The organism is Asticcacaulis sp. AC402, from assembly GCF_000495835.1.
Taxonomy (GTDB): domain Bacteria; phylum Pseudomonadota; class Alphaproteobacteria; order Caulobacterales; family Caulobacteraceae; genus Asticcacaulis.
In genome coordinates, this window is the sequence record NZ_AWGC01000037.1 from 1 (window position 1) to 57,671 (window position 57,671).

The 57,671-nt window shown below is 60.3% G+C and carries 47 protein-coding genes (1 of these 47 running past the window's edge); 19 read left to right on the forward strand and 28 right to left on the reverse strand.

The features are described from left to right. From ABAC402_RS0120840 to ABAC402_RS36795, 9 genes are all read left to right on the forward strand, one after another. A partial coding sequence (locus ABAC402_RS0120840; protein WP_023450912.1) for a cadherin-like domain-containing protein occupies window positions 1–2,431 on the forward strand: 2,431 nt, incomplete at its 5' end. A gap of 606 nt (window positions 2,432–3,037) precedes the next feature. Continuing rightward, window positions 3,038–4,228 carry an elongation factor Tu gene (tuf, locus tag ABAC402_RS36760; protein WP_023450913.1) on the forward strand — a complete coding sequence of 397 codons (1,191 nt, stop codon included), beginning with the start codon at window positions 3,038–3,040 and terminating at the stop codon, window positions 4,226–4,228. A 361-nt stretch (window positions 4,229–4,589) separates the two neighbouring features. Continuing rightward, on the forward strand, window positions 4,590–5,018 hold the full coding sequence (locus tag ABAC402_RS36765) for a hypothetical protein (RefSeq protein WP_023450914.1): 429 nt from the start codon (window positions 4,590–4,592) through the stop codon (window positions 5,016–5,018). 175 nt (window positions 5,019–5,193) lie between these two features. Beyond that, on the forward strand, window positions 5,194–5,547 hold the full coding sequence (locus tag ABAC402_RS36770) for a YbaN family protein (protein ID WP_023450915.1): 354 nt from the start codon (window positions 5,194–5,196) through the stop codon (window positions 5,545–5,547). A 132-nt stretch (window positions 5,548–5,679) separates the two neighbouring features. Beyond that, window positions 5,680–7,893 (forward strand): DPP IV N-terminal domain-containing protein, encoded by a 2,214-nt coding sequence (locus ABAC402_RS36775; protein ID WP_369751411.1) that lies wholly within the window; start codon window positions 5,680–5,682, stop codon window positions 7,891–7,893. A gap of 200 nt (window positions 7,894–8,093) precedes the next feature. Then, the gene (locus ABAC402_RS36780) at window positions 8,094–8,930 is read left to right on the forward strand and encodes a GIN domain-containing protein (protein ID WP_023450917.1); all 837 of its coding nucleotides are present in this window, start codon (window positions 8,094–8,096) and stop codon (window positions 8,928–8,930) included. Between the two features lie 469 nt (window positions 8,931–9,399). Next, window positions 9,400–11,391, forward strand: a complete 1,992-nt coding sequence (locus tag ABAC402_RS36785; RefSeq protein ID WP_023450918.1) for a DUF3857 domain-containing protein — start codon at window positions 9,400–9,402, stop codon at window positions 11,389–11,391. Between the two features lie 45 nt (window positions 11,392–11,436). Beyond that, window positions 11,437–13,104: a ribosome biogenesis GTPase Der gene (gene der, locus ABAC402_RS36790; RefSeq protein ID WP_023450919.1), complete on the forward strand. Its 1,668-nt coding sequence runs from the start codon at window positions 11,437–11,439 to the stop codon at window positions 13,102–13,104. A 221-nt stretch (window positions 13,105–13,325) separates the two neighbouring features. Beyond that, window positions 13,326–13,805: a GNAT family N-acetyltransferase gene (locus ABAC402_RS36795; RefSeq protein ID WP_023450920.1), complete on the forward strand. Its 480-nt coding sequence runs from the start codon at window positions 13,326–13,328 to the stop codon at window positions 13,803–13,805. Here the strand turns inward: ABAC402_RS36795 and ABAC402_RS36800 are convergent. The 9 genes from ABAC402_RS36800 to ABAC402_RS36840 all read right to left on the reverse strand — a co-directional run bounded on the left by ABAC402_RS36800 (window position 13,781) and on the right by ABAC402_RS36840 (window position 26,200). Beyond that, on the reverse strand, window positions 13,781–14,710 hold the full coding sequence (locus ABAC402_RS36800; RefSeq protein ID WP_023450921.1) for a substrate-binding domain-containing protein: 930 nt from the start codon (window positions 14,708–14,710) through the stop codon (window positions 13,781–13,783). The two genes, ABAC402_RS36795 and ABAC402_RS36800, sit on opposite strands and share 25 nt — an antisense overlap. A gap of 84 nt (window positions 14,711–14,794) precedes the next feature. Further along, a complete protein-coding gene (locus tag ABAC402_RS36805; RefSeq protein WP_031235981.1) occupies window positions 14,795–16,111 on the reverse strand; it encodes an aminotransferase class III-fold pyridoxal phosphate-dependent enzyme in 1,317 nt (438 codons plus the stop codon). A 52-nt stretch (window positions 16,112–16,163) separates the two neighbouring features. Next, window positions 16,164–16,901, reverse strand: a complete 738-nt coding sequence (locus ABAC402_RS36810; protein WP_023450923.1) for an SDR family NAD(P)-dependent oxidoreductase — start codon at window positions 16,899–16,901, stop codon at window positions 16,164–16,166. 111 nt (window positions 16,902–17,012) lie between these two features. Next, window positions 17,013–18,521 (reverse strand): amidophosphoribosyltransferase, encoded by a 1,509-nt coding sequence (gene purF / locus ABAC402_RS36815; RefSeq protein WP_023450924.1) that lies wholly within the window; start codon window positions 18,519–18,521, stop codon window positions 17,013–17,015. 50 nt (window positions 18,522–18,571) lie between these two features. Further along, the gene (locus ABAC402_RS36820) at window positions 18,572–19,075 is read right to left on the reverse strand and encodes a CvpA family protein (RefSeq protein ID WP_023450925.1); all 504 of its coding nucleotides are present in this window, start codon (window positions 19,073–19,075) and stop codon (window positions 18,572–18,574) included. Between the two features lie 64 nt (window positions 19,076–19,139). Further along, window positions 19,140–20,510: a DNA repair protein RadA gene (radA, locus tag ABAC402_RS36825; RefSeq protein WP_023450926.1), complete on the reverse strand. Its 1,371-nt coding sequence runs from the start codon at window positions 20,508–20,510 to the stop codon at window positions 19,140–19,142. A 52-nt stretch (window positions 20,511–20,562) separates the two neighbouring features. Continuing rightward, window positions 20,563–21,615 (reverse strand): alanine racemase, encoded by a 1,053-nt coding sequence (gene alr, locus ABAC402_RS36830; protein WP_031235984.1) that lies wholly within the window; start codon window positions 21,613–21,615, stop codon window positions 20,563–20,565. A gap of 81 nt (window positions 21,616–21,696) precedes the next feature. Continuing rightward, window positions 21,697–23,178, reverse strand: a complete 1,482-nt coding sequence (locus tag ABAC402_RS36835; RefSeq protein WP_023450928.1) for a replicative DNA helicase — start codon at window positions 23,176–23,178, stop codon at window positions 21,697–21,699. 580 nt (window positions 23,179–23,758) lie between these two features. Then, complete coding sequence (locus ABAC402_RS36840) at window positions 23,759–26,200, reverse strand: TonB-dependent siderophore receptor (RefSeq protein WP_023450929.1); 2,442 nt, start codon at window positions 26,198–26,200, stop codon at window positions 23,759–23,761. Window positions 26,201–26,627: 427 nt separating this feature from the next. On the opposite strand from ABAC402_RS36840, the gene ABAC402_RS36845 reads away from it, so the two are divergent. Further along, entirely contained in the window at window positions 26,628–27,062 is a 435-nt protein-coding gene (locus ABAC402_RS36845) for a hypothetical protein (RefSeq protein ID WP_023450930.1), read from the forward strand. Window positions 27,063–27,257: 195 nt separating this feature from the next. Here ABAC402_RS36845 and ABAC402_RS36850 read toward each other — a convergent pair whose 3' ends face one another. The 9 genes from ABAC402_RS36850 to ABAC402_RS0120850 form a co-directional block, all read right to left on the reverse strand. Further along, window positions 27,258–27,458, reverse strand: a complete 201-nt coding sequence (locus ABAC402_RS36850; protein ID WP_023450931.1) for a cold-shock protein — start codon at window positions 27,456–27,458, stop codon at window positions 27,258–27,260. 254 nt (window positions 27,459–27,712) lie between these two features. Further along, window positions 27,713–28,300, reverse strand: coding sequence for a 50S ribosomal protein L9 (rplI, locus tag ABAC402_RS36855; protein ID WP_023450932.1), 588 nt, complete (start codon window positions 28,298–28,300; stop codon window positions 27,713–27,715). A gap of 12 nt (window positions 28,301–28,312) precedes the next feature. Next, window positions 28,313–28,591, reverse strand: a complete 279-nt coding sequence (gene rpsR / locus ABAC402_RS36860) for a 30S ribosomal protein S18 (RefSeq protein WP_023450933.1) — start codon at window positions 28,589–28,591, stop codon at window positions 28,313–28,315. A 2-nt stretch (window positions 28,592–28,593) separates the two neighbouring features. After that, window positions 28,594–28,971 carry a 30S ribosomal protein S6 gene (gene rpsF, locus ABAC402_RS36865; protein ID WP_023450934.1) on the reverse strand — a complete coding sequence of 126 codons (378 nt, stop codon included), beginning with the start codon at window positions 28,969–28,971 and terminating at the stop codon, window positions 28,594–28,596. A 194-nt stretch (window positions 28,972–29,165) separates the two neighbouring features. Continuing rightward, window positions 29,166–29,702, reverse strand: a complete 537-nt coding sequence (locus ABAC402_RS36870; protein ID WP_023450935.1) for a peroxiredoxin — start codon at window positions 29,700–29,702, stop codon at window positions 29,166–29,168. 63 nt (window positions 29,703–29,765) lie between these two features. After that, complete coding sequence (locus ABAC402_RS36875) at window positions 29,766–31,724, reverse strand: S9 family peptidase (RefSeq protein ID WP_023450936.1); 1,959 nt, start codon at window positions 31,722–31,724, stop codon at window positions 29,766–29,768. Between the two features lie 79 nt (window positions 31,725–31,803). Next, window positions 31,804–33,015: an alpha/beta hydrolase family protein gene (locus ABAC402_RS41270; protein WP_369751412.1), complete on the reverse strand. Its 1,212-nt coding sequence runs from the start codon at window positions 33,013–33,015 to the stop codon at window positions 31,804–31,806. A 5-nt stretch (window positions 33,016–33,020) separates the two neighbouring features. Next, window positions 33,021–33,689 (reverse strand): hypothetical protein, encoded by a 669-nt coding sequence (locus tag ABAC402_RS41010; RefSeq protein ID WP_235080002.1) that lies wholly within the window; start codon window positions 33,687–33,689, stop codon window positions 33,021–33,023. A gap of 4 nt (window positions 33,690–33,693) precedes the next feature. Beyond that, entirely contained in the window at window positions 33,694–35,670 is a 1,977-nt protein-coding gene (locus ABAC402_RS0120850) for a S9 family peptidase (protein ID WP_023450939.1), read from the reverse strand. A gap of 162 nt (window positions 35,671–35,832) precedes the next feature. Here ABAC402_RS0120850 and fabD point away from each other — a divergent pair, with 162 nt between their 5' ends. The 7 genes from fabD to gmk all read left to right on the forward strand — a co-directional run bounded on the left by fabD (window position 35,833) and on the right by gmk (window position 42,499). Beyond that, window positions 35,833–36,777, forward strand: coding sequence for an ACP S-malonyltransferase (gene fabD, locus ABAC402_RS36885; protein ID WP_023450940.1), 945 nt, complete (start codon window positions 35,833–35,835; stop codon window positions 36,775–36,777). Between the two features lie 364 nt (window positions 36,778–37,141). Continuing rightward, complete coding sequence (fabG, locus tag ABAC402_RS36890) at window positions 37,142–37,882, forward strand: 3-oxoacyl-[acyl-carrier-protein] reductase (protein ID WP_023450941.1); 741 nt, start codon at window positions 37,142–37,144, stop codon at window positions 37,880–37,882. A 189-nt stretch (window positions 37,883–38,071) separates the two neighbouring features. Next, the gene (locus ABAC402_RS36895; protein WP_006274591.1) at window positions 38,072–38,311 is read left to right on the forward strand and encodes an acyl carrier protein; all 240 of its coding nucleotides are present in this window, start codon (window positions 38,072–38,074) and stop codon (window positions 38,309–38,311) included. A 197-nt stretch (window positions 38,312–38,508) separates the two neighbouring features. After that, window positions 38,509–39,789, forward strand: a complete 1,281-nt coding sequence (fabF, locus tag ABAC402_RS36900; protein ID WP_023450942.1) for a beta-ketoacyl-ACP synthase II — start codon at window positions 38,509–38,511, stop codon at window positions 39,787–39,789. A gap of 2 nt (window positions 39,790–39,791) precedes the next feature. Beyond that, window positions 39,792–40,979: an endolytic transglycosylase MltG gene (mltG, locus tag ABAC402_RS36905; RefSeq protein ID WP_023450943.1), complete on the forward strand. Its 1,188-nt coding sequence runs from the start codon at window positions 39,792–39,794 to the stop codon at window positions 40,977–40,979. Between the two features lie 2 nt (window positions 40,980–40,981). Further along, complete coding sequence (locus ABAC402_RS36910; RefSeq protein WP_023450944.1) at window positions 40,982–41,863, forward strand: YicC/YloC family endoribonuclease; 882 nt, start codon at window positions 40,982–40,984, stop codon at window positions 41,861–41,863. A gap of 3 nt (window positions 41,864–41,866) precedes the next feature. Continuing rightward, entirely contained in the window at window positions 41,867–42,499 is a 633-nt protein-coding gene (gmk, locus tag ABAC402_RS36915) for a guanylate kinase (protein ID WP_023450945.1), read from the forward strand. Window positions 42,500–42,589: 90 nt separating this feature from the next. Here the strand turns inward: gmk and ABAC402_RS36920 are convergent, their stop codons facing one another. The 5 genes from ABAC402_RS36920 to ABAC402_RS36940 form a co-directional block, all read right to left on the reverse strand. After that, complete coding sequence (locus ABAC402_RS36920; protein ID WP_162148541.1) at window positions 42,590–45,979, reverse strand: S8 family serine peptidase; 3,390 nt, start codon at window positions 45,977–45,979, stop codon at window positions 42,590–42,592. Window positions 45,980–46,246: 267 nt separating this feature from the next. Beyond that, window positions 46,247–47,074 (reverse strand): 16S rRNA (adenine(1518)-N(6)/adenine(1519)-N(6))-dimethyltransferase RsmA, encoded by an 828-nt coding sequence (rsmA, locus tag ABAC402_RS36925; protein WP_023450947.1) that lies wholly within the window; start codon window positions 47,072–47,074, stop codon window positions 46,247–46,249. Then, window positions 47,071–48,072, reverse strand: coding sequence for a 4-hydroxythreonine-4-phosphate dehydrogenase PdxA (pdxA, locus tag ABAC402_RS36930; protein ID WP_023450948.1), 1,002 nt, complete (start codon window positions 48,070–48,072; stop codon window positions 47,071–47,073). The genes rsmA and pdxA overlap by 4 nt, the downstream gene beginning before the upstream one ends. A gap of 182 nt (window positions 48,073–48,254) precedes the next feature. Beyond that, window positions 48,255–48,695: a hypothetical protein gene (locus ABAC402_RS36935; RefSeq protein WP_023450949.1), complete on the reverse strand. Its 441-nt coding sequence runs from the start codon at window positions 48,693–48,695 to the stop codon at window positions 48,255–48,257. 89 nt (window positions 48,696–48,784) lie between these two features. Next, window positions 48,785–49,594: a hypothetical protein gene (locus ABAC402_RS36940; RefSeq protein ID WP_155847469.1), complete on the reverse strand. Its 810-nt coding sequence runs from the start codon at window positions 49,592–49,594 to the stop codon at window positions 48,785–48,787. A gap of 298 nt (window positions 49,595–49,892) precedes the next feature. On the opposite strand from ABAC402_RS36940, the gene ABAC402_RS41160 reads away from it, so the two are divergent. Then, window positions 49,893–50,015 carry a hypothetical protein gene (locus ABAC402_RS41160; RefSeq protein ID WP_255346317.1) on the forward strand — a complete coding sequence of 41 codons (123 nt, stop codon included), beginning with the start codon at window positions 49,893–49,895 and terminating at the stop codon, window positions 50,013–50,015. Between the two features lie 417 nt (window positions 50,016–50,432). Here ABAC402_RS41160 and ABAC402_RS36945 read toward each other — a convergent pair whose 3' ends face one another. The 5 genes from ABAC402_RS36945 to ABAC402_RS36965 all read right to left on the reverse strand — a co-directional run bounded on the left by ABAC402_RS36945 (window position 50,433) and on the right by ABAC402_RS36965 (window position 57,365). Continuing rightward, on the reverse strand, window positions 50,433–50,837 hold the full coding sequence (locus ABAC402_RS36945; RefSeq protein ID WP_023450952.1) for a cupin domain-containing protein: 405 nt from the start codon (window positions 50,835–50,837) through the stop codon (window positions 50,433–50,435). 118 nt (window positions 50,838–50,955) lie between these two features. Then, the gene (locus ABAC402_RS36950) at window positions 50,956–52,296 is read right to left on the reverse strand and encodes a peptidylprolyl isomerase (RefSeq protein ID WP_023450953.1); all 1,341 of its coding nucleotides are present in this window, start codon (window positions 52,294–52,296) and stop codon (window positions 50,956–50,958) included. 31 nt (window positions 52,297–52,327) lie between these two features. Continuing rightward, entirely contained in the window at window positions 52,328–54,907 is a 2,580-nt protein-coding gene (locus ABAC402_RS36955; RefSeq protein WP_235080009.1) for an LPS-assembly protein LptD, read from the reverse strand. A gap of 116 nt (window positions 54,908–55,023) precedes the next feature. Then, entirely contained in the window at window positions 55,024–56,178 is a 1,155-nt protein-coding gene (locus tag ABAC402_RS36960; protein ID WP_023450955.1) for an LptF/LptG family permease, read from the reverse strand. Then, entirely contained in the window at window positions 56,175–57,365 is a 1,191-nt protein-coding gene (locus tag ABAC402_RS36965; RefSeq protein WP_023450956.1) for an LptF/LptG family permease, read from the reverse strand. Before ABAC402_RS36965 ends, ABAC402_RS36960 begins: the two co-directional genes overlap by 4 nt. A gap of 177 nt (window positions 57,366–57,542) precedes the next feature. Between ABAC402_RS36965 and ABAC402_RS36970 the strand changes: the two genes are divergently transcribed. Then, a protein-coding gene (locus tag ABAC402_RS36970; protein ID WP_023450957.1) for a leucyl aminopeptidase crosses the window boundary here: on the forward strand, window positions 57,543–57,671 show its 5' end (the start). 1,329 nt of this gene lie beyond the right edge of the window; the window shows 129 of its 1,458 coding nt (coding positions 1–129); the start codon lies at window positions 57,543–57,545; its stop codon lies off the right edge, out of view.

The following is a 57,671-nucleotide window of genomic DNA, read 5'->3' on the forward strand; positions in this document are numbered from 1 at the left end:
CGATGTCACCATCACCTACACCGTGAGCGACGGTACCGCCGAACTGAGCGGTCTAACCCGCACCTTTACCCTGACGGCCGTCAACGATTTGCCCGTACTGGTAACGACTCCGGCGACTCTTATCGACGGAATGGAGGACACGGCCTTCACGCTGTCAAAAGGCGTGCTGTCCTATGGCTACGCTGATCCCGAGGGTGAAACCCTGACGGTCACCGCGCTTTCGGCCGATCACGCAACGGTCACTGGAGAGGATGAATCATCCTTCACGCTCACGCTGGAGCCTGACTTCCATGGGACACTGACGATCAGCTACACCCTCAGTGATGGCCAGGGCGGTACGCTCAATGTGACGCGCACGGTGCAAATCCTGTCGGTCCACGACATCATTATGGGCACGCCCGACTCCGAAACCGTGACCGGCACAGCCGACGCTGACGAAATTCACGCACTTGCGGGCAATGACGTCGTGGACGGCCAGGGGGGCGGCGATCTGATGTTCGGCGGCGCCGGCAACGACACCTATATTGTTCGAGACGGCGATGTTGTCTCCGAGGACCTGAACGGCGATGGCGACGATGGCGGCGTTGATCTCGTTCGTTCGGACGTCACCCATGCGCTGGGCGACTATGTTGAAAACCTCGAACTTCTCGGCGCCGACGCTGAGTGGGGCATCGGCAACAGCCTGAATAACCGGATCACGGGCTCGATAGCGGCTAACCTGATCGATGGTCGGGCCGGGGCCGATACCCTTGCCGGTGCTCTGGGTAATGACACCTACGTCGTCGATAACAGCAGTGACGTTGTCATCGAAGCCGATGGCGAAGGCGACGACCTGATCCAGTCGTCGGTCAGCTACGACCTGACCGGGCGTTACATCGAAACCCTGACCCTGACCGGCACGGACAACATCAACGCCGCAGGCAATACCCGCGCCAACGCGCTTAACGGCAATAGCGGCAACAACCGTCTGGATGGCGGCCTGGGCTTCGACACCCTGACCGGTGGGTTGGGCGACGACAGCTATGTGGTCAATGTGGCCGGGGACATCGTCATCGAACAGTCGGCAGAAGGCACCGATACGGTCGAGTCCGCCGTCAACTGGATCCTGGCCGACCATTTCGAGAACCTGGTCCTGACCGGCTCGGCCAACCTGCGTGGCGCTGGCAACGCCCTAAACAACGTCCTGACCGGCAACAGCGGCAACAACCTGCTGGCGGGCGGCCTGGGGAACGACACCTACTATGTTCAGAATACCGGCGACAATGTCATCGAAGCCGACGGCGAAGGTACTGACCTCATCTACAGCGCGGTCAGCTACAACCTGACGGGTCGCTTTGCCGAAACCTTGGCCCTTACCGGCGCCGCCAATATCGACGCGCTTGGCAATGGCCTGGCCAACACCCTGATTGGCAATGATGGCGTCAACCTGCTCACGGGCCTGGCTGGACACGATCGCCTCGACGGCGGCCGTGGTGCCGACACCTTGATCGGCGGCAGTGGGAACGACACCTATGTCGTGGACGCCGCCGGCGATGTGACGACGGAAAGCGCCAACGAAGGCACTGACCTTGTCGAAGCGCGCATAAGCTGGACCTTGGCGAACAGCATTGAGAACCTGACCCTCATCGGTTCGGACGATATCAACGCCACGGGTAATGTGCTTAACAATGTCCTGACCGGCAATAACGGGCGCAACCGCCTCGATGGCGGTCCGGGTATCGATACCCTCGCCGGTGGTGGCGGCAACGACACCTATGTCGTCGACTCTGTTTCGGATGTCGTTATGGAGAATGCCGACGAAGGCACCGATACATTGGAAAGCGCCATTACCCTGACCCTGGGCGCCAACCTCGAAAACCTTACCCTGGTAGGTTCTGCAGCGATCAACGGCACCGGCAATGCGCTCAACAACGTCATCACCGGCAACAGTGGCGCCAACATCCTGGCCGGCGGAGCGGGCGATGACACCTATTACATCCAAAACACCGGCGACATCGTCGTCGAACTGGGCGGTGGGGGCAGGGACGTCATCTATTCGACCGTCACCTACAATCTGAACCAGCGCTTTGCCGAAACGCTGATCCTTACCGGTACTGCGAATGTTAACGCGACCGGCAACACCAACGCCAACACCCTGGTCGGCAATGACGGCAACAATGTTCTGAACGGCAAGGCCGGACCCGACCGGCTGACCGGCGGTCTGGGGGCGGACGTGTTCTTCTTCGAGATTGACGCGGCCAAGGACACGATCACCGACTTCTCGGCGGCCCAGAACGACAGCATCAACATTCGCGCCTTTACCAACGGCGTAGTCAGCGTTGGTATGGTTAGCCAGGTCGGCGGCGACACGGTGATCAATCTCGGCAATGGCAACATCATTACTGTCCTGAATACCCTTCAGGTGGACGTGCTGAGCCACATCGTCTGGTAGTCGGGGCGCCGGCGGCCCGGATAAACAAGGGGCCTGGTCACGCTTAGGAACTGGCGGGCGAATACTAACCGTCATAAAAAATGTCGTTTGGTATTCGCATTTTTTCAGCTCAAGCGCCGGACCAGGCGTCCCCGGAGGCTCCTCGCATAAGCTCGGGCGCCCTGGAACGTTCTTTGGCGTGCTTGCGAACCCGCGATGAGTCAATGTCATCGAGGATTGGTATCACTATGGCCTTGACGACTAGCTCAGTCTGAAAATGACATGCCTGCATGTGCAGCCCTGATCACGGACTCAACGGCGTCTGACGCGAGGCCGGCGATTTATGGCGTAAAACAAATCACGTAGTCTTGAATGCCTATGCGTCCTCTGGCATAAGCCGCGCTCTGAAAGTTTCAGCCTGAAGCTATGTTGGCAGCGGGCGCCGAATCTTTTCAAACTAACTTGCTGGTAGACAAGAGAAAATTGACATTCGGACAGCAGCCTTCAGGCTGAGGATGTGGGTTGGATCCTATCTATCCGCTGCAAACTTTCATCAGCACGTCTTCATTTCTGCATAATTGGAAATGACGTCACCTTAGCCCGCGTGGGCAAATTGGAGCCTGGACTATGGCCAAGGAAAAATTCAACCGTAACAAGCCGCACTGCAACATCGGCACCATTGGTCACGTTGACCACGGCAAGACGACGCTGACGGCTGCGATCACGATGATCCTGGCAAAGTCGGGCGGCGCGGTCGCCAAGAACTATGCCGACATCGACGCCGCGCCCGAAGAAAAGGCGCGCGGCATCACGATCAACACGGCGCACGTCGAATATGAGACGGTCAACCGTCACTATGCGCACGTCGACTGCCCGGGCCACGCCGACTATGTGAAGAACATGATCACCGGCGCTGCCCAGATGGACGGCGCGATCCTGGTGGTTTCGGCTGCCGACGGCCCGATGCCGCAAACCCGCGAACACATCCTGCTGGCCCGCCAGGTCGGCGTTCCGGCCCTCGTCGTGTTTATGAACAAGGTCGACCTGGTCGACGACGCCGAACTGCTGGAACTGGTCGAAATGGAAGTGCGCGAACTTCTGTCGTCGTATCAATTCCCGGGCGACGATATCCCCATCACCATGGGTTCGGCCAAGGCCGCGACCGATGGCGTCAACCCGGAGATCGGTGAGAATCAGATCCTGGCCCTGATGGCGACCGTCGACGCCTATATTCCGCAGCCGGAGCGTCCGATCGACCTGCCGTTCCTGATGCCGGTCGAAGACGTGTTCTCGATCTCGGGCCGTGGCACGGTCGTGACCGGTCGCGTCGAACGCGGCATCGTCAAGGTTGGCGAAGAAGTCGAAATCGTCGGCATCCGTCCGGTGCAAAAGACGATCTGTACGGGCGTCGAAATGTTCCGCAAGCTGCTGGACCAGGGCCAGGCCGGCGACAACGTCGGTCTGCTGCTGCGCGGCACCAAGCGTGAAGACGTTGAACGCGGTCAGGTTCTCTGCAAGCCCGGCTCGATCAAGCCGCACAGCAAGTTCGTGGCCGAAGCCTACATCCTGACCAAGGAAGAAGGCGGCCGTCACACGCCGTTCTTCACCAACTACCGTCCGCAATTCTACTTCCGCACCACCGACGTGACCGGTATCGTCCGTCTGAAGGAAGGCGTGGAAATGATCATGCCGGGCGATAACGCCGAACTGGACGTCGAACTGATCACCCCGATCGCCATGGAAGAGAAGCTGCGCTTCGCTATCCGTGAAGGTGGCCGCACCGTCGGCGCCGGCGTCGTGTCGAAGATCGTCGAGTAGTGAGGAGCGCCGGTTTGCTCATTAGAGCAAACCGGATGGAATCGCCACGGTGTGGCGATTCCCGCGACGAACGCCCGTAGCCATGCGAAGGGCAAGGCGAGGGGGCCTCAGGCCCCCTTGGCCCCCGTTACTCGGCAGTGCCGGTCAGAGATTGAACGGCAAACAGAGATACAAATTGAAAACCCCTTGGGCTGAAGAAGCCCAAAGGGTTTTCAATTTGTATTTTTGCTTCTCGTTGAACCCCGATCAGCGCTATCGAGATTCGGGGCCCAAGGCCCCAAGGCCCCTGGCCTTTCCCTTTCAGCGTCCTTTTTTACCAGCCTTTAATTTGCCACGGTTCTGACATGTGCTATGCTTTATTATGGGCCGTTCACATCACCTGACTTCGAAGAGCATTTTCCTGGCGCTGGCTGTATGCGGCCTGGGCTTGTCGGGCTGCGAACATATGTATGGCGGGGTCGATGCGGGCGTCGCCAATGTTGGCGCCGTCAAACGGGCAGATAACCTGTACGACGTTGTTTATCTTGGTAATGACAAGACAACGCCGGAGTATCGCCGCGCCATGGCCCTGAAACAGTCGGCCGAATTGTGCAAGGCTCAGGGCTTCCAATACGTCAAGGCCAGCGACACCCAGGTGTTTTCAACGTTTGAAACGCCGGATAAGTTGCCGTCGAACGAAGCGCCCCAGATGACGCTTCAGGTGTCCTGTCACACGGTCGACGATGCCGGCACCGCGGTCACGGTTGATTCGGTCATTGCCGAGATCACCTCTCAGTACACGACCAACTAGAGCGCAATCCGATAAAGTGGACTCCACCGCACGGGCGTCCCCGTTTTCGGAAAAATTGCGCGACAAAACAAAAACGTAGAGCAGGGTTTTGATTCCATCAAAACTCATCCCGCTCTGGACATCCCCCGCAACTTAGCAGGTGCAGGTCAGGGCGATTACCGCTAAGGTTCGCCCTATGCGGTGGATCTATCTGTTGGCGGGATTGATTTGTGTCGGGGTGGGCATCGTTGGTACCATTCTGCCTGGCATACCGGGTGTTCTTTTTTTCATCATCGCCGCCATCTGTTTTGCCCGCTCCAACCCGGTGTGGGAAGCCAGGATCATGAATCATCCGAAAATCGGCCCGCCGGTCCGCGCCTTCCGCGAACGCGGCGTCATCGCCCCGGCCGGCAAGTTTGCCGCTGTCACCGGCATGATCGTGGGTTCAATCGCCAGTTGGTTTCTGATACACCACAACACTTGGCGTTACGCGCCCGCAGTGATCTGCGTTGTCTGTGCCACCTACGTCCTGAGCCGGCCGTCGCGGTAAGTTTCGGCTGCAACCGCTTGACGGCGGCAGCGGGCAGGGGCTAGCGTCCGCCATCAATATTTTGGAATTGCGCCCGTGAAAACTCGCCAGAAACATAAAATCCTATCCGTGCTCCTGTTTGGGTCGTTTTTGATGTCCACCACCATGATGACCCCGCCGGCCCTGGCGCAAAACTCTGCCGTCGCCCAGGCGCCGGCGTCGGTCCTGACGCCGGAACGTGTTTTCGCCGATCCCGACATCAGCGGCCCCAAGGCGGTTGGCGCCAAGTTGTCGCCCGACGGCACGCTGCTGACCTTCCTGAAGCCCAAGGCTAAGGACGCCCGCATCCAGGACCTGTGGGCCGTCGACACCCAGGGCGGCGAACCCTTTTTGTTGATCGACGCCGACAGCCTGTCCTCGGTCGACAAGGAACTGTCCGAAGCCGAAAAGGCGCGGCGAGAGCGCATGCGCGTCTCGGCCCGCGGCGTCGTCGACTACAACTGGTCGGGCGACAGCAAGTCGATCCTGGTGCCGCTCGATGGCGACATCTACATGGTTGACCGCGCCACCAAGGCCGTCAAGCGCATCACCGCAACCGAAGGCGACGAGGTCGATGCCAAGCTATCGCCGGCAGGTGACGCCGTTGCCTATGTCCGCGACCAGACTCTCTATGTCCGCGACCTGAAGACCGGCCAGGAAACGGCCGTGTCACCGCAAGGCGGCGACCTGATCACCTACGGCGCCGCCGAATTCATCGCCCAGGAAGAACTGGACCGCCATTCCGGCTTCTGGTGGAACCCCAAGGGTGGTCAGATCGCCTACCAGAAGACGGATGAGACCGGCGTCAAGATCGCCGAACGCATCGAAATCGGCGGGGAAGAGGTCAAGGTTATCCACCAGCGCTATCCCTTTGCCGGCACGCCCAATGCCGTGGTGGAACTGTACGTGAAGAGCCTGGGTGGAGAACCCGTGACAGTTGAACTGGGGGGAGGCGACTTCTATTTGGCGCGGGTCAACTGGGCGGCAGATGGCAAGGCGCTCTATGTCCAGAAGCTGAGCCGCGACCAGAAACGCCTCGACCTGATGAAGGTCGACCCGGCCACGGGCGCTGCGACCATCGTGCTGACCGACACTTCGGACACCTGGGTTGAACTGCATAACGACTTCAAGCTGCTGGCCGACGGCAGCTTCATCTGGTCGTCTGAACGCGACGGCAATAAACATTTCTATTTTTATGGAAGCGACGGAAAGCTGATCCGGCAGGTCACCAAGGGCGATTGGGCGGCCGACAAGCTGTCCGACCTCAACGAAAAGACGGGTGAACTGTTCTTCGAAGCCGCGATCGCCACGCCGATTGAACACCACCTGTACAAGGTCAGCTACAAAAGTCCCGGTGAACCGGTCGCCCTGACCAGGGCCGGTGGCTGGTGGTCGACGACAGTGTCAGGGGGCGGCAAGGCTTTCATCGGCGGCTACTCCAATCCGTTGACGCCGCCGCAAACGGCGCTCTACGATGGTACGGGCAAGCGCCTGCGCTGGATCGAGGAAAACGCCCTGGACGCCAAGCACCCCTATTTCCCGTTCAAGGACCAGTATTCGGCGCCGGAGTTCGGGACAATCCAATCCGCCGACAACCAGACCCTGCACTGGTCAATGCTAAAGCCAGTCGGCTTTGATCCGGCGAAAAAGTATCCGGTCATCGTCTCCATCTATGGCGGTCCGGCCTCGGCCACGGTCAAGAAGACCTGGGTGGCGCCGTCCAACCGATTATTCCAGGAAGCTGGATATATCGTCTTTTCGCTCGATAACCGCGGTACGCCTGGCCGGTCGGTCAAGTTCGGCCGCGCCATCTACAAGCAGTTTGGCGGTCCGGACATCGACGATCAGGTCGCCGGGGCCAATTGGCTGAAGACCTTGCCCTATGTCGACGGCGACAAGATCGGCATGATGGGCTGGTCCCAGGGCGGTTTCGTCACCCTGATGGCGCTGACAGTAAAGGATACCCCTTTCATTGCGGGTGCTGCCGGCGCTCCGCCGACTCAATGGGCTTTGTATGACACGGCCTATACTGAACGTTACATGTCGACGCCGCAGGACAATCCGGCGGGTTATGCGGCCTCGGATGCGCTGAACCGACTGGACAACCTGCAGCCGGGGGCTCTGCTGTTGATGCACGGCATGGCCGACGACAATGTGCAACTGTCGAATACTACGCGGGTGATGCTGGAACTGCAGAAGCGGTCGGTACCGTTCGAACTCATGCTGTATCCCGGTGAACGTCATGGTGTCCGCGGCAACGACAAGAACCTGCAGCGCTTCCGCCTGTATCTCGACTTCTTCGGCCGAAAGCTGAAAGGCGAGGGCTGATTCGCGGTCAGTCCGGGCGTTCCGCACTGGCCAGAGCTGTCGCGATTCCTGGGCAAGGGGGCCAGCCCCCTTGTTACAAATGAGTCATGACAGCGTATTAAGTTGCCGCAATTCTGCCGTGAAGTGCATATGGACAGCTGAAACAAGTTTGTGGCTCCCCGGAGACGTTAAAACGGGAGCGCCGAAGAAGGAAACCGATCATGAAAACCTTTGCCCTGATTTCCGCTGCTTCGCTGTTGGCCTTGACCAATATGGCCTTTGTCAGCACGGCCCATGCCGCCACCCAGGTAGAACTTAAGAACATGGCCGCCAAGGTGGTGGTCAAGCCCGAAAATCGCACCGACGTTGAGTTGAAGGTCGTCTATGGCAAGGTGAAGGTGCCGACCATCATGGTGCACACCAAGGGCAACAGCTTTATCGCCGACGGCAAGCTCAAGATGCGCGGGCTGGATTGCCGTGACGGCCAGGCTGTTCAGGCCGACGGGTTAGGGCAGATTGCCAATGCCGACCTGCCGACGGTCTATATCAAGGTGCCGATGAACGCCAAGGTGTCGGCTGGCGGTGCGACCTATGGCACGATCGGCGCATCTACCCGACTTGAGTTCAACCACGGCGGCTGCGGTGTTTGGACCGTCGCCAATACCGGTGATGCCGAGGTGAATATCGGCGGTGCGGGCGATGTCACCATGGGCAATGCCGGCAATGCGCAGGTTAACATCGGCGGTTCGGGGAACTTCAAGGCGGCTTCGATCAAGGCGCTGGAGGCCAATATCGGTGGTAACGGTGACATCGTGATTGACCGGGTAGACGGCAATTCCGACATTAACATCGGCGGGTCGGGCAATGTAGCGATTACCGACGGCGTGTCGCCACGACTGGAAGTCAATATCGCAGGTTCAGGTGATGTTCGCTTTGGCGGGACGGCGGGTGATGTCGATATCAACATCGTCGGTTCGGGCGATGTTCGCATCAAGAAGGCAACCGGCAAGGTCAGCCGTTCGGTCATGGGCTCGGGCAATATCGAAATCGGCCAGTAGGTTTTAGTTCCGATAGCTTTTTGGGCGCGCTTGTGTGCTGGCCCCCTTATCCGGCAGCACAATGTGGCAGGGGCCGTTAACAGATTAGAACAGATGCAGGCAGTGAATACGGGCCTTATACCAAGCCTCATAGAGAATGACGCTTGGTATTCGCTTTTTTTCCAGCTCAAGCGCAGCATGGCTCCTCGCGTAAGCTCGGGCGGGCAGTCGCCCTTGCCAATCCACGATGAGTCAAGGTCATCGTGGATTGGTGTTACCAAACAGGGACCCTACAAAGCGAAGTCGCTTTCCGCGGAAGATTTAACCCCTTGATACCGTGTGTTACGTGTTCGCCTCCCGGGCGGCGTATCCGCGTCCTGGCGTGGTAAAATCTTTCTTCCTGTCGCCTGTTGCGCGCTAGTCACTTCCCGGCCTGGAAACCTTGTGTTAACGGTTACAGATTGGCGTAGAAGCGCAGGGGTGGGAACGCGTGTTCGAAGAAGAAGTCAGACGGCATATTCATTTCGCACCCGCGCCGGCGTGGGTGCAGGAACAGCCGTTTGCGCGGCCGGACCTGCTGGATCAGTCGCGGGCGCCTTGGGGGCTCTATACATGGCTGGTCGATGACCAGGCCAAGCTGGATACGCGGCCGCACCGATACAACCGCACCATAGAAGAAGTGGTCAACCTTTCGGCGCTGGACTACCTGGCCAACGTCACCCTGCCATTCAATCCCTACTATGACGACCTGACCATCCACTATATCCGCATTCTGCGCGGCAACGAGGTTATCGAGGTCGATGTCGAGCGCCGCTATTTCGTCATGCGTCGCGAACGCAGCTTCGAGCGCCTGGTGCTGGATGGCCGCTGGACCTTCGCCATCACACTGCCGGATGTGCGGGTGGGCGATATCATCGACACGGCCCTGACCCTGACCGGCGATCCGGCCTGTTTCCAGGGCGAAATCACCATGCCGATGCCGCTGCAAAGCGCCATCTTTTGGGACAGGCGCCATGTCCGGCTGCTGGTACCGCCTGAGCGCAAGTTGAACATGAAGCCCTTCCCGCTCGGCTGGATCCCGCCTAAGGTCAACAAGCTCGACACCGGCTACACTGAGATCACCTTCGAAGACAACCAGGTCTACGAATGCGACTACGAATACGACATGCCGGGCTGGGTCATTCCGGCGCGCGGATTCTATGCCTCCAGCATCGACAACTGGGAGCGCGTCGGTGATCTGATGCGCGCCGGTTTCGAAGGCGACCACGACTATCCGCAAGGGCTGCTGGACGAGATCGCCAAGATCGAGGTCGAGCACACCGACATCCGCGACCGGATTGTCGCCGCCGTGCGCTGGGTGCAGGAGAATATCCGTTACTTCGCTTTTTCGTTCGGCGAAGGCGGCTTTGTGCCGCGCAGTCTGAAAGACATTTATGGCGACCGCATCGGCGACTGCAAGGATGTGTCGAAGATGATCGCGGCCATGCTCAACAAGATGGGCGTGGACTCCTATCCGGCCCTGGTCGATACCCGGCGCGGCCACGATCTGGTCAACCAGCCGCCGCGGCTGGGCGCCTTCAACCACTGCATTTCGATGTGCTACCACGATGGCCGGATCTTCTGGTTTGAAGGCACATCGTCTGTAGCCCAGGGTGGCGACCTCGACCACCTGGCGCAATATGACCTTGGCTATGCCCTGATCCTGAAGCCCGGCACCGATCTTATCCGCATGATGGACCGGCCCGCCAAGCTGGAATACGAGGTCCGCGAGGTCATCAACCTGCCGGCCAAAAAGGGCGAGCAGACGGTCATTGAGATCGACTACATTTATCGGGGCGCCCGCGCCGACGCCGTCCGTCGCGACCTGCGCTATCAGAGCCTGAGTTCCTATGTCGAGGATCGCTGCGCCCTGTTCAGCTACATCTACGGCATGAACATGTGCGCCATCCCACAGATGACCGACGATCGTCGGCTGAACGAGATCACCATCAACACACATGTCACGACTGATAACCCGTGGCAGGGGACCGGCGGCCACAAAATATTCTTCAGTCCGGAATCGGGTTTCGACTACGTGCTGGAAGATCCGGAAGGCCGTCGCCGCTTCCCGTTCGATATGGGCGATGTGCGTGAAGGCCGCATCACCACGGTGATCAAGTCCGAGTATCACCTGGACTGGCCGTTAAAGTCCAAAACCTGGGACTTCGGCGGACTGGTGCTGGGTTACACCGGCCGCCAGACCAGTCAAGGCTTCGAGGCCGTGCGCGACTACAGCGTCCGTCGCACCTGGTTGTCGGCCGATGAGAAGGTAGCGCTCGACAACGCTTATGATGAGGTCCAGGACTATGACCGCCTGACGGTGGCGGTATCGGGCCGCAAGGTCGCGACCTGGCTGCCCAGCTTTATTGCCCGGTCGGCCGTCTGGGCCGGCGTGCCGTTGGCGGCTGCGGCGGCGTGGGCTGTTGTGACCTACCTGCTCTGACGGCAAAACGCTGGCCAATCCGCCACTTTTCGGTATAAGGCGCGGATGCCCTTAAAAATTGCCATAGTCGGCCGGCCCAATGTCGGCAAATCGACCCTGTTCAACCGCCTGGCCGGCAAGAAACTCGCCATTGTCGACGACCAGCCCGGCGTGACGCGCGACCGCCGCTACGCCACCGGCAACCTGGGCGACATTCCGCTGCTGCTGATCGACACCGCCGGCTTCGAAGACCTGACCGACGACTCGCTGGAATCGCGCATGCGCGTCCAGACCGAGCTGGCGCTTGATGAGTGCGATGTCGCCTTCTTCGTCGTCGACGCCCGCGAAGGCGTGACGCCGCTGGATCGTATTTTTGCCGCCACCCTGCGCCGGCGTGACAAGCCGGTGATCATGATCGCCAACAAGGCCGAGGGTCATCAGGCCGCCGCCACCGCCGAAGAAGCCCGCGTCCTGGGCTTCGGTGAGCCTCTGCACCTGTCGGCCGAACACGGCGAGGGCATTTCGGAGCTTTATGAAGCTACCGAAAAATACCGTCAGTTGATCGAGGGCGACTTCGTCGAGGCAGACGATAGCGACGAGGATGATGACACCAAGCCTATCCGCATTGCCATCATTGGCCGCCCCAATGCCGGTAAGTCGACATTGATAAACAAGTTGCTGGGCGAGGAACGTCTGCTGACCGGCCCTGAAGCCGGTATCACACGCGACTCGATCTCGGTCGACTGGCTGTACGAAGGCCGGACCATCCGTCTCGTCGACACCGCCGGGCTGCGCCGCAAGGCGCGGGTGCAGGAAAAACTCGAAAAGCTGTCGACGGCCGATACCATCCGCGCCATTACCTTCGCCGAAATCGTCGTGCTGTGTATGGACGAAGCCAACGCCTTCGAGGTCCAGGACCTGCAGATCGCCGACCTGGTCGAACGCGAGGGCCGTGGCCTTATCTATGCCATCTCCAAATGGGACCTGGTTGCAGAACCCCAGGCGCGCCTGGCCGAAATTGCCGAAACCGCCGAGCGTCAACTCCCCCAACTGCGCGGCACGCCTTTGGTGACGCTTTCGGGCGTGACCGGCCGTGGCGTCGAAAGGTTGATGCCGGCGGTGCTGAAATGCTACCGCAACTGGTCGGCCAAGGTGAAGACGCGCGACCTCAATGACTGGCTGGCCCTGGCCGTGCAGAGGCATCCGCCCCCTGCCGTCGAGGGCAAGCGCATCAAACCGAAATACATGGCCCAGACCAAGGGTCGGCCGCCGACCTTTGTGCTGTTCGCGGCGCGGTCCTATGCCATGCCTGAGCAGTATCGGCGTTATCTGATTAACAGCTTGCGCGAATCGTTCGACCTGCCGGGCGTGCCCATCCGTCTCATGGTCAAGGCCAACTCGACGGTCAATCCGTTCGATGAGGGCGGCGGCGCCAGCCAGACCTCTGGCCCGCCTCGGGTTCGGGCCAAGGCCAAGGTCAAGCCGGGCGAAAAGCCAGCCCACCCCAACCGGGTGCGGCAAAAGCCGAAGGGCACGACTGTCGCGCCGAAGGTGGTTGCCAAGTCGCGCGCCGATGCTGCCAAGGCCAGGTCGTTCAAGTCGAGTGGCGGCAAGCTGGCAGCGACAAGACCGACGGGCAGCAAATCGGGTGGCGGCCGCAGAGCCGCCGGTCCGTCGACCAAACCGGGCGCTGCCGGACCTGGCGGCCGTTCGAGCCCTGGGAAGCGTAAGTAAGGTTTTGAACCAGGGATAAACACGGATAGTCACGGGTTGCCGTTCCATCCTGAAGCCGCCGCCCAGCGGCAGTTTCCTAAAGGGAATCCACAGATTACACAGGTTACACAGATTATAGGGGATTAAGATCCGCGCAAAACGCGCCTAATCCTTCTAATCTGTGTAATCTGTGTAATCTGTGGACCCACTTTTCAACGGGTGCCGCTGCGCGGCAGGTTCAAATGCACCATCTCGAAAGTCTCACCCGAGCCTCACCGAACGAGGCGCTGCTTGCCCTCAACAACGCCTTCGCCAAGGAAACATCATTCCTGACCGAAGCCGACTGGCAGCAGATGATCGCCGAAGCGCGATTTGCTTTTCATGTTGGCACGAACGGATTCATCCTGACGTTTGACCAGACCGCCGTTTACGACAGCCCCAATTTCCTGTGGTTAAAGGCGCGTTACGACCGCTTCTGCTATATCGACCGGGTGGTGATTGCCGCGTCTGCCCAGGGCAGTGGGCTGGGCAAGGCGTTGTACCAGCATCTGTTCCAGGCCGCGCGCCGGGCCGGGTTCGAATTCGTCGTCTGCGAAGTCAATCTCGATCCGCCCAATCCGGGGTCGATCGCCTTTCACGAACGCCTGGGCTTCGACGCCGTCGGAGAACAGACCCTGCCCAACGGCAAGACCGTGCGCTACTTCGCTTCCAAATTGGTATAGCGGTCCACCGTTGTCGGCAGCACGATCTCATACGGCACCCACTCGTACTGCTGGGCGTAGCCGCCGGTGGCCATGGTCTTGGCGCTGTTGAGTGCCGCCTTCGCCATCGATGCTGTGTTCTGCAACAGAGTCACCGACAGGTCACCGGATTTCACGCCATTCAGCCCGTTTGCCGTGCCGTCGGTGCCGCCGACAAACACCTTGCCTGCCGGAATGCCGCGTTTGCGTAAGGCGCTGACGGCACCCAGGGCCATTTCGTCGCTGTTGGCAGCAATGGCGTCGATCCGGATGCCCTGGTCCAGCCAACCCAGGACCAACTGCTCGGCCTCGTCGCGGCTCCAGTGAGCGCTGGCTTCTGCCGCCAGCTTGACATTCGGCCGGGTCGCGAGGATTTCCTTGATGCCGCTGCTGCGGTCGTCGCTCGCGGCATGCCCATCGGTACCGCGGATCACCACGACATTGCCGGCATTGTTCATTTCGGCTGAGAGCAGCCGCATTTGAAGCCGACCGGCGACTATATCGTTGCACGCAACGATCGAAACCTTGCCACGGACATCTGCGATCGGTGGCGGTGTGTTGACAAAGACCAGCGGCACACCGGCCTTCTTGGCGGCGTCGAAGGCATGCTGGCCCGACTCGTTGTCGACCGAAAGGATGACAATGGCGTCGTATTTGGCCTTGATAGCTTCGTCGACCTGGCGTTGTTGTGTGGCGCGGTCATTATTGGCCAGATCGATGGTCAACTCGACTTCGCTGTCCTTCGCGTCCTCCGCTGTCATCGAAGTGCGGATGCCGTCGATAAAGGTCTCCGACCGCGACAGGGTCACATAGACCCGGGTCGCGGCTTGTGCGCTGGTTGCGATCATGCCCAGAGCCAGGACGACAGAGATCACTGCCTTTTTCATCGCTCAACACTCCCTGCGTTATTAGTTTTCCGGCAGGATGGCTGAAATCGGTTGCGAAATGGTCAATGACGTTTTGGGCCTCGATTACAGTTTCGCGAGAACCCTGGAAAGGGTCCCGATAAGGCTGTCAATGTCGTCGTGGGTTACATCGATCGGCGGGCGGAACCGGATCGAATCCGGGCCGGCGCCCAACAGCAGCAGATTTTCGCCGTCCAGCGCCAGGTCGACCAGCCGGCCCTTGTTGCCGGCACCCAGAACAGTGAAGCCCTGATACAGGCCCCAACCGCGGACATTAGCGATCTTGTCGGGATACTGCGCTGCCAGGGCTTCCAGGCCGGCGACGAGGCGCCTGGCCTTGGCGGGAACGGCGCCCAGCAAGCCTTCGTCCTCGACGATCTTCCATTCCTGAACAAAGCGAACCATGTCGGCCAGCGAGCCGCCCCAGGTCGAGTCGAGCACGCCAACATCGTCCATGGAGTTCAGCATGTAAACGGCGCCATTGCCGAATTTCTTGGCGACGGCGATGGCGTGGGGCGGATAGGGGACGTCAAACAGGTCGATGGAGAAGATGGCGCCGCACGGCCCGCCGCTGGTCTGGACCTCGTCCAACCCCCAGGCGACGTCGTAGCGGTGGCACAGTTCCGACAGGCCGCGGTAGAACTCGGGCATGGCCACGCGATTGCCGCCGGCGCCCTGCAAGGGTTCGAGGATGACGCCGGCAATGTCACCGTCATGGACCTGCATCAGCCGCTCCAACTCAGCCAGGCAGGCGTCCGAGACGGCGCGGTTCTCGGCCTCGCTGCGACGGGTATCGTAGTCGGGGAAGGCGACCGTCAGGTTGTCCTTGATGATGCCATGGAAGTCCTTGGTCGCAACAGGATCATTGGTCAACCGGGTGATATTCAGCGCGAACACCGTGCGGCCGTGGAAGGCCTGGTCGAAGGAGATGAAGCGGTGGGTAAATTCGGCCCGGCCCTTGGCCTGCTGCCGGGCATGGTGGAGATTGATGAGATATTTCATCATGTTCTCGACCGCCTCGGCGCCGGAATTGACGGCATAGACCTCGACCTTGCCGTCTCGCATGCACAAGGGACGCAGACGATGCAACAGGCGGTAATAGTCCAGGCACTGGGGCGTCAGGAAGTCGGGATTGGCCATCTTGGTGTTGGCCGCCAGGACCAGTTCGCGGACATAGTCCGGCTCGCTCATGCGCGGATGATTGTACCCAAGCAGCTTTGAGCCGTAGAGCCCGCACCAGTCGGTGAGACGGTCACCGTCGACGGTCGCCAGGATCATGCCCTGAGAGTGCGCCAGATCGACAGCAAAAGGGTAAGGTTCGGCAATGACGTAGCGGCCCAGCTCTTCGAGCATGGCGGCGCTTCGTGCCTTGGGGTAAGACATCGTAATCCTCGCAAAGGGTCGTTCGGCGCCGTTTTCCGGTGCGCTCGTGATACTAAACCGTCTGCGCCGTTTGTTGACGAAAATCAACCGTTTCTGCCGGTGGTTCGCGCGTTGGATCCAGCAATTCCAGCAGCAGCGGCACGATCTCGCTGGGGTGCGGCAGCGACATTGGATCCTCGCCTGGATAGGCGACGGCGCGCATACGGGTGCGCATGGCCCCCGGCGATAGCAGGGCGGCCCGGATCGGCGTGATGTCCAGCTCATCGGCCCAGGCGCGGACCAGGGTTTCGACGGCTGCCTTGGTAGCGCCATACAGGCCCCAGAAGGCGCGGCCTTTCGTCACGGACGAGCCGGTGGTAAAGACGACCAGGCGCCCGGCCTGGGACAGACGCATCAGCGGTTCGACCGCGCGCAGCAGCCGCCAGGTGGCGGTCAGGTTGGTCGCGACGACCTTGTCGAAATCCTTGGGCTCATGGTGCGTCACCGGCGTCAGGGTGCCTGACACGGCCGCCGCGTGAACGACACTGTCCAGTCGGCCGAAACGTTCCAGCAGCACGGCTGTGAGACGGTCGATGGCCTCACCGTCGGTGAGATCGAACGGCACCAGGCTGGCATGGCGGCCGGTGGCGGCGAAGATTTCATCGTCCAGGTCTTCCAGAGCGGCTTTGGAACGGGCGCAGGCGACAACCTGGGCGCCGGCCTTGGCCAAACCTAAGGCACAGGCGCGGCCGATGCCACGCGATGCTCCGGTGACGAGGGCAATCCTGCCCTGTTGCGACAGTTCGGTCATTGAAAGACTCTTTGGCTTTGTTGACAATCAACCGATCCACATCGAGGGTTGAAATGAAGAAATGTTTGGGAATGATGTCACGCGCGGATTCACTCGTCTCTTAACGGGAGCCTAATTCGAAGACGCCAGCAGAGACAGGTGCTGACCAGCATTCGAGTGTTCGTCCAGAGCCTGTTCGCGATCGGTCAGGGGCGTGGGATAGTCGCCGGTGAAGTAGTGGTCGGTAAACTGCGGCGTTTCCGGATCGCGGCGGTTGTGGCCCATGGCCTTGTAAAGGCCTTCAACCGAAAGGAAGCCCAGGCTGTCGCATTCCAGCATCTGGCGCATTTCTTCCAGAGTATGGTTGGCGGCCAGCAGTTTCTCACGATCGGGCATGTCGATGCCATAGAAGTCAGGCCACATGATCGGTGGGCTGGCTGAACGCAGGTGGACCTCCTTGGCGCCGGCTTCGCGGACCATGCGCACAATCTTCACCGAGGTCGTGCCACGCACGATCGAGTCGTCGATCAGGATGACGCGCTTGCCTTCCAGGACGACACGGTTTGGGGCATGTTTCTTGCGGACACCCAGATCGCGGATGTTCTGGGTTGGCTGGATGAAGGTGCGGCCGACATAGTGGTTGCGGATAATGCCCAGCTCAAACGGCAGGCCCGACTGCTGGGCGAAGCCGATTGAGGCCGGAACGCCGGAATCGGGCACAGGCACGACGACATCGGCGTCAGCAGCGTGTTCGATGGCCAACTGGCGGCCCATGGCCTTGCGGACTTCATAGATCGACTTGCCGTTCACCACCGAATCGGGACGGGCAAAGTAGACATATTCGAACAGGCAAGGCCGCGCGGCACGGGCATCGAACGGCTTGTAGGACTTCATGCCATACTCGTCGATCTGGACGACTTCGCCGTGTTCGACGTCGCGAACGAAGGTGGCGCCGATCATGTCGAGGGCACAGGTTTCTGACGCCAGGACATAGGAGTTGTTCAGCTTTCCGATGACCAGAGGGCGAATGCCCAGCGGGTCGCGCGCGCCGATCAGCATCTTGCGCGTCAGGGCGACCAGGGCGAAGCCGCCTTCGAGGTGGCGCAGGGCTTCCATGAAACGGTCGATAATGCGCAGTTCGCGCGAACGCGCGACCAGATGCAAAATGACCTCCGAATCGGAGGTCGACTGAAAAATGGAACCTGCGGCGACCAGTTTGGTCCGTACGTGCATAAAATTGGTGAGATTGCCGTTGTGGGCAATGGCGATGCCGCCCTGGTCGAGGTCGGCGAACATCGGTTGTACGTTGCGGATAAAGGCACCGCCGGCGGTAGAGTATCGGGTGTGGCCGATAGCGCTGTGGCCCTGGAGCTTTTCCGTCAGGTCGGGACCGGTGAAGACGTCACCGACCAGGCCGTGCTGGCGTTCGATATAGAAGCGGCGGCCGTCGCACGAGGCCACGCCGCAGGCTTCCTGGCCGCGATGCTGCAAGGCGTGAAGGCCCAGCACCGTCACCGCGCTGGCATCGTCCATACCGTAGATGCCGAAAACGCCGCACTCCAGCCGTGGCCGGTCGTCCTCGATGTCGCGGGCAGAAGCGCCTGTATCAACGAGGTCGGACAGGGGAGACACAGGCAGCATAAGACATCTTTCGGTTACGCGGGGCCGCTGCCAGCGCCTGCAACGGCGGACTATTCCTGACTGGTTTCAACCACCTTGTCGGTCGCATCGCGACCAAAGGGGACGAAAGCCTGGATGGCCTCGGCACAACGCGCTGTCAGCGGGAAAACCTTCGCGTCGACGAACCATTCCGGCAAGCGCTCTTTAGGCGTCACCACGACAAAAATCAAATGGATTACGCCCAGAACGACCAGTGTACGGAAGATTCCGACGCCCAAGCCAAGAACGCGGTCGAAGGCATTCAGCGCCTTTTGTTTATGAACCTTTTCGGCGAGGCTGTGGCCGAAGAAACGAATACCGAAATAGATCAGCAGGAAGATCAGAAAGGCGACGAAAACGCCCAGCAGCATGTCGAGCGCGAAGGTTTTTGTCACGAAGGGATGGCTGACCACCGCGATAAACAGGGCCAGAAAAAACGAAATCAGATTGACCAGTTCCTTGATGCCGCCGCGCATAACGCCGGACAAACACGAGGCGACCAGAACCGCCAGAAATACATAGTCCCAAACTTCCATTGTCATCCCCTGCCAATATTGTGTTTTTCTGTTTACCATTTCGGCGGCAGCTTAACAACCAGACTCACTCCCCTACGGGAAACAACGCCCCTATAGCTTCGGCCAGACTGGCAAAGCCCCTGACCTTTACCGGTGGGTTGTCGATGGCGGCGGGCGCCGTAATCGCGCTGTTGAAGCCCAACTTGGCCGCTTCCTTCAGCCGGCCTTCGCTGCGGCTGACTGTGCGGACGTCGCCTGACAGGCTGATCTCGCCAAAGACGACACAATCGCGCGGCAAGGGCGTATCGGTCAGGGCAGAGACAAGCGCCAGGGCGGCACACAGGTCGGCGGCTGGTTCGTTGATGCGTAAACCGCCGGCGACATTTAAGTAGACGTCCTTCTGGCCGAAACCGACTCCACAGCGCGATTCCAGCACCGCCAGGATCATCGCCAACCGCCCGGAATCCCAACCGACAACCGCCCGGCGCGGCGTGCCATAGGCCGACGGCGCCACCAGGGCCTGCATCTCGACCAGGACGGGACGCGAGCCTTCGATGCCGGCAAACACCGCTGAACCCGAAGCGCGCTCATGACCGTCGCCGAGGAACAAAGCCGACGGATTGGGCACTTCGCGCAGCCCGGCATCGCCCATTTCGAACACACCAATCTCATCCGTGGCGCCGAAACGGTTCTTGGTGCCGCGCAGGATGCGAAACGGATAGCCGCGCTCGCCTTCGAACGACAGAACAGCGTCGACCATATGCTCGACGACGCGCGGCCCGGCGATCTGGCCTTCCTTGGTGACGTGGCCGACCATGATGACCGACGTGCCGTGCTTCTTGGCCAGGCGGACCAGTTCGCCGGCGCAGGCGCGGACCTGCGACACCGAACCCTGGGCGGCCTCGATGGCGTCGGACCAAAGGGTCTGTATGGAGTCGATGATGACCAGGTCGAACTTCTCGCGCTTCAAAGCCTCCAAAATGGTGCGCAATGACGTTTCGGCGGCCAGGTCGACAGGTGCTTTCGACAGGCCCATGCGGGCAGCCCGGCCGCGGATCTGCTCGACGGCTTCTTCGCCGGATATATAGCCGACCCGGAGGTTGCGCGACGCGGCATTGGCCGCAACCTGCAGCAAAAGGGTCGACTTGCCGACACCTGGGTCGCCGGCGATCAGGATGGCGGAACCCGGCACCACGCCGCCGCCGCATACGCGGTCGAACTCATCGATGCCGGTGACCATGCGGGCCGGGATTTCGTCCCTGCTGTCCAGGGTTTCGAACTGGAGCTTGTTCATCCGCGACAGCTTGGCCGGCTCGGCCTTCAACCCGCCCGGCGGTGCCGAAAAGCTCTCCTGGACCAGGGTGTTCCACTGGCCGCAGGCCGGGCACTGGCCTGCCCACTTGCTGTGGACGCCGCCACAGGACTGGCAGGTGTAAAGGGTCTGGTGCTTGGTCATGACGGCTCGTGAAACGGTTATGTTCCCTCTATGTTCTCAACCGGAGAGTCTGTCAAGCATAATGCCGTGGTACGCGTGCCCCCAGCCGCGTCAGGATTTCATAGCCAATGGTGCCGGCGGCCGTCGCGACGTCGTCCAGGTTTTGGGAACTGCCCAGGATCTCGACCCAGGTGCTGTCACTGACGTGAAGGCCGGTGACGTCGACGGTGAACACATCCATGGAAACACGGCCCGCCAGAGGGCGGCGTTCGCCCTTGATGGTTACAAAACCGGAAGGCGCAAAGCTGCGCAGCAGTCCGTCGGCATAGCCAAGCCCGACGGTCGCAAGGGTCATGTCGCGCTTGGCGACAAAGGTCGCGCCGTAGCCGACGCTTTCACCAGCTTTCAATTCGCGCAGCTGAAGGATGCGACCGCTGAGATGAGCGACCGGTTGGATGTCGGGATGCGGTATACCAAATGGCCCGCCGCCATAGAGGCAGATGCCCGGCCGGACGAGATCGAAGGCGTAGTCGGGGCCGAGATAGATGCCGGGGCTGTTGGCCAGGGACCTGGCCACACCAGGGAAACGGGCGGTCGAAGCCCGGAAGTCCCTCAGTTGTTGCGCATTCAGCGGATGATTGGGTTCGTCGCCACAGGCCAGATGGCTGATCACGAGGGCCAGCTTGTGTTCGCCGGCATCGGGCAGGGCGGCAACCTCGTCCGGGCGGATGCCCAGCCGGTTCATGCCCGTGTCGATATGCAGAGCGGCGACAACGTTGGCGGAGCCTTGCAGCCATAGCTGATATTGCACGCGGGTATTGATGACCGGTCGCAGGCGTTGGGCCGCGAAGGCGGGCGGATCGGTCAGCCCGTCCAAAACATAGATGACCGGATCGTTACCGACCAGGGTGCGCAAGGTGAGGGCCTCGGCAAGACGGGCAACGAAGAAGGTTCGTGCCCCATGCCGTGCCAGATGCGGCGCTACGGCGGCCATGCCCAGACCATAGGCATCGGCCTTGACCACCGGTGCCACCTCAGCCGGGCCTGCCGCGCGTTTCAGGGCGGCATAGTTATGACTGAGCGCAGCCATATCAATATTCAAGCGGGCGGTCGGTGAAGCGGACATCATGAAAACGTCGCTAGCATGCACCGCCGGGCGGGCGAAACAGATTTTAAGCCTAGGTGAGCGGTTTCACTACGAGGGGATCTATTCGTTGTTGTAACTGTAGTGGTCCTGACGCGCCAGGTTGCCGAACTTCACCGTGCTTTCGGCGAACGACAGCCGGACGGTGCCGATGGGACCGTGACGCTGCTTGCCGATAATGACTTCGGCGGTGCCCTTGCAGCGGTCCATCTCTTCCTGCCACTTGAGGTGATCTTCGGTGCCTTCCTTGGGCTCGGCGCGGCCGAGATAGTAGCTTTCGCGGAAGACGAACATCACGATGTCAGCGTCCTGCTCGATCGAGCCGGATTCACGCAGGTCGGAGAGCTGCGGTCGCTTGTCGTCGCGGCTTTCGACGGTCCGCGACAACTGCGACAGGGCGATGACCGGAATGGCCAGTTCCTTGGCGAGGGATTTCAGGCCCATCGTGATGGTTGACACCTCCTGCACGCGGTTCATCTGGCTGCCCGTGTCGCCAAGCGTGACAAGTTGCAGGTAGTCGACGATCAGGCAGTCGAGGCCGACGGTGCGCTTCAGGCGCCGCGCGCGGGCGGTCAGCTTGGCCAGTGTAATGCCGCCGGTGTCGTCGATATAGAGCGGCGAGGCGCTGATATCCATGGCCCCTTCCTTCAGGCGCATGAACTCCGAGGCGTCAATCTCGCCCTTGCGGATCTTGTCGGAGGCCACTCCGGAAGCATCGGCCAGCAGACGGCCAGCCAGCTGATCGGCGGACATTTCCAGCGAATAGAAGGCGACGATACCGCCGCGCACTGTTTTGCGGACGCCATCGGGCTGGGGTTCGTAAGCATAGTTCTGGGCGATGCTCATGGCGATATTGGTTGCCAGGGCGGTCTTGCCCATCGACGGGCGGCCGGCCAGGATCACCAGGTCGGACTTGTGCAGGCCGCCGATCTGGCGGTCCAGGTCGATCAGGCCCGTCGATATCCCGGCCAGGCCGCCGTCGCGATGGAAGGCTTCTTCGGCATGGCTGAGCGCGCCGGCGACAGCGTCGGAAAAGGTGACGAAGCCGGTCGAGGACGTGCCCTTTTCGGCCATGTCGAACAGCTTGGCTTCGGCAACCTCGATCTGGTCGCGGGCGGGTTTCTCGCCGGTGGCGTCCTTGGCGATCTCGCCGCCCAGCCGGATCAGGTCGCGGCGCAGGGCCAGGTCGTAGATAACGCGGGCGTAGTCCGACGCATTGGCCGCCGGCGGGGCACGGTCGACAAGGTCGGCGAAGTAGCGGATGCCGCCCAGATCGTTGAAGGCGGGGTCATTCTTGTATTTGTCGACCAGAACAATGGGCTCGGCCAGGTGGCCGACGCGGATCTGTTCCTCAATGGTCGCGAACAGGCGCTGATGGAAAGGTTCATAGAAATGCGAGGCTTGCAGGCCGTCGTACAGACGTTCGTACGCACCATTGTCAAACAAAAGGCAACCCAGCAAAGCCTGTTCAGCTTCGAGGTTGTGGGGTAAGGAGGCAGGCGGTTCTGCGGCAGGCGGCAAGGTATCCAGCATGTTTAGCGTCATACGAAAGTTAAGGCGATGAAGGCAAGGCCTCGGCGGATTCGATTCACGATTGCGTAAAACCATCCACTTCGATCCGATCCACAGGCTGTGAAGATCGGGGATAACTCGACACTGTTCGCACTATGTTCTCAACCTTTAACACCAGTCCACGATAATCTTGACACATCGTGGGTTGGCAAGGCCGACTGGCCGCCCGAGGTTACGCGAGGGGCCATCGGGGCCGCCCGAGCTTCTGCGAGGAGCCATGCGGCGCTTGAGCTAAAAAAAAGCGAATACCAACCGCACCTTATCTTGCAAGATGTGTCAGTCTTTTCGTGGGTTGGTATAATACCAATCCACGATGACCTTGACTCATCGTGGATTGGCAAGGGCGACTGCCCGCCCGAGCTTTTGCGAGGAGCCATGGGGGACGCCTAGTCCGGCGCTTGAGCTGAAAAAATGCGAATACCAAGCGTCATTCTTTATGAGGCTTGGTATAAGTCATTGTACCAACGAGACACCATAAAAACTCCCCACCGTTGCCGATGGGGAGTTGATCAGCGTTGTGACTATTCAGGATCCAGGGTGCTTCGCGCCGTGGCTACCAGGATTTGCTGACGCGGGCATACAAGAAGCGACCGTTGAAGCCGAACGGTGCGCGGGCGCTGAAGGCCGCAGCGCCGTTGTAGGCTGCCGTCGGTGGCGGGGTCAGGTTGTTGGCCAGGGTGGTCAGAGGCGTCGCGTCAGGATAGACGTCGAAAGCGTTGTCGACGCCCAGGGTCAGTGTCGTCTGGCCAGGGAAGCGATAGCTGGCTACGAGGTTGACCAGGGTCTTGTCGCCGGTTTCAAAGTCGAAATTGGCATTGGTCTGCGCGACAAGGATTGAGCTGTAGTAGACGGCGTTGGCCGAGGCTGACCAGCTTCCGAGCTTCCAGTCCAGCGAAAGGTTGTATTTGTCTTCCGGCGTCGAACTGGCCAGCAGGTTCTGGTTTACCCGGGCGAACAGCGCCGGGGGCACCGGCAGGGTCGACAGGGTATTGACCACCGGGAAACGATCAATCGTTGTTTCGCCGTGGTTGGCCGCCAGGCCAAGGTCGTAAGTGCCCAGAGACTCTGTTATCAGGCGGTAGCGCGCCACGATGTCGATACCCTTGGTGGTGGTATCGACGCCGTTGATGAAGAAGCGGGCGCCGTCAACACCGAAGGGGTTCAACAGACCGGCGACACCGGCATTGCTGGAGGTCAGAAGATTTTCGCTGAGGATGATGCGGTCGGTGACCTTGATGTCATAGCCATCGACGGTCAGTTCGAAGGGGCCCTTGTGGAAGACGAAGCCGAGCGCCAGGTTTTCAGAGTCTTCGGCTTTCAGGGGCGCAGCGCCCAGCGCCTTGGCAACATCGCTTGACACGGGGAAGGTGGTGATCAACTGGGCAACGCCGGCAACGAAGTTGGTGGCGCTGGAGCTGAAATACTGCTGTTGCAGCGAGGGCGCCCGGAAGCCGGTCGAGGCCGAGCCGCGAATGGCGAAGGCATCGGTAAAGTCATAACGCGCCGACAGCTTGCCCGAGGTATTCTCGCCGAAATCGGAATAGCTTTCCGCGCGTAAGGCGACACCGAAGCTCAGCTTTTCGGTCAGCTTCGATTCCAGGTCGAGATAGGCGCCGACATTTGACCGGCTCTTGTCGTTTTCGTTTTGCGGGAACAGGCCGGGGAAGCCCTGGGCGCCCTGGGGTGCCGTCACCGGGCCTTTCGCCCACGACTGCAGTTCGCCGGCTTCGATGCGGTAGGATTCCGACCGCGCTTCGAAACCGAAGCCGACATCCAGCGGTGCTGCCAGCCAGCCCAGTTCGAAGGAACGGCTGAAGTTGGCGTTGATGACGCCCTGGCCGTAGATAAGCTTGCCGGAATAGAAGTCGGTTTGCGAATTAATGCCGAACGAAGCATTGACACTGTTATTGGTGTGGTAGGTCAGTTGGTTTTCGCCGAAGACGAGGCTGAAATCAGAGGCCCAGTCCCCGATCGAGCCTTCGGTGCCGAAAGCGCCTGACCAGTCCCGGGTCGTCGCCTGGATCTTGGGCAGGAAACCGTTTGGATAGATGGCCAGGACGTTGCCGGAATTGTTGAAAGGCCTGAAGTTAGCGGCACTTTCGTTGTCGCGATCCTGGAAACTGGCCCAGCCGTACAGCGACCAGACGTCGTTGAGCGGCAGGCCGGCATTGGCGAACAGAGTGATGGCGGTTTCTTCCGGATCACCGTAGCGCGATACCACGGACGCCGGCGTGATGCGGGTATCGAGCCCGCCGCGCGATGTAGCCTCGCGGTTCTTCAACTCGCCTGACACGGTCAGGAAGCCGTCATCGAGCAGGGGCAGGCCGACCCAACCGGAGACTGAGGTCGTGGCGCCATCGGACTTGTGATAGCTGGTGTTGGCGGTTTCGACGTCGGTATCGTACTGCCCGTAGGACACGGTTACGCCGCCGCCCGATGATGCCTTGCGCAGACGCAGGTTGATAACGCCGGCAATGGCATCGGAGCCGTATTGCGCCGAGGCGCCGTCGCGCAGGACTTCGACCGTGCTCAGCGCGGCTTCGGGGATGGTATTGAGGTCGACGGCGGCGGCGCCACGGCCGACCGAGCCGTTGATATTGACCAGGGAGGAGGCATGGCGGCGCTTTCCGTTGATCAGGACCAGGCTCTGGTCGGGGGACATGCCGCGCAGCGTGGCGGGACGGACGCTGTCGGTGCCGTCGGTGACGGCGGGACGCGGGAAGGTGATGGACGGAGCGATCTTGGACAGGCCTTCGGCCAGTTCGGTCGAGCCCTGATTGCTGAGCGTTTCCGCCTTGATAACATCGACGGGCGCCAGGGTGTCGAGGCGCGACCGGCGCGGGGTGCGAGTACCGGTGACGACGACTTCGGTCGGCTCTTCAGCGACGGGCACAGCGTCCTGAGCGAAGACGGGTACGCTGGCGCCCGAAAGCGACAGGACAAGGGCGGTGGTGACGTAAAGGCGGGCAGTGGCCCGGCGGCGGAAGAGGGACATGGTAGCTCCTGAACAAACAAACATGAGGCAGCGGACAAGCGGGTGGGGCGGGAGGGTCCGTTAACGCTTATTAAGTCGCCCGAATTTCGCCAAAGAAAAGGGGAGCGCCGCAATATTATTTTTGTCCTACAGGATAGATTCGCTAAATCTTCTCAAGACGTTCCAAAGGCTACATGGTGAATCTCTGCTTTTTTCGGCAACGTATTCAGTTATTTGGGGACGCTTGTGAGGCTGTCTCGCGCGCGGCGGGGTCTCAGCGTTTCTATGTTCGCGGGTGCAGCGGCCAGGCTTGTCGTCGCCTTGGCGCCTTGCGAAATTCCCCTCACTGTGGTGATTATGTGACGTATTTGTGACCCGCAGGCCATCGCAAGTGCGGAGTCTGGAGAAAGCGTGTAGATTAATGCGCGGCTATAAAAGGGAGGCAAGAGTGCAAAATCTTAATGGTTCGCGTCTGGTGCTGGGTGGTGTCACGTCGGGCGTGATTGTTTTCGCTCTGCTAGCGATTACCAATACGGCCATATTGGGTGCCGTCTGGGAGGACTGGCTGGCGATTGCCAAGCCTGTCTTCCCGATGCCGTACCAGAACATTTCGATCGGGCTGTGGGCCGGCCAATCGATCATTGCTGGCCTGGTTGGTACCTTTATCTACGCCGCAATCAAGGACTGGATCGGCGCAAAGCTGCGGGCGTCCTATGTTTCGGGCCTGCTGGTCTGGGCGGTAGGCTGGCTGGGCCTCAGCCTCGACAAACTTGCGATCGGGGTCGAGTCGGAAAAAACCATCTATTACAACCTTCTGGCCGCCCTTCTCGGCTGCCTGATTGGGCAGTTTGTCGCCAGCCATATCTACAAGGATAGGGCTTAAAATGAAGAACCCCGGCAGGTTTCCCTGCCGGGGTTTCAAAATGTCTCAGCTTTGCAGCTTATACCAAGCCTCATAAAGAATGACGCTTGGTATTCGCTTTTTTTCAGCTCAAGCGCCGCATGGCTCCTCGCGTAAGCTCGGGCGGGCAGTCGCCCTTGCCAATCCACGATGAGTCAAGGTCATAGTGGATTGGTATTAGGCTTGGAGGTCAACCGCCGAGGTCTTGCCTTTTTCGGTGGCAAGCTCATAGGTGATTTTCTGGCCGTCGTTGAGGCCGCGCAGACCAGCGCGCTCAACAGCCGTGATGTGAACGAACACGTCGCTGCCGCCGGCGTCCGGCTGAATGAAACCATAACCCTTGGTGGCATTGAACCACTTAACTGTACCTGTGGCCATAGCGGCCTCCTTTAGTGTCGCACCTTCGTGCATGAAGTTCGGGCGGAATTACGCGAACTGGATCCGAAAGTAGCGATATCTGGAAGCGGGCCGTAAGGCGGTCGTCTGGGAAACCGTCGATCTCGAATTGTGGCCACAATACCCGGATTTCCGGTTGTGGCAAGAAAAAACCCGGCAGGAAAACCTGCCGGGCTTCATGTTTTTCAAGCCGTTACAGCTTGGATATCTGTTGCCTGGCGCGCAAACGCCTGCAATCAGCTTTCGTAGGGTGCGTCCGCCATGGCCTGACCTGCGCCGCCTTCGAGCATATCGGCAGCGGCCTGTTCATCGGCGAGACGGTCTTCTTCGAACTGCGCAGTGATGACGTTCTCACCGGCCGCCTGACGGTCGGCTTCGTCCTGTGAGCGGGCGACGTTGACCGAGATTGAGACCGAGACTTCGGCGTGCAGGCGCACCTTGATGCTGTGGATGCCCAGGGTCTTGATCGGAATGTTGAGCACAACCTGGTTGCGTTCGACCTTTCCGCCGGCCGCGGTGATGGCGTCAGTGACGTCTCGCGCATTGACCGAACCGTACAACTGACCCGAGTCACCCGCCTGGCGGATGATCACGTAGGTCGTGCCGTCCAACTCAGACGCGGCCTTTTCGGCGCCGGCCTTGGCGGCGGCGTTGCGGGCGACGATCTGTTCCTTCTGGGCCTCGAAGACCTTCAGGTTGGCGGAGGTGGCGCGCAGCGCCTTGTGGCGCGGCAGCAGGTAGTTACGGGCGAAGCCGTCCTTGACACCGACGACATCGCCGATGGTGCCGAGGTTTTCGACGCGTTCCAGCAAAACAACTTTCATGGTCTCTACTCCTTACTTCACAACGTAAGGCAGCAGGGCCAGGAAGCGGGCGCGCTTGATGGCCTTGGCCAGTTCGCGTTGCTTCTTCTGGCTTACGGCCGTAATGCGCGAGGGAACGATCTTGCCGCGCTCGGAAATGTAGCGCTGCAGAAGTTTAACGTCCTTGTAGTCAATCTTTGGCGCATTGGCGCCAGAGAACGGGCACACCTTGCGGCGGCGGAAGAACGGACGACGGGCCGGGCCGGAGCCGACGGGCGCGCCGGGGGTCGGCGAGGTTTCGATATCAGCCATGATCAGCTTCCTTGTTCGGCGGCAAACGTTTCAGCGCGCTCAGTGCGCTCGGGACGGTCGCGGCGCGACAGAATCGGCGACAGTTCAAGGTCGAGCTCTTCGACACGCACAGTCATATAACGGATGACGTCTTCGTTGATGCTGAGCTGACGTTCCATCTCCTTGACCGCCGGCGCCGGAGCGTCGATGGCAAGCAGGGAGTAGTGGCCCTTGCGGTTTTTCTTGACGCGGTAGGTCAGGTTGCGCAGGCCCCAGTATTCGATCTTGGCGATATGGCCGCCATTGTCCTCGATGAGGTGCTTGAGCGTATCGTTGAGAGCTTCCGCCTGTTGCGGCGAAATATCTTGTCGTGCGATCACGACGTGTTCGTAAAAAGCCATTTATATCCTCTTCCGATGCGACGGGTGGCGCCATGTCCGGCGGAAGTCCGGGCATAACGATGGGTCAGAGTCTCGTAACGAGGCTGACCACCCGTCAAGGGAACGGGGCGTATAACGGAAGAACGACGCAAAGGCAAGGGCCGCAAGCAGGTTGTGCTCACGGCCCCAGGGTCGGGTCCAAGAAGCGCTAACGGCTACTTGCCGGCGCCGACAGCCTTGAGCAGGGCCGGGACGTGAGTCGAGGCGTCGCCGCTGTCATGGACGAAGGCGATGCGGCCATCCTTGCTGACGACGTAGGAAATGCGGCTGGACATGTTCATGATTCCCATCTGGGCATCATAGGCCTTGGTCACCGCGATGTTGCTGTCAGAGCCAACCGGAAATTTGCCGGCACAATCCTTCTTTGAGAAGTCCTTCAGCACATCGATGCCGTCGGCCGACAGGCCGATGACGGTGACGTGTTTCGACTGGAACTGCGGAATGGCTTGCGAGAACTGGCGCGCTTCCAGTGAGCAGCCGCCGGTAAAGGCCTTGGGGTAGAAATAGACCACGACGGGCCCGTTCTTCAGCGCTGTCTTCAGCGAGAAGTCGGCGACCTGGCCGTCGGTGGCAGCTGCGACCTTGAAGTCGGGCGCCTTGTCGCCGACCTTCAGCGCGGCCAGCGACGGCGTGGCGGAGGCAATACCGAGAACGGACAGGCTTACAAGGGTAGTGCGAACAAACGGCGTCATGGCGGCATCTCCTGATTTGCGCGGACGATAGGCCTTATACGCCGGACCGGCAAGTCAGGTTCATCAGTTGGCCGGATTGTGGGTTTCGACGAAGGCGATGGTCAGTTCCAAGACCTTGACCCGGTTCTTTTCCTCGCTCATCAGCCAGTGGTCCTCGCGTAGCAGTTCGACCATTTCGACCGGCTTTCCCGCGGCTTTGAGGGCATCGGCCATCTTGCGGCCCTGGATGATCGGCACCGTGGTGTCGTCGGTCCCGTGCAGGATCAGAACCGGCATTGTGACCTTGTCAGCGTGAAGGGCGGGCGACACTTCGTTCAGCTTCGCCTTGTCGGCGCCGATATAGCGCTTCCAGTACACGAAGGGGCCGCTCCTCTGGCTGCCGCTGTCCATGCCTTCCATGGTCATCATCAGGTTGAGGTCCGACACCGGCGCACCCGCCACAGCGCAGCGATAGGGTTCCGGATCAAACGCCGCCGCCGCCAGGGCGGCATACCCGCCGTAAGACCAGCCGAAAATGGCAACGCGCCTGGGATCGATCAGGCTCTGGCTGGCCAGGTAACGCACGCCGTCAGACAGGTCGGTTTGCATCTTGCGGCCCCACTCGCCATACCCCTTTTCGACGAAGGCCTGACCGTAGCCGCTCGAACCGCGGTAGTTGGGCTGAAGGACGGCATACCCACGCGAGGCAAAGGCTTGAGACATCCAGTCGAAACTGGCATCATCGTTGGCTTGAGGGCCCCCATGGGGCAAGACCACCAAAGGAAGGGCTTTGGCTGACCGGCCTGGCGGCAGGGTAAGGTAACCATGAATTTCCAGCCCGTCGGCGGCTTTGTAGCGAATGGACCGCTTTTCTGCGACCCATTCAGGAGGCAGGTCGGGACGTTGCTGGCCGATCGAAATTGCTTTTCCTGTTGCCAGATTCATAAAGAAGTAGGAACCAGGGTCATCAAAGCCTTCAGAGTAGACGACACGCTTATTCGGATCGTCAGCCTGGGCTATGCTTGCCGACCGATAGTCTCCCATCGCCGTCTTCACGGCCTTGTAACGAGATTGGTCCTCAGCTTCGAAATACTCAAAATCATACTCATCGGCACCGTACGACTGATAGGCAAAACCTGACAGAAAGCGGGTCGCGGGATGGTAGAGTGCGAAACAGTCACCAGCGAATTCTTTATCGAGAGGGCCAGTAACGGAACCGTCCGAGGCCAGGTTGTAGTATCGGTGAGCCCGTTCTCCCGTCTGGAAATAAATCACTGCCGATTTTCCGTCACGTCCAATGCCGGAGACCGCAGTGTTGTCGAGAGCGCCTTTGTCGGAATAAGCTTCTTTAAAACCTGAACCGTCGTCGATCAAAATCGTGTTTTTAAGCAGATCTTCGCGGAAATCCGTCCGGATTACCGGGTGTCCGTTACCATCCACCCTCCAGCCGTTGGTATACCGGTTGCCCTCGGTGATAACCGCTGAGTTTCCGTTGACCGGGTCGAAACGCAGCAATTGCAGTGTGTAGGTCACGCGCCGGATGCCGATCGCAGTTAACATTTTTCGGCCCTTGTAATCGATGACGCTGACCGCCCCGCCAACGACAGGGAAGTAATCTTGATGCGTACCAAAAAGGCTGAAGGATTTGTCGCGTGCGAGGTCCAGGACAACAACCTGGCTAAACTCGCGGGCATAACCTGCAAAACCATCGAGGCTGCCGGTTGTCGACGTAACGACAGCAATCCTTTCGTCGTCAGCCCAAAGGATGTTAGCCACCTTGGCCTTCCCTAATGGCTTGGCGAAAGTCTTTTGCGTTGTCAGATCGAAATCAACCAAAACGCGGTCATCCCCTTTGCGCATGACCATAGCAACGCGGTTTCCATTCGGTGACAAGGCGACTTCAGCGACCGCCTCGAAGCGGCCATAGACTTCAATGGCCGGCGGCGCACCCAGGCTGTTGGCCGCATCGGCGGCTCTGACGACGGCCGGCGCGAGGAAAAGCGCCAAGGCGGAGGCGATGGTGTGGCGTCTGGTGATCGGCATGGAACTCCCCCGGGGCAGGATGCAACTGCCGGTAATTTATATACAGATGAAGCCGTTTGGCTAGACGGTATTTCCGGCCTCAATAGGCCGGATTGTGCGTTTCCAGGAACGTGATCGTGGCCTCCAGTGTTTCCGTGCGCGTCGCCGCCTTGGACAGCCAGTGATCCTCGCCCTTCAGGATGACCACCTCGGCGGGTTTGCCGGCCTTTTTCATCGCTTCGCGCATAGTGTACATCTGCTGGATCGGCACGACAGCGTCATCCTTGCCATGGATCATCAGCAGCGGGATACCGACTTTGTCGGCGTGGTGCGCCGGTGAGATCGACTCCCAGCGGTCGCTGCCGTCGCCCAGTAATTGCTTCATATAGATGACGAAGTCGCTGGTGGCGACCTCGTGGCGGCTTTCGCCGCCCACGGGGTAAACCAGATCGTAAAGGTCGGAAATTCCGGCGATCGAGACGGCGCAGCGATAGACGCCGGTATCCAGCGTGGCGCCGGCCAGGGCGGCATAACCGCCGTACGAGGCGCCAACGATGCACACGCGGTTCGGATCGACCAGGCCATCGGCAATCAGTGTGCGCACCCCGTCGGACAAATCGGTCTGCATTTTTCGCCCGTACTGGCCATAGGCGGCTTCGACGAAGTCGCCGCCATAACCGCCCGAGCCGCGATAGTTCGGTTGCAGCACGACATAGCCGCGCGAAGCGATCGCCTGGGACAGCCAATCGAAGCCCAGGGTATCACGCTGGTCCAGCGGCCCGCCGTGCGGCAGCACGATCAGCGGCAGGTCCCCACCTTCGCGGCCGGGCGGATAGGTGATGATGGCCGGGATTTCCATCCCGTCGGCGGCCTTGTAGGTAAAGGCTTCCTGCTCGGCGACCCATTCGCTGGGCAGGTCCGGATAGGTTTCACCGATGCTCTTGTAGGCGCTGTTCTTGAAGTCGAGGAAATAATAGGTGCCCGGATCGCCGTTGCCTTCCACGAAGACGATCATTTGCCGCGGATCACGCCCCTGGCTGACGATGCGTTTGATCGGGTGATCGGGAAAGGCCTTGTCGATCAGGCCGGGCAGTTTTTCCATGGCCGGATCAAAGAAGGCGTAGGTGTAGACGCCTTCCTTATCGGTGCTGAAGCCGGCCAGTAGTCCCGTGGCGGGATTGTACTGCGATGCAACGTCGACACCGGAATTGATGACGTCGCTGAAGCTGCCGTCGGCCTTGACCTCGTAATACTTGTAGGCCCGCTCGCCCGATCGCATGTACAGCAGGACGGTATCGTTGGTCCGCCCCATGCCGATCAGGCTGGGCGTGGTGAGCGGCGAGGTCTCCCTGTAGACGGTGGTCCAGCGCTTGTCGTTCTTGAACTGTAGTTCCCACAGCGTGGTCTTGGGCTTATACTGGGCGCGGGCGAACGGCGTGCCGTCGTGGCGCACGGCCCACGAGTCGACGTAGGTGTCCTTTTCCCGTGCCTGTTCCAGGAAGCGGTAGTCGCCACCGGTCCGGGGACCTGGTACAGGGTGTCATAACCGCCGGCATAGAGGGCCAGTTTTCCACCCAGTTCGACGATATGGAATTCTCCGTATCCGATCTCGCGAATCGACTGTTTCGGCACGCTGACCATCAGGGTCGTGTAGGACTCGAACGCCCAGGAGAATGCGGTCCCACTCTTGGAAATCGTCGCCAGGATGTGGTCATCGTCCACCCAGAACAGATCGCGCAGCTTGCCATACTGGATCAGGCTGGCATGGCTCTCACCGGTGATCATGTTGTGATCGAAGATCATCCGCTTGCCGTCGCGATTGGTCACCAGGGCCACCTTGTCACCTGCGGGCGCCAGTGCGACCTGATCGGTGTCGGGTAGGTTGCCGTAGACCGACAGCGGCGGCGGCGCACCGAGGCTGTTCTGGGCATGAGACGTCCACGGAGCCAGGGCGAGGGCGGCGATAAGGCAGGCGAGCGGCTTCATGGCGTTACGCCGGATTGTGCTTGAGCAGGAAGGCCATCATGGCTTCCAGAGTCTGCACGCGCGTCGGTTCGCGTGACAGCCAGTGGTCTTCCTGCTTGAGCTGGGTCAGTTCGACCGGCTTCCCGGCCTTGGTCATGGCTTGATAGAAGCTGTTGCTCTGGTCGAATGGAACCACCACATCATCCTTGCCGTGGATCAACAACACCGGCACGCCTATTGCATCAGCGTTCCGCGCCGGCGACAATGTGTCCCACCCGCCTTCCGGCCCCATGAAGCGGCGCCAATATTCGAGATTGTAGCTGTCGTTGTCGAAGCCTTCTCTTTCGCGGCGATAGGCAATGAAGGTACGCAGGTCGGACAGGCCGGCAATGGCAATCGCGCAGTTATAGATGCCCGACTGAAGGCTGACCCCGGCCAGGGCTGCATAGCCACCATAGGCCTTTCCAACAATGGCGACCCGCTTGGGATCGGCGATACCCTGTTTGACCAGATGGGCGACGCCGTCGCTGAGGTCGGTCTGCATCTTGCGGCCGAATTCACCGTAACCCTTTTCGGTGAAAGCCTTGCCATAACCCGAAGAACCGCGGAAGTTCGCCTGCAGCACGGCATAGCCGCGCGTCGCGATCGCCTGGGACAACCAGTCGAAGCGGACGTCGTCAAGATCTTCAGGACCGCCATGCGGCAGGACGACCAGCGCCAGGTTCTTGTCCCCGCCAGTGACCGGCAAGGTCAGCCAGGCGCCGATCTCCAGGCCGTCGCCAGCCTTGTAGGTGATATAGCTCTTGGGCGATATCCACTCTGCCGGCAGTTGCGGATAGGCCGAGCCGATTTCCTTGAAGTCGCCGGTCGTAAAGTCGAAGTAGAAATAGGTGCCGGGGTCTTCCGGGCTTTCGCTGCGCACGACCAGCTGGCGCGGGTTTTCCGCCATGTCCAGAATGTCGTTGAAACTGTCGGGCAGGGCCTGGTCGAGCAATTTGGGCAGACGCTGGAACACCGGATCATAGAAGGTCCAATCGGAGATCGGCCCGTTGTTGCGGAAACCCACCAGGACGTTGGTTGCCGGATGGAAAACCGGGAGATGGTAGCTGCCGTCGATATCCAGCTCGACCTTGGCGCCTGTGCCGTCGAACTCGTAGTAGCGGTCGGCCGTTTCTCCACTGTCGAACCGGACCAGCAGGGTCTTGCCGTCGCGACCCAGGCCGGCCAGCCATGGCTTGTCGTACCGCGCTTCCATCTTGAAGATTTCGCGCCAGCCCTTGCTGTCCCGATAGCGCAGAAGCCAAGTCTTGGTGTCGTCGTCGTATTCGCTGCGTCCTCTAGGGGCACCATCAGGTTGGAGGGCCCACTGCTGAATGGGACGGGCATCGGTGTCGATATTGGTGGACAACGAGGACTTGGTGCTAAAGGCGTATAAGCAGCGCTGCAACCTATTAGCATGCATACTGCTTGTGCCCCCCAGATTGATCCCTTCTGGGTCCTTAAACGATGAGGCGGCTACCTTGTAACCCTCATCAGTCTTGATGCGGTAAAAGTCTCCTGTGACACCACGCACAGCTCCTGGAACGTTCGTATAGAGGATGCTGCGTTTGCCTTTCGGCAGATTAAACATCGAAGCAAGCATGACCGAGATGAGGTCTCCAGCGTAAATGTCGGCCGAAGACGTGGCAACCATAACCGTTTCGTTATCCACCCACATGACCCGGCGAATATTGTCGCCTTCAATGGCGCCGGCTGCCGTAGCACCGGTCGTCAGGTCGTAGTCGATGATGATGCGTTCGCCGTTACGCGTCATCACCATGGCGACGCGTTTGCCGTTGGGCGACAAGGCGACATTCTCGACGGCTGGGAGCTTGCCCAGGACGGTAAGCGGCGGAGGCGCAGCCTGCGCCCGGGCGGCACGGGAAAACAGAGTGCCGGCCAGTGGCATGACGGCAGCTCCGGCAAGGAGATAGCGGCGCGAGAGAGAGGTAGGATCGATCATGAAAGCCCCCCGGCTTGTCGACAAGCTAACATGAGTGTTCAGCTACAGGTTTGATAATCAAACTATGCGCGCTGCCGGGATTGCGCAAGCAAAATAGCTTTTTCTTGCCCTGATCTGCGGTTCCGCCTATCCAGTCGCCGCTCAAGTTTGAGGAGGCAGCATATGACCACCGCTTTCGTATTTCCCGGACAAGGCTCGCAAAGCGTCGGCATGGGCGCGGAGTTGTATGACACCTTTCCCCGTGCCCGTGCCGTCTTCGACGAAGTCGACGAGGCCCTGGGCCAGAAGCTGTTCCAGTTGATGCGCGAAGGCCCCGAATCAGAACTGACCCTGACCGAAAACGCCCAGCCAGCCATCATGGCGGTGTCCCTGGCCGTCGTCCGCGTTCTGGAAGACGATTTCGGCATCACCTGCGCCGATGCCAGCTATGTCGCCGGCCACTCCCTGGGCGAGTATTCTGCCCATGCCGCCGCCGGCACCTTCAGCCTGTCGGACACAGCGCGGCTGCTGAAGCTTCGAGGTCAGGCCATGCAGGCGGCGGTTCCGGTCGGCGTCGGCGCCATGGCCGCCCTGATCGGCAAGGCCGACCTTGCCCTGGCCGAAGCCGCCTGCCAGGCGGGTTCGGTGGCCGGCGTGGTCGTGGTCGCAAATGACAATAATGCCGGCCAGATCGTCATTTCCGGCGAAAAAGCCGCCGTTGAGATTGCTATGGAAAAAGCCAGGGAACTGGGTGCCAAAGCCATGCTGCTGAATGTGTCGGCGCCGTTCCACTGTCCGCTGATGCAGCCCGCCGCCGATGCCATGGCCGATGCCCTGGCCAAGGTGACGATCAAGGCTCCGGTCTCGACCCTGGTCGCCAATGTCACGGCCCGTCCGGTGAGCGACAAGGACCAGATTGCGGGCCTTTTGGTTCAGCAGGTTACCGGCCGGGTACGCTGGCGCGAGACGATGGAATGGCTGGGAGGCGAAGGTGGAGTCACCCGCGTCGCCGAACTGGGCGCAGGCAAGGTTTTGACCGGCATGATCAAGCGCAGCTTGCCGGACGTGACAGCCGTCGCGCTCAATGGCGCCGCCGACTTCGAAGCTTTCGCCAAAGCACAGGGCTAAGTGTTTTGAACCACGGATGGACACGGATTTCACCGTAGCCTGATCGTGTCGCTAGGCCGGTCTAGCTGCAGGTTTGGAACCGCGAATGAACGCGAATGGACGCGAATGGTTAAAGCGCCAAAGCCGCAAAAAAACAGGCTGGTTCAAATGCGGTTTTTCGGCGTGACCTGGAATATTCGCGTTTATTCGCGTTCATTCGCGGTTTAAAAGCCAATCGTTGCCGAATGCACGGCGGTTTCGGATAGCCCTGAAATCGGTGTCTATTCGTGTCCATCCGTGGTTCCAAAACCAATACATTCGACTTGATCCCGCGGCGGGCCTGTCGTAAGCCGCGCCGCTTGCAGACAAGAATCGGAGAGCCTCCATGTTCGAACTGACCGGTAAGACCGCCCTTGTCACCGGGGCCACCGGCGGCTTAGGCGCCGAGATAGCCCGCGCGCTCCACAAGCAAGGCGCCAAGGTCGTGCTGTCCGGCACGCGCGAAAGCGTCCTGGCCGACCTGGCCGCCGAACTGGGCGAGGGCGCCTTCATTGCCGCTGCCAACCTGTCTGACGCCGCTTCGGTGGATGGCCTGGTCGCCCGCGCAGAAGAAACGGCAGGCAGCGGACTCGACATTCTGATCGCCAATGCCGGCATCACGCGCGATGGTCTGCTGATGCGCATGAAGGACGAGGACTGGGATACGGTCATCAAGGTCAACCTCGAAGCCTATTTTCGCCTCGCCCGCGCTGCCACCAAGGGCATGATGAAGCGCCGCTCCGGTCGCATCATTGGGATCACCTCGGTCGTCGGTGTCACCGGCAATCCGGGCCAGACCAACTATGCCGCCTCCAAGGCCGGCATGATCGGGTTCTCCAAGGCCCTTGCCCAGGAAGTCGGCTCGCGCGGCATCACCGTCAATTGCATTGCCCCCGGTTTTATTGCTTCGCCGATGACCGATGCGTTGAACGAGGCCCAACGCGGCACCATATTGCAACGGATACCGACGGGTGCCTTGGGTGCCGGTACGGATATTGCTGCAGCTGCGGTGTACCTGGCGAGCAACGAAGCCGGTTACGTGACGGGACAGACCCTGCACGTCAACGGCGGAATGGCGATGATCTGATACCGCAGCGCAACAAGAACTGTCGCAATTGCACTTTTGTGTTGGTTAAGAGTGTGGTACGCAACGGCTAAATCGGCTTGAAACCTAACAAGTGTGTGTCTACAAGCCGGAACCCGAAATTCTCGATTGCCCCGCATCCCCGAAAGGTTTACGGGGGCCTGAATGTCTAAACCTCTGAAGGGACTATAAATGTCTGAAGTTCTTGAACGTGTTCGCAAGATCGTCATCGACCACCTGGACGCCGATCCGGACAAGGTGACGGAAAAGGCGAGCTTTATCGATGACCTGGAAGCCGACAGCCTCGACATCGTCGAGCTGGTTATGGCTTTCGAAGAGGAATTCGACATCGAAATCCCTGACGATTCGGCTGAGCATATCCTGACGGTCGGTGACGCGGTCAACTATATCCAGGACAAGCTGGCGGCTTAAGAGGCGGTTTGGACGTAACGCAAGCCGTTATTTTCCAGCAACTCCAAGCGGTCGGCGCTTGAATCCGTCATAGGCGCGGCCGCAAATCCGAATTTCGGGTTTGGCCGCGCTTAATTTTTTGAGTATGCCTTACAGATTGCTGTCCGGGGTTTCAAGTGGGGCCACTTGGCCGGGCGGTCGAGGGAAATGGTACGCCTATGGTACGTCGCGTTGTCATCACTGGCCTCGGCCTGGTCTCGCCGCTGGGCGCCGGGGTAGAGATTTCGTGGAAACGCCTGCTTGAAGGTCAGTCCGGCGCAGGCCCGATCACGGCCTTCGACACCACCGACTACGCTTGTACGGTCGCGTGCGAAGTCCCGAGCGTCGACGGTCGCGGTGGTGGCGGTCCCGACATCGAAGGCTCCTTTGATCCGTCGCTGGTCCTGTCAAACAAGGAACGGCGCAAGGTCGACGACTTTATCCTGTACGGTATTGCGGCGGCTGACGAGGCCCTGAACGATGCCAACTGGCACCCTGAAACCGAAGAGGACAGGATCCGCACCGGCGTGATGATCGGTTCCGGCATCGGTGGTTTAGGCATCATCGCTGCAACGGCGCTGGAATTGCGCGATAAAGGGCCCAAGCGGATATCGCCCTTCTTCATACCGTCGTCCCTGATCAACCTGGCTTCGGGGCAGGTGTCGATCCGACACGGCCTGAAGGGGCCGAATCACGCTGTCGTCACCGCCTGCGCCACCGGCGCCCACGCGATCGGCGATGCGTCCCGGCTGATCGCCCATGGCGACGCTGACGTCATGGTCGCCGGCGGGGCCGAATCGGCCATCGTGCCGATCGGCATTGCCGGCTTCATCGCTTGCCGCGCTCTCTGCACCGCCTTCAACGACGAACCGACCAAGGCTTCGCGGCCCTACGACAAGGACCGAGACGGCTTCGTCATGGGCGAGGGGGCCGGTATCGTGGTGCTGGAAGAGTATGAACACGCCAAGGCGCGTGGCGCGAAGATCTACGCTGAGGTCCTGGGCTATGCCCTGTCGGGCGACGCCTACCACATTACCGCTCCGTCTGAAGACGGTGACGGTGGCTACCGCGCCATGGTGGCGGCGGCCAAGGATGCCGGAATCGACCCCGCAACCATCGACTATGTGAATTCGCACGGTACCTCGACCATGGCGGATGGTATCGAGTTGAAGGCCATCGAACGCTTTCTGGGCGCGCGCGCAGCGACAGGCACCGTGTCCTCGACCAAGTCGGCTATCGGCCACCTGCTGGGCGGGGCCGGTGCCGTCGAAGCCATCTTCTGCGCCCTGGCCATTCGCGACCAAGTGGCCCCGCCGACCATCAACCTAGACAATCCCGATGTCGAAACGACCATCGACCTGGTGCCGCACAAGGCCAAGAAGATGAAGATCGACCGCGTCATGTCGAACAGCTTTGGATTCGGCGGCACGAATGCCGCCCTGATTATGGGTAAGGTTTAGTCATGATCCGCTGGCTGCGTCGCGACGGAAAGGGTGAGCCCTCCACGGGGGGCGGCAAGGGCGGTTTCAAGGCATTCCTGGCGCCGCTGGCGGGCCTCGTTGCCGGTATTATCCTGCTGGTTATGGCTGGCGGCATGTTCTTCTACGCCCAGATGTACGGTCCCGGTCCCAGGCCGGCCGATAATGCCGCCGTGAAGGAAGTGACCTTCCAACGTGGCACAAGTGTCACCGCCATGAGCGAGGAACTGGAAAAACAGGGTGTCATTCGTTCGGCAACCCTGTTCCGGTTTGCCGCCAAGATCCGCGGGCATGCCAATCGCTTACGCGCCGGCACCTATGCCTTCCCTGGCGGTGATTCCCTTATCGACGTCCTGGCCCGCATGGAAAAAGGCACGGTGGTGCGCAACTTCGTGACCGTCCCCGAGGGCAAGACCTCGGCCCAGGTGGTACGTATTCTTATGACGCAAGACCACCTGACCGGCGAGGTCGAGATTCCGCCGGAAGGTTCTATACTTCCGGAAACGTACGAATTTCAGCGCGGCGAGACTCGTGAAGCCGTACTCGACCGCATGCTGGATGCCGGTCGCAAGACCTTGGATGACCTTTGGGAAAAGCGCGAGAAGGGCCTGCCGTTCAAGAATAAGGAAGAGGCCCTGATCATGGCGTCGATCGTCGAGCGCGAGACCGGACTGGCCTCGGAACGTCCCCGCGTCGCCGCCGTGTTCGTCAACCGCCTCAGGCAGGGTATTCGTCTCGGCTCCGACCCGACAGTGATCTATGGTGTATCGCGTGGCGAGCCCCTGGGCCGCGGCCTGACCCGGACCGAGCTCGATACCTGGTCACCGTGGAACACCTACCTGATCGACAAGCTGCCGGTGACGCCGATCGCCAATCCGGGCAAGGCGGCCATCGCCGCCACCCTGAACCCCCTCAAGACATCCGACCTCTATTTCGTCGCTGACGGCACGGGCGGTCATGTCTTCGCCGCCACCTATGAAGAGCATCTCGCCAATGTCGCCAAATGGCGCCAGATCGAGTCCCAGGTGTCGCGCTATTCGACCCCGGCGGTTGGCTCTGAGTCGGCTGTGGCGTCCTCGCCGGCGGTCAATACCGAAGGCACCCAAACTCAGCCAACTCAAACTCAGGCAAAACAGACTCAGGCAGCGATCCGCCTGAAGAGCACGTCGTAGTAATGCCCCTGGCCTCCATGACAGGGTTCGCTCGCGTCGAGGGCGGCGCGGGCGAAACCGCCTGGGTGATAGAGTTGCGCAGCGTTAACGGGCGCAATCTTGACGTCAAATACCGCTTTCCGCCTGGCTTCGAAGCGGTCGAGCGACTGGGCCGCGAACTTGTTAAAGGCCGGTTGCAGCGCGGCCAGGTCAGCCTGAGCGTCTCGGTTAACACGGCGGGCAGCAAGGGCGGCGTCAGCATCAATCACGACGTCCTGGCCGCCTATCTCGATGCCGGCCACGACCTGATCAAGTCCGGCAAGGTAAAGGCGCCACGCCTCGACGGCCTATTGGCCCTGCGTGGTGTCGTCGATATCGGTGGCGACGAACGTGAGGGGCTGGACGCCGCTGGAGAGGCGGCGCTGGGCGCCGATTTGGCGCGGGGACTGGACGGGCTGAAGGCCGCGCGCGAAGCCGAGGGCCGATCGCTGGATGCCATCCTGAAAACGCAGTTGGTCAGCATGGCGGCATCGCTGGAACGGGGAAAGTCGCTGGCAGCCCAGCAGGTCGAGGTCATCCGTGACCGCTTTACCCGCCGAATGAACGAGCTTCTCGCCGACCAGGCCGGGTTCGAGGAGCGCGTGCTGCAGGAAGCGGCCGTCCTGGCGGCCAAGGCTGATGTTCGTGAAGAACTGGACCGTCTGGCCTCGCATATCGACCAGGCGCACGCCCTGATCGACGGTGAGTCGGCGCCGGGCCGTAAGCTGGATTTCCTGGCGCAGGAGTTCATGCGCGAAGCCAATACTCTGTGTTCCAAGTCGGCCTTTATCGAATTGACCCAAACCGGGCTGGAGCTTAAGTCGGTCATCGACCAGTTCCGTGAACAGACTCAGAATGTGGAGTAATTGATGGACAAGCTGCGCCGCGGCCTCATGCTGATCGTGGCGGCGCCCTCGGGGGCCGGAAAGACGTCGCTGTGCCGCCGTCTGGTGTCCGACCACGCCGACCTGGATCTGTCGATTTCGGTGACGACACGGGGCGTGCGCCCCGGCGAAAAGGACGGTCGCGACTACCATTTCATCCAGCAGGAGGAGATGGATAAGCTGATCAACGACAAGGCGCTGCTGGAATATGCCTCTGTTCACGACGCTATGTATGGTTCACCGCGCGACCCGGTCGAAAAGGCGCTGAGCCTTGGCCGCAATGTTCTGTTCGATATCGACTGGCAGGGGGCGCAACGTATTTCGGCAAGGGCGCCGGGCGACGTCGTGCGGGTTTTTATCCTGCCGCCGTCGATGCATGAACTGAATCGCCGGCTGGTGGCCCGCGCCCAGGACGACGACGATGTCATCCAGCGCCGCATCTCGCGTGCCAAGAATGAGATCTCGCACTGGGCAGAGTACGACTACATCATCCTTAACGACGATTTCGACCGGTCCTATGCTGAACTGGTCCACATCTATCATGCCGAGGCCTCGCGCCGGGCGAGGGGGCTGTGGATTTCGCCCTTTGTCGATGAGCTGATGGCGGAAAAGATATAGCAAAAAATATCCACAGAATACTCAGATTTCACAATTTGAAATTTGCTTTGCGCGTAGAGAAAATCTGCGAAATTTGTGGATTTACTTTCCCTACAACAAGAAATCTAACACGCTGATGGTCGTTGTTAAATTTCCGGCCAGGAAAACTTCGAACTCGGCATGCCCCTCGGCGTCATTGAGGGTATTGCCCTGGACCAGCGTGTTGACGCCGTCGAACCAAACCCGTAACTGACCGGCCGCGCTAAAGGCGGCGTCGCCGATGAAGGCGAAGGCGTTGTCACTTCCGCCGTCTATGGCATCAATGCCCCGCAGATCGATGCGGTCGTATTGCTGGTGCGGGTGTGCGCGCGCGAAGAAATCTACCAACATGTCGGCTGCCGTGCCGACATCCGCCTGGGCGTAAACGAAAACGTCATTGCCGTTGCCGCCGCGCAGCCGGTCAGCGCCGCCGCCGCCGGTGATCCGGTCATTGCCGTCGCCGCCGCTCACGGTATCATTGCCGAGGCCACCGTCGACCGTGTCGTTGCCGATCTCGCCGGACAGGTTGTCGTTGCCGTCGCGGCCATAGATCCGGTCGTCACCATCGCCGCCAAAGGCTGTATCGTTGCCGAGACCGCCATCGAGATAGTCGCGGCCGGCGCGGCCACCGATCATGTCGTGGCCGTCTCCGCCGGAAACCCTGTCGTCGCCGTCTCCGCCGGACGCCGTGTCGTTACCCGCCGCGCCGTCGAGTGTGTCGTTTCCCATCTCTCCGGCCAGGTTGTCGTTGCCGTCGCGGCCATAGACACCGTCGTCGCCGTCACCACCGACCACGGAATCGTTGCCGATGCCGCCGTCGAGATAGTCATGGCCGGCCTGACCGCCCAGCGCGTCGTTACCGGCGCCACCGGTCAGGCGGTTGTCGAACCCGTCCCCCGCCAGCGTATCGTCGCCTGTGCTGCCGGTGACGTTCTCGAAGCCGGCTATGACGTCGCCCATGGCATCGCCAGAGACGGCAGTCAGATCGCCGAGGACGATCCGGACCGCCGCCACGGAGTCGGCATAGCTGAGCAGATCGATGCCGAGACCACCCGACAGCCGGTCAGCGCCGCTGCCACCGGTTACGGTGTCGTCGCCGTTGCCGCCGTCCAGGGTATCGTCGCCCAGGCCGCCGAACAGCCTGTCATCGCCTTCGGCGCCGCGCACCCAGTCGTGACCACGACGCGCCGAGATCGTGTTGTTGCCGCCGGAACCCGTCAGTTGATCGGAGAAATCGGAGCCTTCCAGGTTTTCGAAACCTGATACGGTATCAATACCGCCGCCGCCGGTGTTTTGACCTTCAGTAAGCGACAGGTCGATGGTCACACCCGTGACTGCGCCGTCATAGGACAGCTTGTCGCTGCCGTTGCCACCGTCCAAAGCGTCATTACCTGGCCCGCCATGAACATAGTCGTCGCCGCTGCCACCGGAAAGGGTGTCATTGCCGGCGCCACCGGTAATGATGTCGGCACCGCGCATGCCGTAAAGACGGTTGTGCGCACCGTTCCCGTAGATCGCATCGCCGCCGTCACCACCCCAGGCATTTTCCAGGACAGTCCCCGGCGTGAGGGTCACTGCCATGCCGTTGATGCGGCTAAGGTGAATACCGCGCAGGTCGAGCAGCGACGCCGAGCTGACGGCTGCAGTATTCAAGGTGTCGATTCCTGTGGTGTCGGTGATCGTGTAGCTGTAATCCATCCCGGCCAGAACGCCGAACTCATTGGTATAGATATACTCGCTGTCGTCCGTCGTCGCGTCGCCATAGATGGTGAGGGTGGCTGTCTTGAAAATGCCGTTGGTCGGCCAGAAACCCCTGTCATCGAGGATCACCAGTTGCCAGGTACCAGCGGCGTCTTCGCCGACGAAATTGTTGCTGGTAAAGGTCCAGGGATCCCACCGCGTGCCGCCCGTGCCAAAGATACTCGGTCCATAGCCCTTATGGTCGAAGATCAGGCTTTCCGTGCCCGACGGCGAGATCAGCTTGACCTCCAGTTCATTTGTCATCTTATGCGTCATGTTCAGATACAGGGTAACGATCTGAGCCGTGACGCCAGCAGAGATATCAAACGAGATGACCAGAGGCGTGGTGTTGTAAGGGGCTTCGGGAATGACCAGGTCTTGCGTGCGTGACGCCGACCGGCTTACTTCGTTGGCTGAGGTCCGCTGGCGTGTCCAACTCTCGGCGAGACGGACGGCAGCCAGGGCATCGACCAGACCGAAGCCATAATTCTGATTGAAGTGCAGGCCTGTGCCGTTGACCTGAGACGAGTCATTGATCTTCCACGCATATTTTTCGTAGTACGGAGAGGGTGTTTCTCCAATGGCCGTACCGGTATGGCGGGCGGTGAAGGCCAGAATATCGCGAACATCGCGCCAGCCCAGGCCGGGATTGGCTTCCAGCATCAGAGCGGTAACGCCGCTGACCATCGGGGCGGCGGCTGACGTGCCGCCGAAGCGGGTGGTGTAGTCGGCCGAGACCGGATCCCAGTCGGGGTTGTCACCCTTGTTATAGCCGGCGTCGCCGACCTGATCGGTGGTTGCCACGTGAGGTCCGAAATAGGAACCGCTGGAGGTCGCGCCCACCAGGACATTGGCGCCTTCCGACGAGTAGTCCGCCACCAAGCCCTCGCTGGCGATGGCCGAGACTGTGATGCTGTAGCGCTGGTTCTGGAAGCCGCTGAGATTGGCGTCGAGCGGGTTGATGCTGCGATTGTTGCCGGCAGCCTGGATCAGCAATGTGCCCAGACCACCACGGCCCTGGTCTGCCGCGTTCTTGTAATGATGGGCGTTGACAGAAAACCACTGGCGCAGTTCGAAGCCGTCGAATGGCGCAAGCCCCCCAAGACTCATGTTGACGATGTCGAAATCCTTGGCGTGTGCCAGGGCGATTTCGAATTCATGCAGCGCTACGGCCGTAGAATAGATCACCGGTAACGAGGTGACCTTGGCGTCGTAGGCGATCCCGGTCATGCCTATGCCGTTCTTCGCCGCCGCGATAATTCCGGCAACTGCCGTGCCATGGGCGCCGTCGCTGTGGTCGTAGAACAGGTCCTCGACATCCAGGTTTTCGTTGTAATTGGGTTCGAGGTCCGGGTGACTGCGCTCGATAAGGCTGTCGAAGACCCCGACCGTGACTCCGGCGCCGGTATAGGTCTGGCCGCCGCCGCCGTCCCAGACCGGGCGGACATTGAGGTCGACGGCGATATCGTCCATGCCCGTGCGGTCGATATACCATTGCCGGTACACCAGAGGATCGTCGCCCGGTTGGAGACCGGTTGCGCTGGTGTAGCGCAGGGTCCCGCCAATCGTATCGGCGGCGCTGGCGGGGACGCCCGGCGTCACGCTATCGGCCGGAGAGTCGTGGCGAAAGCTCCAGACGAGGCTGGTCAGGAGGTGGTTCGACGCAGATCCTCCGCGACCGATGAGAATCGGGCTCGGGTCAAAGGCAGGCAGGGGGAACATTTCAGGAAGCGCTGCCAAAAAAGGTGATGACAGAACAGGTGATGAGAGAGCAGGCGACGACTGGACATCGACGCTCGGTCTGCGCATATCATCTGACCATGCGCCCACGACACGTGTATCGGCCTTGCTCAGCATTTCAGCCTCCCGAGTTCCAAGTCATTCAATTTTATCGATAAAACGCGACGCCGACCCTGAATACTGTTGTTATTCCGGCGCGACCTTCTACCTGCAGCATGTAAAAGTCCACCCCAAAATCAGGGGGCGGGATCAAGTCAGTGCGGCAGCCAGACGCAGGAAACCGTCCGGAGGCACCTGTTCGGCGCGCAGGGTGGCATCGATTTCCGCCTTGGCCAGCAAGGCTTCGCCACCGAGCGATTTGAGAGACGATCGCAACATTTTGCGACGCTGGCCGAACGCAGCGGCGGTCACGTTTTCGAGATTTTTGATGACGGCGGCGTCCGGCCGTTCGTTTTTGGGGACCAGCCTGACCACGGCGCTGTCGACCCTGGGCGGCGGCGTAAAAGCCCGCGCCGGTAGGTCCATCAGCTTGTCGCAGTCGCACAGAACCTGGGCGATGACACTGAGGCGTCCGTAATCGTCGTCGCCGACGGGAGCCACCACCCGAAGCGCGACCTCGAGCTGGAACATCAGGGTCAGGGACTTGGGTTGCCAGGGCCCGGTCAGCCACTTGATCAGGAGCGGCGTGCCGACATTGTAGGGCAGGTTGGAGACGATGTGCGCTCCGCTGGATAGGTTGCGTTCCGTCAGCAGCTGCATCTCGTCGACCTTGAGGGCATCGCCCTCGATGACCTCGAAGCGGTCGCCATAAGGCCCCTTCAGTTCGGTCAATAATTCCAGAAAACGAGAATCTTTTTCGATGGCGATGACGTGCGATGCTTCGGACTCGAGCAGGGCGCGGGTCAGGCCGCCGGGGCCAGGGCCGACCTCGATGACCGGATCACCGGTAAAGGGGCCGCCCAGGCGCACAATTTTGCGCGTGATGTTGAGGTCCAGCAAAAAGTGCTGGCCGAACGACTTTTTGGCCATCAGGCCATGCTGCTCCAGGCTTTCGCGTAAGGTTGGCAGGTCGGTCATGCGCCTCGGTTCCGGCTGATCTGGTCAGCGGCGCGGATGGCAGCGATCAGGCTGTCCGGCCGGGCCTGACCGGTGCCGGCGATGGCGAACCCGGTACCGTGGTCAGGCGAGGTTCGTACGATCGGCAGGCCCAGGGTGATATTGACTCCGCTCCAAAAGTCCAGCGTCTTCAACGGCACCAGGCCCTGGTCATGGTACATGCAGATGGCGGCATCGTAGGTGGCGCGGGCGTCGTCATGGAACATGGTATCGGCGGGCAGGGGGCCCAGGACCTCGATTCCCCCGCGTCGTAATTGCTCGACCGCCGGGATCAGGACATCGATCTCTTCGCGGCCGATCGTGCCATCCTCGCCGGCATGGGGATTGAGCCCGGCCATGGCTATGCGCGGCGCTGCGAGGGCAAAGTCACGTTTCAAGGCGTCATGGGTAATGCGCGCAATCTCGACCACGCCGTCGACCGTCAGCGCGTCGGGCACATCGCGTAGCGGCAGATGGATGGTCGCCAGAACCACCTTCAGGTCCCTGGCGGACAGCATCATGACCGGTGTCGGCGCCGGGCCGTCACCGTCGCGACACAGCTCGGCCAGATACTCGGTATGACCGGGAAACTTGAAACCGGTGCCGTACAGCACCGACTTGGCGATGGGCGCGGTAACCAGTCCGCGCGCCTGACCCGCCTGGCACAGCTCAACCCCGGTCCGGATCCAGCCGACAATCGGGCGGGCATGAACGCCATCCGGTTTACCGGGACGGGGCCGCTGGTCGAGGGGGAGGTCGAGGACCGGAAGGGCTTCACCGAAGACGTCGGCCGTCTGGTCGAGGGTTTCAATGACGGTGACGGGGGCATCGAGATCGCGCAGGGTGCGCGCATCGCCGACAACGCAAAAGGTCAGGGCGGCGTGATCCTTGAGCGCCCGCCACGCCTTTACGGTCAATTCCGGTCCGATGCCGCACGGATCGCCGAGCGAAAGTACCAGAGGAGGAGGCGGAGTCGTCATGGCCGTCAGTTACGCTGTTCTGCCAGCGATTGCAGCAAGAAAAACGCTGGCAGTCCTTTACCGATTTGTCCCTGGCGAGGTACGCATGGAACCTGTTGCTTTTCGATTGGACCATGTCCGGCGGCATCGGGAGACGATAACACCTTTACCCGGCATGTTTAAATCGCTTGCCTTCTTCAAATTCAGGGTGTGTATCCCTTTTCCGACTCTTCATCTATGAGCTTGAAAAGTTCTTTCTCGCACATGATAGCAATGTCCAAGAGCGCGTCGTTATCTGCTGAACTCAAGCTTAATTCCCCTTCAGCCTTTTCTATTTGCTCGTTTATACTGAAGTTATAATAAATGGCCGAATAGCGCCTGAGCATATCCATGGAATACTCGCGCTTTGCCGCAGCGTCCTGTTTAAGTTCAGCCACTTCGGCTGGATCCCGATCCGGCCAGTAGGTCTCTTCAAGTCTGGAAAAAACGGGGTAGCAATGGGCTGTGACATCAATTACGCTTTCGCGAAAACTGTCCGGCGCTGTCTCAGCCTTTGCCGGCAAGTTGAATGGAATTGAAAAAGCTAAAACGACAAAACCGAGCAACAGCTTAACGTGACGCAGACAGCCTTGGTCTTCTTTCATGGAGAGCCCCTGTAAATGGCCTGGAAGCAGACTAGTTGAAAGGCATAAACCAACTGCCATTTGTTGAGTGAATGGGCTACGTAAATGGGCTAAGTCTCTGGTCCCAGATAGGCACGTTCATCGGCCAGCACCGCCTGGTAAAGCGTGTCACCTTCGGCTTTCAGTTCGTTGAGGTAGGTCAGGCTCGAAACCACGCTGCCCGTCAACATATAGATGCTGAGGTATTTGCTGTAGGCTGACATCATTCGGGTTTTCAGAGCTTCGAGGGTTTTCTGATCGACCTCGGGGAAAGTCTTCATATTTTCAAGGACAAATGGGTCCTGACTTCCTCGAACATACGCGCGTGCCAAGTCCCTGGCGCCGCCCAGATTGTCCTGACGGCTGGCCCGAATACGGGCACGCAGCATATAGGCGCTTCCTGCGACATCAATGTGCGTGGCAGGTTCAAGAGCGGCAAGCGTCAGGGCTTTTTCGGCATATCTCAGCCCTTTATCGGCGTCACCGAGCACCAGAGAGAACCTTGCGGCTTCGGCATGAACAGAGGCCTGTGTGCCGCCCAAATGCTTAAGGCCAAAGGAGCGACGATCGTAAATCGGGGACTGCGTATACTGGGGCTGCATCAGAATTTCGAGCTGTTCCAAGGCCTCCTTCGGCTTGTTTAGTCCTGCTTGCGCGACGGCGCGCAGATAGTGACCATAGATGATCACTTCACGGCTGGCACCGGCTTGCTGATAGCATTGTTCCGCGTAGGAATCCGCCAGTTCCAGGCGATTGGCTTCAATGAAGATCTTTGCCTGCGCGCAGACATCGGGCAACACCTCGTCTGCACGGGCGGTTTGCGGATGAAGTCCGGTGGTGGCCAAAAGCCCCAGAATTACAACGCCAGCAACGACTCTCAATCTCGCCCCCTGGGTTAGAGCTTGTGAAATTCAAGCTAAACAACGCCATTAGAGCTGAATGGCTTTAGGTAGAATCGCCATCTCGCTCTAAGTTTTTGTTTTGTCGCGCAATTTATCCGAAAAGTGCTGCACACTTTATCGGATTGCGCTCTAGTTTGGAGAAAAACTACATCGGATAATGGCGTTTTTCAAATTACAAAACTTGTTAAGTGCGTTTGTGTACTTCGTGGCTGGTTGTATTTCCGCGCCGGTTCAGGGAATGATGGCCTGGTGCGGCGACTGGAATGGATTTGCGGATATGAGCGAACTGATCGTCTGCACCAATGCCTGGGTGCCCGAAGGGCCGCGTCTTTGTGCCCGGCCTGCCGCGTCACGGCGGACGGCGGCGGCCCCAACCGGCCATGACGAGATCCGTGGCTGAAGTGGAAATGGTGCCATGGAAAAGGGGGGCGCGGTTGGGACGCTCATTACTGAGGATCGCGCTCCGCAACATCCTTGGCGGCAAAGGCCGCCGACTTCTCTGGAATCAGTGCTTGCTGATGGTAATCTGGGTATTGGGTCTTCTGCTCAGTAATTTCGGATCTCGGTTGTTTCATCAACGCGCCGGGGGCAGTGGCGTAGCTTAAGTTGAAGGTATTTTAATACCAATCCACGATGACCTTGACTCATCGTGGATTGGCAAGGGCGACTGCCCGCCCGAGCTTACGCGAGGAGCCATGCGGCGCTTGAGCTGAAAAAATGCGAATACCAAGCGTCATTCTTTATGAGGCTTGGTATAAGGTTTTCCATCCTCAGCAAGAGCCGCCCTACCGACGGCCTGACTTGCGTTCATCACCCGCTAACCGATTGACCGTTCGCGGTGCTCGGTCCCTTCTCCTGGTGTGACAAAGAGCGCTCGCCCCGGTTCAGGCACATCTGCCGTATGCCAAACGCCTTTCGGTACGATAAAAAATTGCCCGGCCTGGACCATCTCGTTCCATCGCGTGTTGGCTGTCTCCAGGATCAAAACGAGTCGGCCAGAAAGAACGAGAATCAGTTCGTCGCCGTTTGGATGCATCTCCCAGGATGTCCAGTCCGCTTCATTGTCGAAAACGCTCACCAACCGTCCCGGCGGAAGTTCTGCAACACCTTTGGTCCAAAATTCATCGTCGACCGGCACAGCCATTATGCCGCTGTCATCCAGGAGGTGCGCGAAGGCCTTTCCGAGCGTGTGAGGCCCCGTTTTTACTGTCGCCATCGTCATTCTTCGATTTCATTGATCCGCCGCTTTGCCGCACACACCCTAAGGTGTCAGGCATTTCGCACCAACAAAAAAGCGCGCCCGTTCAGGCGCGCTTTTCCATATTCCGTGAACGTGAATCCTAGTGGTTCTCGATCGTCGCCGCGCCGCGGATTTCACGCAGGTAGCGCTTCCCCAACATCGACAGGCGCGTATTGACCAACTGACTTTCGACCTGTTCGCGAGTCAGGGCGTTTTCGCCCGCCAATCGCCGGTCACAGACATAGACCACGTTCATGAACTGGCTGTTGCGCAGCGGGCCCGACGCCTGGTTACCCTTCAAAGGCTTCAACGCCGCGGCATAGTCCGGCAGTAGGGTCGAAAGCTGGGCCTCACCCAGGTCAGTAATGCGGATCTGTGACGGCGCCTTGGCGTCTTCGAGGGCGTCGCAGTCCGACACCTTGGAGCGGAAGCTCTGCAGCGTCGCCTGGGCGCTGGCGACGTCTGCAGCCGACGCGTTCGGCGGCAGGGGAATGGCGGCCTGTTTCAGGTGCATGACCATATCGCCGTCGCCCGACGTCTTCTGGCGCAGCAAGAAGATATAGACCCCGTCTTCGGTCGTGATCGGCGGCGTCATCTCGCCCGGCTGTGCGGCCTGTAACGCCGCTTCGACAGCCGGATCGACGTTGCCGGCGACCAACCAACCGGCATCGCCGCCCTGGGCGGCCGACGGGGCGTTGGAGAACTGGCGGGCCACGGCCTGGAACGGCGCGGCGCGGGACTGGAGCTGGTTGTAGAGCTGAATTGCGCCCTTTTGGGCGGTTTCCATGCCGCCGGCCTGGGCCGGGTCGAGGAAGATTTCGGCCACCAGAAACTGCTGCTTCTGGCCGTCCTGTACGATGCGATCCATATTGGCGTCGACCTGGGCCGTTCCCACCTTGGCATTGGATTGATAGCGCCCGCCGACCAGCCGGCTCCAGCCGGTTTCGGCGCGAATCTGGTCCTTAAGAGTCGCTGGCTCAATGCCAACCTTCTTGAGCTCGGAGAGCAGTTGCTCACCCGTCAGGCCGCTCTGGGACGCCATGCGCTCCAGTTCCTCATTTATGTCGTCGTCGCCGACCTTGACCTTCCAGTGCGCGAGTTCCTGCATCTGCAGACGCTCGTTGATCAGGCCGTTAATGGCCTGCTGCTGAAAGGCTTCGTAATTCTCCTGAGTGACCTGAACCCCCGAGGTGACGATCAACAGCAGCATGCGCTGCTTGAGGTCGTATGAGGTGATCATGTCGTCATTGACCGAGATCAGCATGCCTTCGGCCAGTTTCGGCAACTGGGGCGCCGGAGCGTTCTGGTCAAAGCCGGGGGCGGACGCCGCAGCGGCCGAGCCGGTATCCGGGGTCGGCTGCTCCTGGGCGATGGCAGCGTGGGGGCTCAGGGCCAGGGCCACGGCCGTCGTTATGAGAAGTGCGGTACGAAGGAGGTGCATGGACATTCTTTTCGGGTGTTCGCAGTGAGATTTAGCGGACATCGTTAAACTCCGCACCAGATGATCCCAATGTGGACAAATTAAGGCGGAACAGTATCGCTGATGACGGTCTGCCGCGCAACCGGTAGGCCTCGGAATCGTTGCGCTGATAAATCAGCTCGTACCAGATGCAATCATTGCGATAGATGAGGCTGACCGTTGACCGCCGCCAGGTATTCTCGACCAGGTCACGATCCAGCCGCGCCGACACGCCCCAGTTGGGTGTGATAAAGTGGCGGGCATATAGCTGCATGTTGCGGTAATTATCGCCGAAGCGTTGCAGTTTGCCGTTCTCCACAAGGCCGGGATTGGTCAGCAAATCGTTGAACACGTAGCGCAGGGTCGCCCGGGTATTGGGACGTACGACGCTTAAGCCCACTTCGCCCTGACTCAACTTGGTCTCTTCGCTGTCGACGCGCAGGCGGCTGTAGCCGTAAATGCCATCACTCGTATCGAAGCTGGCGTTAACGATCCAGTCCGAGTTTTTGTTACCCAGACCATACAGGTCGTAGGTGTAGTCGACGCCCGTCACCGTACGCGTTTTCAGGTACTGTGTCTCTGCTTTGTCACGTACAGTGCGCCCGATCAGACCTTCGACCTTGAGACCAGACTCGAAGATGAGCCGTGTCTTGAAGCCGAGATTTAACCTCGCCCCGGACTCGTAAACGTCAAACCCAGGCGACTTGTTGGCCATAAACAGATTGGTGGCGTCGAATTCGAACGACTGGCTGTCCTCACGTGGCAGCAGAACATCGGGCTCGTAGTCGGGAGACAGCGCCAACTGCGCCACCGGCTCGATGATGGCAGTGACGCCGTTGTACTTTTTGATCAATGGATAGCTGACATTGACCCCGGCCGTGGCCAGGCCGCGCGACAAGTCGCCCTCCAGGCCCGACGAATCCAGATTGCTTAGCTTGTAGCTGTCGTGGCGGGCGTCAAGGAACGGTCCCCACCGGATTCCGCTCCTGGTCGTCATATCGCCGTAATACCTGGCGCCGACCGTAACGCGCGCCGTGTCGAAGCCCGAACTGCCGTCGGCGGCAGCCGGCGCGACATCGTTGCCCGGGAAGTCCTTGTGCTTCAGCCCGATGGCGTTCAGCGATACCGTTAACTGCCCGCCCAAAATCCGGCTGCGGGGCGACCAGGCGGCCTCGATCATCGGCGCGATGGTCGGGTAGATCTGCGAATCCACGGCGATCGGCTGGTCGGCCGGTGACAGGCCGTCGAATTGCAGGTTCTGGAAACTGAGAATATTGAAGGAAAGATAGGCGTTGGACGCCTGGCGCGAAACATTGACCTGGTTTACCAACTGGCGAGAATCCACTGTCAACTCGCCGTAACGCTCGTTGCGGTTGAAGGCGTCCTCAATGTCGTAGCGTTCGAAGAAGTTGGCGAAGGACCGGCCGCGACCGATCGGGTCGCCGCGTTCGTCCAGGATATCGGGATCGGCGTCATCCTTGACGTGCTCGGCGGTAAAACTCCAGCGCCAGTTCTCGTTGATCTTGAACCGGCCGTCGGCCAGGATGTATTCGCGCACATCCTCAGGTCCGATCTTGTTGCTGTCGTTGTCGAAATAGCTTTCGTTGGTGAAACCGAAGCGGGCATGGAGCACGCCCGAATAGAAGTGACGCTGGTAGTCCAGGTTCAGGAGCGGCGCTGCATCCAGATTGATTTGCGGGCTGATGATCAGTTGCTGATAAGGCGAGATCGACCAAAGATAGGGCTGTTCCCACGAAAAACCGCGCTTGCCTGCAAAGGCAACCTTCGGCGGCAGCAGGCCCGAAGCGCGTTCCAGCTCCGGATCCGGCGTCCACATGTAGGGCGTGTAGAAGACGGGAACGCCCTGAAGCCTGAACATGGCGTTCTTGTAGTAGACCATCTTCTTGTCGCGGCGCTGGGTGATTTCGCTGGCCTGAATCGACCAGGACGGTTCCTGGGTCTCACCCTTTTCGACGCAGAGCTGGCACGGCGTATAGATAACGTCGGTCAGGCGGTTGGTGTCGGGATCGACAGCTTCAACCTTGCGGGCAAACACCTTCTGCTCGTCGGCACCGAGCGAGGCGAAGTTTTCCGAGATACCGGACTGCATCTCGTCGTCGTACGAGATGTAGTCGGCGAACTGAATGCTGCCGTCGGCATTGATGGTCTGGGTATGGCCGCTGGCGATGGTAACGCCGCTATTGGGATTATAGCTGACCGTATCGGCACGGATGATCTTGCCCTTGTGGCGCATCTCGACGCGGCCATAGGCAATGATCAGCTCGTCTTCGGTCTGGGCGATCTGGTCGGCTTCGATGTAGGCCGCCCCCTCGACCAGACCGTCGGGACCGACCGTCTCCTTGCCGAGGTTGGTGGAGGGACGGGCGGGCTGTGCCGGCTGGGTATCGGGCGGAATGTCCCCGGGCGTCGCCGCCATAAGTTCGGCGGCCCCGACTTCAGCAACCCCGACGTCAACCGCTTGAGCCATGGCCATTTCAAACGACAGCTGGGTCAGTGTCGAGCCGCCGGCAATGGGCGTATCGGACAGCGCGCGCGCCTGGGCCGCACCACCGCCGATGGCCATGAGGGACATCAGCCCCACCCCCAGCTTGACAGACTTACGCTTCATCATGGCCCGCAATATAATCCCGACTCTTGTGTAGCACAAAATGGCGGTGGAAAACGACAAACTCCCGTCTCAGGCTCAACTCAGCCGTCCTCGGTATATACCAGTAGTGTCATTGCTCCCAGCATGGCCAGCACGGCCGGTGACCACCCTGCCAGAGCCGCAGGAATGACGTCAGCCTTGCCCATAGAGGCGAACAACTGATTGACGAAGAAAATGACAAAACCAAGGCTGACGCCCGAAGTTATCAGGATGGTCAGCCCGCCCAGACGCATCAGGCGCAGCGAGAACACCGCCCCCAGCGCGGTCATGGCGGCGAACATCAGCGGCGTCGACAACAGTTGATGCAGCTTCAGTTCATAGGTGGTGGTGGAGAAGCCCGAAACGGTATTCTGGCGAATCAGCCCGGGCAACCGCCAGAAGGGCACCGATTGGGTGGAGGCATAGCGCTTGAACGCCTTCTGCGGGTCGAGGTTCGATTCCAGGGCGAGCACGTTGTAGAATTGCGCCGGCTTGTCCAGCGTGTATTCGTAGGCGTCCTTGAGTTGCCAGGTGCCAGGACGCAGGGTCGCTTCACGGGCGTCGACGCGTTCGGTGAACGAAGGTGCGCCGCGCCGGTCGGTGGTGTAGATCCAGAATGTGACGCCGCGCAGGTGGCCCATTTGCGACGAGGCCTGGCCGTCAGCACGGATGACGACCTGCTGTTCGCCATCACCCTGGCGCAGATAAATGGCCTGGCTCGGGTCGGCTGGCGTGAAGGCCTCGGCTTGCTGGACCCGGCGTTCATAGACGTCCTGAAGGTGCGAGGCGACCGGGTTAAGCACGCCGATGGTCAGGATGCCGAAAGCGAAGGCCGAGATGGTAGCCGGCAACACGAAACGCCAGGCCGAGACCCCGGCGGCGCGCATGGCGATCAATTCACTGCGTCGGTTCAGGTTGACAAAGGCGAACAGCGATCCAAACAAGAAGGCGAACGGCAACAGGATCAGGATGGCGCTGGGCGAGCGCTGGACCAGCAGCAGCAGGACTTCCAGTCCGCCCAGATCGGCGCGCGCGGCAACCGAGCGCGAAATTTCGACATAGTTGATCAGCAATATCAAGGCCGCGACGACCAGCAGGGCGGACGCGAACATGGCGATGCACGTCTGGAGAATATAGGTCTCCAGCCGGCTGCCGCGCCAGGGGTTGAGATAGGCGAGATAGGAACGCAAGTTTACCCAGGTCACGGCTACGGTCATGACTGCCTCCGTCGCGGTGCGCCGAAGTCGCTGTTCGAGGTGCGCGTACCTGGCGAAAGGGGCGTGAAGCGGCTGAGCGCGACGACGCCGGTTTGGTCGCGCCGCTTCAGCAGGCGCAGGCAAAAGAGTATCGGTATGAGGGGCACAAGGTATTGCAGGAAGTTGAGGATGGGTGCCTCAGCGCCGGCGGTTTGCATGACGACGCCCAGCAGTCGCGCTGTGACGGCGACGGCGGCGGCGACGGCGATTCTCTGGGTATAGCCGCCGCGGCTGAAGCCTCCGCCCAGAACTGCGGCGATGGCCAGCAGCACGAAGGTCAGGTTGTAGAGCGGTGAGGCAAGGCGGGCATGCCCTTCGGCGGACAGCTTGTCGACATTCTTGCGCTCATAGTCTCCGCCCGGTCCCGGCAGGGCCAGGTTGGGGAAAAACAGTTCATGGAGAAACCTTTCCGACTCCTTGAAGTTAAGGGAATCGTCACTGGCGAAGAAGGCCGAGATATCCATGCTGTATTCGTCAAAGGTAACATTGACCAGTTCACCTTCGGACACCCACTGGTTGGAACCGTCTCTCATAACCAGCAGCGAGGCGCCATCAACCTCCTGGATCTTGCCTTCGCGTGCGACATAGGTCCGGTCGTCATCGCCCTCTGAGGCGGGGATGCGGATATAGATCTGGCGCAGAAGGCTGTTCTGATCAATGCGCTGGACATAGATGGTCAGACCAGATGGTGAGGTCGAGAACTCCCCTTCCTTGACCAGGGTCGAAATCAGGTCGTTCTTGACCTTGAACAGTTCTTCGCGCATCGACCGCGCCGACCATGGCTGCAGGAACAAATTGGACGCCAGGCTGAACAGCAGGAAGTAGACGCCGATGCGGATGATCGGCGATGACACCTGGCGCAGCGACATGCCGCTGGCAAAGGAGGCGGTAAATTCATGTTCGCCCTGCAGACGGGTCAGGGCGACCAGGGTACCGACGAACAGAGCAATGGGAAAAATCAGGCCCGTCAGCAGCGGCATGGACAAGAGCGTGACACGGATGAATGTCCAGGCGCTCTGCCCGCGCTCAACGACCAACTCGAACTGGGTCAACGACTGACTGATCAAGGCGATGGCCGTCAGGGCGGCGACCGCACCGGCGACCGGCACGATCATCTGACGGAATATGTAGCGCTCCAGCGTCCGCATGCAGTCCCAGAATGTTTTCCTCTGGCGTGAGTGCTTATCTCACGGTCAGTGGTCTCTTTTGACCGGTTGAGAGGTTAATTACAAGTCTCCGTTGGCAGCGCACAAATTTTTCGCAAAAGACTTATGTCTTTGCGCCGAAAGGGATATGAGGCGGGAAAGCGAAATTCGGAGTGAGACATGACCATGCAATTCAGCGCAGCGCCGGCTGCCAATTCGGCCCGGGCCTTTATTCTGGGGGATGACGGCGCGGCCAGCCCGGCTTTTGCCGCCATCGACGGCGAAGCGATTCGCGCCGCCCTGAACGCC

Bases quoted from the DNA above. Each gene is read 5' to 3' on its own strand.
- ABAC402_RS36840 (WP_023450929.1), bottom strand. From the start codon at position 26,200: ATGTCCCTCTTCCGCCGCCGGGCCACTGCCCGCCTTTACGTCACCACC.
- ABAC402_RS41010 (WP_235080002.1), bottom strand. From the start codon at position 33,689: ATGAAGCCGCTCGCCTGCCTTATCGCCGCCCTCGCCCTGGCTCCGTGG.
- der (WP_023450919.1), top strand. From the start codon at position 11,437: ATGCCCTTAAAAATTGCCATAGTCGGCCGGCCCAATGTCGGCAAATCG.
- ABAC402_RS36850 (WP_023450931.1), bottom strand. From the start codon at position 27,458: ATGGCCACAGGTACAGTTAAGTGGTTCAATGCCACCAAGGGTTATGGT.
- ABAC402_RS0120850 (WP_023450939.1), bottom strand. From the start codon at position 35,670: ATGATCGATCCTACCTCTCTCTCGCGCCGCTATCTCCTTGCCGGAGCT.
- ABAC402_RS36955 (WP_235080009.1), bottom strand. From the start codon at position 54,907: ATGTCCCTCATGGCCATCGGCGGTGGTGCGGCCCAGGCGCGCGCGCTG.
- ABAC402_RS36935 (WP_023450949.1), bottom strand. From the start codon at position 48,695: ATGAAAGAAGACCAAGGCTGTCTGCGTCACGTTAAGCTGTTGCTCGGT.
- ABAC402_RS36780 (WP_023450917.1), top strand. From the start codon at position 8,094: ATGAAAACCTTTGCCCTGATTTCCGCTGCTTCGCTGTTGGCCTTGACC.
- ABAC402_RS36810 (WP_023450923.1), bottom strand. From the start codon at position 16,901: ATGACCGAACTGTCGCAACAGGGCAGGATTGCCCTCGTCACCGGAGCA.
- ABAC402_RS36795 (WP_023450920.1), top strand. From the start codon at position 13,326: ATGCACCATCTCGAAAGTCTCACCCGAGCCTCACCGAACGAGGCGCTG.
- ABAC402_RS36920 (WP_162148541.1), bottom strand. From the start codon at position 45,979: ATGTTCCCCCTGCCTGCCTTTGACCCGAGCCCGATTCTCATCGGTCGC.
- ABAC402_RS36875 (WP_023450936.1), bottom strand. From the start codon at position 31,724: ATGCCGATCACCAGACGCCACACCATCGCCTCCGCCTTGGCGCTTTTC.
- fabF (WP_023450942.1), top strand. From the start codon at position 38,509: ATGGTACGTCGCGTTGTCATCACTGGCCTCGGCCTGGTCTCGCCGCTG.
- ABAC402_RS36800 (WP_023450921.1), bottom strand. From the start codon at position 14,710: ATGAAAAAGGCAGTGATCTCTGTCGTCCTGGCTCTGGGCATGATCGCA.
- rsmA (WP_023450947.1), bottom strand. From the start codon at position 47,074: ATGACCGACCTGCCAACCTTACGCGAAAGCCTGGAGCAGCATGGCCTG.
- ABAC402_RS36960 (WP_023450955.1), bottom strand. From the start codon at position 56,178: ATGACCGTAGCCGTGACCTGGGTAAACTTGCGTTCCTATCTCGCCTAT.
- pdxA (WP_023450948.1), bottom strand. From the start codon at position 48,072: ATGACGACTCCGCCTCCTCCTCTGGTACTTTCGCTCGGCGATCCGTGC.
- rpsR (WP_023450933.1), bottom strand. From the start codon at position 28,591: ATGGCTGATATCGAAACCTCGCCGACCCCCGGCGCGCCCGTCGGCTCC.
- tuf (WP_023450913.1), top strand. From the start codon at position 3,038: ATGGCCAAGGAAAAATTCAACCGTAACAAGCCGCACTGCAACATCGGC.
- ABAC402_RS41160 (WP_255346317.1), top strand. From the start codon at position 49,893: ATGAGCGAACTGATCGTCTGCACCAATGCCTGGGTGCCCGAAGGGCCG.
- ABAC402_RS36950 (WP_023450953.1), bottom strand. From the start codon at position 52,296: ATGCACCTCCTTCGTACCGCACTTCTCATAACGACGGCCGTGGCCCTG.
- ABAC402_RS36835 (WP_023450928.1), bottom strand. From the start codon at position 23,178: ATGACGCTAAACATGCTGGATACCTTGCCGCCTGCCGCAGAACCGCCT.
- radA (WP_023450926.1), bottom strand. From the start codon at position 20,510: ATGACCAAGCACCAGACCCTTTACACCTGCCAGTCCTGTGGCGGCGTC.
- fabD (WP_023450940.1), top strand. From the start codon at position 35,833: ATGACCACCGCTTTCGTATTTCCCGGACAAGGCTCGCAAAGCGTCGGC.
- fabG (WP_023450941.1), top strand. From the start codon at position 37,142: ATGTTCGAACTGACCGGTAAGACCGCCCTTGTCACCGGGGCCACCGGC.
- ABAC402_RS36910 (WP_023450944.1), top strand. From the start codon at position 40,982: ATGCCCCTGGCCTCCATGACAGGGTTCGCTCGCGTCGAGGGCGGCGCG.
- rplI (WP_023450932.1), bottom strand. From the start codon at position 28,300: ATGAAAGTTGTTTTGCTGGAACGCGTCGAAAACCTCGGCACCATCGGC.
- ABAC402_RS36775 (WP_369751411.1), top strand. From the start codon at position 5,680: ATGTCCACCACCATGATGACCCCGCCGGCCCTGGCGCAAAACTCTGCC.
- ABAC402_RS36770 (WP_023450915.1), top strand. From the start codon at position 5,194: ATGCGGTGGATCTATCTGTTGGCGGGATTGATTTGTGTCGGGGTGGGC.
- ABAC402_RS36870 (WP_023450935.1), bottom strand. From the start codon at position 29,702: ATGACGCCGTTTGTTCGCACTACCCTTGTAAGCCTGTCCGTTCTCGGT.
- mltG (WP_023450943.1), top strand. From the start codon at position 39,792: ATGATCCGCTGGCTGCGTCGCGACGGAAAGGGTGAGCCCTCCACGGGG.
- ABAC402_RS36765 (WP_023450914.1), top strand. From the start codon at position 4,590: ATGGGCCGTTCACATCACCTGACTTCGAAGAGCATTTTCCTGGCGCTG.
- ABAC402_RS36945 (WP_023450952.1), bottom strand. From the start codon at position 50,837: ATGACGATGGCGACAGTAAAAACGGGGCCTCACACGCTCGGAAAGGCC.
- ABAC402_RS36895 (WP_006274591.1), top strand. From the start codon at position 38,072: ATGTCTGAAGTTCTTGAACGTGTTCGCAAGATCGTCATCGACCACCTG.
- ABAC402_RS41270 (WP_369751412.1), bottom strand. From the start codon at position 33,015: ATGGGGCGGACCAACGATACCGTCCTGCTGTACATGCGATCGGGCGAG.
- rpsF (WP_023450934.1), bottom strand. From the start codon at position 28,971: ATGGCTTTTTACGAACACGTCGTGATCGCACGACAAGATATTTCGCCG.
- ABAC402_RS36820 (WP_023450925.1), bottom strand. From the start codon at position 19,075: ATGGAAGTTTGGGACTATGTATTTCTGGCGGTTCTGGTCGCCTCGTGT.
- alr (WP_031235984.1), bottom strand. From the start codon at position 21,615: ATGTCCGCTTCACCGACCGCCCGCTTGAATATTGATATGGCTGCGCTC.
- ABAC402_RS36805 (WP_031235981.1), bottom strand. From the start codon at position 16,111: ATGTCTTACCCCAAGGCACGAAGCGCCGCCATGCTCGAAGAGCTGGGC.
- gmk (WP_023450945.1), top strand. From the start codon at position 41,867: ATGGACAAGCTGCGCCGCGGCCTCATGCTGATCGTGGCGGCGCCCTCG.
- purF (WP_023450924.1), bottom strand. From the start codon at position 18,521: ATGCTGCCTGTGTCTCCCCTGTCCGACCTCGTTGATACAGGCGCTTCT.
- ABAC402_RS36965 (WP_023450956.1), bottom strand. From the start codon at position 57,365: ATGCGGACGCTGGAGCGCTACATATTCCGTCAGATGATCGTGCCGGTC.